General features: G+C 64.7%; 45 protein-coding genes and 2 tRNA genes (2 of these 47 only partly in view). 28 read left to right on the top strand and 19 right to left on the bottom strand.

Features of this window, described 5'->3' with window-relative positions; genetic code table 11:
• Positions 1-313, bottom strand: the 5' portion of a protein-coding gene (locus NOV65_RS14925) for a response regulator (RefSeq protein ID WP_257307449.1). It extends 986 nt beyond the left edge of the window; only the first 313 of its 1,299 coding nucleotides appear in the window; it begins with the start codon at positions 311-313; the stop codon falls past the left edge of the window.
• Positions 314-404: 91 nt separating this feature from the next.
• Positions 405-1,910: a trypsin-like peptidase domain-containing protein gene (locus NOV65_RS14920; protein ID WP_257307448.1), complete on the bottom strand. Its 1,506-nt coding sequence runs from the start codon at positions 1,908-1,910 to the stop codon at positions 405-407.
• Between the two features lie 108 nt (positions 1,911-2,018).
• Between NOV65_RS14920 and NOV65_RS14915 the strand changes: the two genes are divergently transcribed.
• Together NOV65_RS14915 and NOV65_RS14910 are read left to right on the top strand one after the other, a co-directional pair.
• A tRNA-His gene (locus tag NOV65_RS14915) sits at positions 2,019-2,095 on the top strand.
• Between the two features lie 587 nt (positions 2,096-2,682).
• Complete coding sequence (locus NOV65_RS14910; RefSeq protein ID WP_257307446.1) at positions 2,683-4,686, top strand: polysaccharide biosynthesis protein; 2,004 nt, start codon at positions 2,683-2,685, stop codon at positions 4,684-4,686.
• A gap of 29 nt (positions 4,687-4,715) precedes the next feature.
• On the opposite strand, the gene NOV65_RS14905 is transcribed toward NOV65_RS14910, so the two are convergent.
• Positions 4,716-5,477, bottom strand: coding sequence for a formyl transferase (locus NOV65_RS14905; RefSeq protein ID WP_257307444.1), 762 nt, complete (start codon positions 5,475-5,477; stop codon positions 4,716-4,718).
• A 15-nt stretch (positions 5,478-5,492) separates the two neighbouring features.
• The gene (locus NOV65_RS14900; RefSeq protein ID WP_257307442.1) at positions 5,493-5,849 is read right to left on the bottom strand and encodes a DUF1565 domain-containing protein; all 357 of its coding nucleotides are present in this window, start codon (positions 5,847-5,849) and stop codon (positions 5,493-5,495) included.
• 71 nt (positions 5,850-5,920) lie between these two features.
• On the opposite strand from NOV65_RS14900, the gene NOV65_RS14895 reads away from it, so the two are divergent.
• The 3 genes from NOV65_RS14895 to NOV65_RS14885 all read left to right on the top strand — a co-directional run bounded on the left by NOV65_RS14895 (position 5,921) and on the right by NOV65_RS14885 (position 10,572).
• Positions 5,921-7,081 (top strand): sensor histidine kinase, encoded by a 1,161-nt coding sequence (locus tag NOV65_RS14895; protein WP_257307440.1) that lies wholly within the window; start codon positions 5,921-5,923, stop codon positions 7,079-7,081.
• A gap of 7 nt (positions 7,082-7,088) precedes the next feature.
• Positions 7,089-8,444 carry a sigma-54-dependent transcriptional regulator gene (locus tag NOV65_RS14890; protein WP_257307438.1) on the top strand — a complete coding sequence of 452 codons (1,356 nt, stop codon included), beginning with the start codon at positions 7,089-7,091 and terminating at the stop codon, positions 8,442-8,444.
• Between the two features lie 154 nt (positions 8,445-8,598).
• A complete protein-coding gene (locus NOV65_RS14885; protein WP_257307437.1) occupies positions 8,599-10,572 on the top strand; it encodes an immunoglobulin domain-containing protein in 1,974 nt (657 codons plus the stop codon).
• 529 nt (positions 10,573-11,101) lie between these two features.
• Here the strand turns inward: NOV65_RS14885 and NOV65_RS14880 are convergent.
• The 3 genes from NOV65_RS14880 to NOV65_RS14870 form a co-directional block, all read right to left on the bottom strand.
• A complete protein-coding gene (locus NOV65_RS14880; RefSeq protein ID WP_257307435.1) occupies positions 11,102-12,373 on the bottom strand; it encodes a right-handed parallel beta-helix repeat-containing protein in 1,272 nt (423 codons plus the stop codon).
• A 124-nt stretch (positions 12,374-12,497) separates the two neighbouring features.
• Complete coding sequence (locus tag NOV65_RS14875) at positions 12,498-14,087, bottom strand: sulfatase-like hydrolase/transferase (RefSeq protein WP_257307432.1); 1,590 nt, start codon at positions 14,085-14,087, stop codon at positions 12,498-12,500.
• A 250-nt stretch (positions 14,088-14,337) separates the two neighbouring features.
• Positions 14,338-15,501 carry a right-handed parallel beta-helix repeat-containing protein gene (locus NOV65_RS14870; protein WP_257307542.1) on the bottom strand — a complete coding sequence of 388 codons (1,164 nt, stop codon included), beginning with the start codon at positions 15,499-15,501 and terminating at the stop codon, positions 14,338-14,340.
• A 122-nt stretch (positions 15,502-15,623) separates the two neighbouring features.
• Between NOV65_RS14870 and NOV65_RS14865 the strand changes: the two genes are divergently transcribed.
• Together NOV65_RS14865 and NOV65_RS14860 are read left to right on the top strand one after the other, a co-directional pair.
• Positions 15,624-16,781, top strand: coding sequence for a DegT/DnrJ/EryC1/StrS family aminotransferase (locus NOV65_RS14865; RefSeq protein ID WP_257307423.1), 1,158 nt, complete (start codon positions 15,624-15,626; stop codon positions 16,779-16,781).
• Between the two features lie 2 nt (positions 16,782-16,783).
• Positions 16,784-17,380 (top strand): sugar transferase, encoded by a 597-nt coding sequence (locus NOV65_RS14860; RefSeq protein ID WP_257307421.1) that lies wholly within the window; start codon positions 16,784-16,786, stop codon positions 17,378-17,380.
• 16 nt (positions 17,381-17,396) lie between these two features.
• Here NOV65_RS14860 and NOV65_RS14855 read toward each other — a convergent pair whose 3' ends face one another.
• From NOV65_RS14855 to NOV65_RS14830, 6 genes are all read right to left on the bottom strand, one after another.
• Complete coding sequence (locus NOV65_RS14855; protein ID WP_257307419.1) at positions 17,397-18,395, bottom strand: ATP-grasp domain-containing protein; 999 nt, start codon at positions 18,393-18,395, stop codon at positions 17,397-17,399.
• A 20-nt stretch (positions 18,396-18,415) separates the two neighbouring features.
• On the bottom strand, positions 18,416-19,762 hold the full coding sequence (locus NOV65_RS14850) for an O-antigen ligase family protein (RefSeq protein ID WP_257307417.1): 1,347 nt from the start codon (positions 19,760-19,762) through the stop codon (positions 18,416-18,418).
• A complete protein-coding gene (locus NOV65_RS14845) occupies positions 19,759-20,931 on the bottom strand; it encodes a CapA family protein (RefSeq protein WP_257307415.1) in 1,173 nt (390 codons plus the stop codon). The genes NOV65_RS14850 and NOV65_RS14845 overlap by 4 nt, the downstream gene beginning before the upstream one ends.
• A complete protein-coding gene (gene murJ, locus NOV65_RS14840) occupies positions 20,924-22,300 on the bottom strand; it encodes a murein biosynthesis integral membrane protein MurJ (RefSeq protein ID WP_257307414.1) in 1,377 nt (458 codons plus the stop codon). The genes NOV65_RS14845 and murJ overlap by 8 nt, the downstream gene beginning before the upstream one ends.
• A 219-nt stretch (positions 22,301-22,519) precedes the next feature.
• Positions 22,520-24,235: an adenine nucleotide alpha hydrolase family protein gene (locus NOV65_RS14835; protein ID WP_257307413.1), complete on the bottom strand. Its 1,716-nt coding sequence runs from the start codon at positions 24,233-24,235 to the stop codon at positions 22,520-22,522.
• Positions 24,223-25,305 (bottom strand): glycosyltransferase family 4 protein, encoded by a 1,083-nt coding sequence (locus NOV65_RS14830; RefSeq protein ID WP_257307412.1) that lies wholly within the window; start codon positions 25,303-25,305, stop codon positions 24,223-24,225. Before NOV65_RS14830 ends, NOV65_RS14835 begins: the two co-directional genes overlap by 13 nt.
• Before the next feature lie 259 nt (positions 25,306-25,564).
• Between NOV65_RS14830 and NOV65_RS14825 the strand changes: the two genes are divergently transcribed.
• From NOV65_RS14825 to NOV65_RS14760, 14 genes are all read left to right on the top strand, one after another.
• Complete coding sequence (locus NOV65_RS14825; protein ID WP_257307411.1) at positions 25,565-25,897, top strand: acyltransferase; 333 nt, start codon at positions 25,565-25,567, stop codon at positions 25,895-25,897.
• Positions 25,898-25,911: 14 nt separating this feature from the next.
• Positions 25,912-26,700 carry a DUF2334 domain-containing protein gene (locus NOV65_RS14820; RefSeq protein WP_257307410.1) on the top strand — a complete coding sequence of 263 codons (789 nt, stop codon included), beginning with the start codon at positions 25,912-25,914 and terminating at the stop codon, positions 26,698-26,700.
• Positions 26,697-28,640 (top strand): DUF2334 domain-containing protein, encoded by a 1,944-nt coding sequence (locus NOV65_RS14815; RefSeq protein WP_257307409.1) that lies wholly within the window; start codon positions 26,697-26,699, stop codon positions 28,638-28,640. The genes NOV65_RS14820 and NOV65_RS14815 overlap by 4 nt, the downstream gene beginning before the upstream one ends.
• Positions 28,637-30,880, top strand: coding sequence for a glycosyltransferase (locus NOV65_RS14810; RefSeq protein WP_257307407.1), 2,244 nt, complete (start codon positions 28,637-28,639; stop codon positions 30,878-30,880). Before NOV65_RS14815 ends, NOV65_RS14810 begins: the two co-directional genes overlap by 4 nt.
• Positions 30,880-32,607: a hypothetical protein gene (locus NOV65_RS14805; RefSeq protein WP_257307405.1), complete on the top strand. Its 1,728-nt coding sequence runs from the start codon at positions 30,880-30,882 to the stop codon at positions 32,605-32,607. Before NOV65_RS14810 ends, NOV65_RS14805 begins: the two co-directional genes overlap by 1 nt.
• Before the next feature lie 132 nt (positions 32,608-32,739).
• Positions 32,740-32,979: an acyl carrier protein gene (locus NOV65_RS14800; protein WP_257307403.1), complete on the top strand. Its 240-nt coding sequence runs from the start codon at positions 32,740-32,742 to the stop codon at positions 32,977-32,979.
• A gap of 27 nt (positions 32,980-33,006) precedes the next feature.
• Positions 33,007-34,197 carry an acyl-CoA dehydrogenase family protein gene (locus NOV65_RS14795; protein ID WP_257307401.1) on the top strand — a complete coding sequence of 397 codons (1,191 nt, stop codon included), beginning with the start codon at positions 33,007-33,009 and terminating at the stop codon, positions 34,195-34,197.
• Between the two features lie 2 nt (positions 34,198-34,199).
• A complete protein-coding gene (locus NOV65_RS14790) occupies positions 34,200-35,123 on the top strand; it encodes an amino acid--[acyl-carrier-protein] ligase (RefSeq protein ID WP_257307399.1) in 924 nt (307 codons plus the stop codon).
• A gap of 41 nt (positions 35,124-35,164) precedes the next feature.
• The gene (locus tag NOV65_RS14785; RefSeq protein WP_257307397.1) at positions 35,165-36,148 is read left to right on the top strand and encodes a DUF1839 family protein; all 984 of its coding nucleotides are present in this window, start codon (positions 35,165-35,167) and stop codon (positions 36,146-36,148) included.
• Positions 36,145-38,676 (top strand): glycoside hydrolase family 2 protein, encoded by a 2,532-nt coding sequence (locus NOV65_RS14780; protein WP_257307396.1) that lies wholly within the window; start codon positions 36,145-36,147, stop codon positions 38,674-38,676. Before NOV65_RS14785 ends, NOV65_RS14780 begins: the two co-directional genes overlap by 4 nt.
• Before the next feature lie 157 nt (positions 38,677-38,833).
• Positions 38,834-40,108, top strand: a complete 1,275-nt coding sequence (locus NOV65_RS14775) for a nucleotide sugar dehydrogenase (RefSeq protein WP_257307395.1) — start codon at positions 38,834-38,836, stop codon at positions 40,106-40,108.
• Positions 40,108-41,139 carry an SDR family oxidoreductase gene (locus NOV65_RS14770; protein ID WP_257307393.1) on the top strand — a complete coding sequence of 344 codons (1,032 nt, stop codon included), beginning with the start codon at positions 40,108-40,110 and terminating at the stop codon, positions 41,137-41,139. Before NOV65_RS14775 ends, NOV65_RS14770 begins: the two co-directional genes overlap by 1 nt.
• Positions 41,139-42,338, top strand: a complete 1,200-nt coding sequence (locus tag NOV65_RS14765) for a glycosyltransferase family 4 protein (RefSeq protein WP_257307392.1) — start codon at positions 41,139-41,141, stop codon at positions 42,336-42,338. Before NOV65_RS14770 ends, NOV65_RS14765 begins: the two co-directional genes overlap by 1 nt.
• Before the next feature lie 9 nt (positions 42,339-42,347).
• Positions 42,348-43,028: a methyltransferase domain-containing protein gene (locus tag NOV65_RS14760; protein WP_257307390.1), complete on the top strand. Its 681-nt coding sequence runs from the start codon at positions 42,348-42,350 to the stop codon at positions 43,026-43,028.
• A 15-nt stretch (positions 43,029-43,043) separates the two neighbouring features.
• On the opposite strand, the gene NOV65_RS14755 is transcribed toward NOV65_RS14760, so the two are convergent.
• The 3 genes from NOV65_RS14755 to NOV65_RS14745 form a co-directional block, all read right to left on the bottom strand.
• Positions 43,044-45,191 carry a polysaccharide biosynthesis tyrosine autokinase gene (locus NOV65_RS14755; protein ID WP_257307388.1) on the bottom strand — a complete coding sequence of 716 codons (2,148 nt, stop codon included), beginning with the start codon at positions 45,189-45,191 and terminating at the stop codon, positions 43,044-43,046.
• Between the two features lie 65 nt (positions 45,192-45,256).
• Positions 45,257-45,736, bottom strand: a complete 480-nt coding sequence (locus tag NOV65_RS14750) for a low molecular weight protein-tyrosine-phosphatase (protein ID WP_257307386.1) — start codon at positions 45,734-45,736, stop codon at positions 45,257-45,259.
• Positions 45,733-46,854 (bottom strand): polysaccharide biosynthesis/export family protein, encoded by a 1,122-nt coding sequence (locus NOV65_RS14745; RefSeq protein WP_257307384.1) that lies wholly within the window; start codon positions 46,852-46,854, stop codon positions 45,733-45,735. Before NOV65_RS14745 ends, NOV65_RS14750 begins: the two co-directional genes overlap by 4 nt.
• A gap of 323 nt (positions 46,855-47,177) precedes the next feature.
• Here NOV65_RS14745 and NOV65_RS14740 point away from each other — a divergent pair, with 323 nt between their 5' ends.
• Together NOV65_RS14740 and NOV65_RS14735 are read left to right on the top strand one after the other, a co-directional pair.
• Positions 47,178-48,263, top strand: a complete 1,086-nt coding sequence (locus NOV65_RS14740) for a right-handed parallel beta-helix repeat-containing protein (RefSeq protein WP_257307382.1) — start codon at positions 47,178-47,180, stop codon at positions 48,261-48,263.
• Between the two features lie 67 nt (positions 48,264-48,330).
• Positions 48,331-49,296, top strand: coding sequence for a hypothetical protein (locus NOV65_RS14735; protein WP_257307379.1), 966 nt, complete (start codon positions 48,331-48,333; stop codon positions 49,294-49,296).
• Between the two features lie 87 nt (positions 49,297-49,383).
• On the opposite strand, the gene NOV65_RS14730 is transcribed toward NOV65_RS14735, so the two are convergent.
• The gene (locus NOV65_RS14730) at positions 49,384-50,505 is read right to left on the bottom strand and encodes a CHRD domain-containing protein (protein ID WP_257307377.1); all 1,122 of its coding nucleotides are present in this window, start codon (positions 50,503-50,505) and stop codon (positions 49,384-49,386) included.
• Positions 50,506-50,838: 333 nt separating this feature from the next.
• On the opposite strand from NOV65_RS14730, the gene NOV65_RS14725 reads away from it, so the two are divergent.
• The 4 genes from NOV65_RS14725 (at position 50,839) to NOV65_RS14710 (ending at position 56,116) form a co-directional block, all read left to right on the top strand.
• A complete protein-coding gene (locus NOV65_RS14725; protein ID WP_257307375.1) occupies positions 50,839-52,350 on the top strand; it encodes a putative bifunctional diguanylate cyclase/phosphodiesterase in 1,512 nt (503 codons plus the stop codon).
• A 196-nt stretch (positions 52,351-52,546) separates the two neighbouring features.
• Positions 52,547-53,821 carry a uracil permease gene (uraA, locus tag NOV65_RS14720; RefSeq protein WP_257307373.1) on the top strand — a complete coding sequence of 425 codons (1,275 nt, stop codon included), beginning with the start codon at positions 52,547-52,549 and terminating at the stop codon, positions 53,819-53,821.
• A 16-nt stretch (positions 53,822-53,837) separates the two neighbouring features.
• Positions 53,838-55,256 carry an NCS2 family permease gene (locus tag NOV65_RS14715; RefSeq protein WP_257307372.1) on the top strand — a complete coding sequence of 473 codons (1,419 nt, stop codon included), beginning with the start codon at positions 53,838-53,840 and terminating at the stop codon, positions 55,254-55,256.
• A 26-nt stretch (positions 55,257-55,282) separates the two neighbouring features.
• The gene (locus NOV65_RS14710; protein WP_257307369.1) at positions 55,283-56,116 is read left to right on the top strand and encodes a hypothetical protein; all 834 of its coding nucleotides are present in this window, start codon (positions 55,283-55,285) and stop codon (positions 56,114-56,116) included.
• Between the two features lie 65 nt (positions 56,117-56,181).
• Here the strand turns inward: NOV65_RS14710 and NOV65_RS14705 are convergent, their stop codons facing one another.
• Positions 56,182-56,784 (bottom strand): DUF4337 domain-containing protein, encoded by a 603-nt coding sequence (locus tag NOV65_RS14705; protein ID WP_257307368.1) that lies wholly within the window; start codon positions 56,782-56,784, stop codon positions 56,182-56,184.
• 90 nt (positions 56,785-56,874) lie between these two features.
• Here NOV65_RS14705 and NOV65_RS14700 point away from each other — a divergent pair.
• A tRNA-Arg gene (locus NOV65_RS14700) sits at positions 56,875-56,951 on the top strand.
• A 328-nt stretch (positions 56,952-57,279) separates the two neighbouring features.
• On the opposite strand, the gene NOV65_RS14695 is transcribed toward NOV65_RS14700, so the two are convergent.
• Positions 57,280-57,671, bottom strand: the 3' portion of a protein-coding gene (locus NOV65_RS14695) for a bacteriohemerythrin (protein ID WP_257307366.1). Its footprint extends 4 nt past the window's final position; only the last 392 of its 396 coding nucleotides appear in the window; its start codon lies beyond the right edge, outside the window; the stop codon is at positions 57,280-57,282.

Below are 57,671 nucleotides of genomic sequence, written 5' to 3'. Positions count from 1 at the left end.
TCAGGTAGAGGTCTGCCCGGCCCTTGAGGCTCCGGTGCCGGCGGTACTCCTCCTCCGTGGCCTTGGCGCTGATGAGGGCGATCTTCAGGCCGCTCAGGGCGGGGTGCTTGCGAAGGGTGGAACAGAGGGCGTACCCCTTGTTGTCCGCCACCTCCACGCAGATGAGCACGGCCGCGAAGTGGCCCTGCTCCAGGCGGGCGGCCACGCCCTCGGGCGACTTGGCCACCTCCAGATCGAAGGCCGCTTCCAGGCTGACCTGATGCTCCTTGAGGAAGCTCCGGTCGCTGTCCACAAGAAGGAGGCGTAGGCCCATGGTCGATCCTTACCCTGGTTGAACCTGAGAGTTTACCCTGAACGGCCGAAGCCCCGGCAGGCCGGGGCTTCGGGAAAGGATTTGGGCCGGATCAGCGGGGCGGGATGGCCAGGGTGACCTTCTGGGCCCCGTTGGGGCTCTGGATGAAGAGCAGCAGGGTCCGGCCGCCGGCCTTCTTCACCTGGGTGTTGAACTCAGCCAGGCTGTTCACGGGCTGGCGCCCCACCTCGGTGATGACCATGCCGGGGGCCATGCCGCGCTCGGCCGCGGGGGAACGGGGATCGACCGAAGTCACCACCACGCCCTTGAGCCGGTGCTTCACATCCATGGGCTCCACCGTGAAGCCGTAGAGCTTCTCCAGATTGACGCTCTTCACATCCCCCTGGGGCTTCTGACCGCTCTCATCCTCGGGTTCCTCGCCGGATTCGCCCCGGCGCTGGGCTTCGAGGGCCTTGCGGTCGCCCAGGGTGACGGTGAGGGCGAGGGTCTTGCCATCACGCCAGATGGACAGCTTGATGGTCTCGCCGGCCCGGCGGCTGGAGATCACGCTCACCAGCTCGTCCTGGCTGCGCACCGGGTGGCCATCCACGGCCGTGATGACATCCAGCCGCTGCACGCCGGCCTTGTCCGCGGCCTGGCCCTTCTCGACGGTGCTCACCACCACGCCCTCCTTGACGCCGAGGGCATCCTGGTAGGCCTGGTCCAGATCGGTGGGACCGACCCCCAGATAGCCGCGGCTGACGGGCTTGCCGCTGCGCAGGTCCTTGATGATGCGGTTCACCTGGCTGATGGGCACGGCGAAGCCGATGTTCTGCCCCGCGGGGTTGATGGCGGTGTTGATGCCCACCACCTCGCCCTTCAGGTTGAGCAGCGGGCCGCCGGAGTTGCCGCGGTTGATGGCGGCGTCGGTCTGGAGGAAGGAGCTCACGCCCGTATCCAGCTTGCGGCCCTTGGCGCTGATGATGCCCTGGGTCACCGTGTGCTCCAGGCCGAAGGGATTGCCGATGGCGACCACCCATTCGCCGATGCGCAGGGAATCGGAATCACCCAGCTTGGCGAACGGCAGATGCGCCGCATCGATCTTGATGAGCGCGATGTCCAGTTCCTTGTCCTTGCCCAGCACGGTGGCCTTGAAGCTGCGGCCGTCGGAGGTCTTCACCTCCAGCGCGTTGTCGCTGCCGCCCATGCTCGCGATGACATGATAGTTCGTGAGGATCTCGCCGGCCGGGGAGATGATGACGCCCGAGCCGCCGGACACCGCCCGCTGCTCGCCCTCGTTCCCGCCCCGGGGCGTCCGTCGCTGCTGGGGTCCGCCAGGACCGAAGAAGAAGTCGAAGAAGTCCTCGCCCCCGATCTGGGGGTGCTCGAAGCGCTGATTCTTCACGAAACTGGTGTTGGTGATGGCCACCACCGTGGGGTTCAGCTTCTCGGCCACCTCGGCGATGGGGGGCAGATGGTCGATCCCCTTCACATCCACCAGCACAGGCTTCTCTTCCTGTGCCTGGGCCTGCCAGCCGTGGCTGAGCCCCATCCCCAGGGCCATGCACCCGGCCGCGAAGGCCGACAACCCCAGAACCTGCTTCACCTGACGATTCATGCAATCCCTCACTCCGCCGGATCCCCGGCATGTCTTCGATGACCGCAGCCCCCCGAAGGTTCCCGCTGGCCTTTCCGAACTGCCCAGGATAATCTGGGTGGTCCAACGGCGGCTGTAGCTCAGTTGGTTAGAGTACTGGATTGTGATTCCAGGTGTCGCCGGTTCGAGTCCGGTCAGCCGCCCCAGAATGAAAAGGCCCCCGTATGGGGGCTTTTTCATTCTGGGACCGCCTGGACTCGAACCGGCGACAGTGGGCTCGCGGAGACAGCGCGGGGCGCTGTCGGAGCAAGACCGGCAGACCGCAGAGCGGGCTGCGGACGGTTCGAGTCCGGTCTGGGTGGGTCGGGATTTTCGGCCAGGCCCCAAACCGGCGACAGTCGCGACCGCCGGGTGACGCAGCAGGGTTCGGGGAACCCTGCGAAATCGGGCCCCGGCAAAGAGCGAGTTCTTGCGGAGGCCCTCCGGCGGAGGGCCGGGAGCAAGACCGGCAAACCGCAGAGCGGACTGCGGCCGGTTCGAGTCCGGTCCGGATGGGTCGAGACCTCCCCATAGGGAGCCTCCCCCCATGGAACCCCCACACAGTGGGCATTCCGGGCCACCTGGACTCGAACCGGCGGCTGTGGGCCTCCGAGACAGCCAGGGGAGCCTGGGAGGCCTGGGACGTGACTGTCCCCTGAACCTGGCTTGGCAACCTTTGGATAACCATTTATTTTAACATATTGCTTACAGCTAAAAGAGGACTATTGTTAAAATCCTTCATTACGAGTCTGCCATGCGTGCGAATACCCATTACTCCCAGGAAATCGAGGCGCCCGGACCCTTCGCCCTCCTGAAACGTCCCGCCGTCCGGCAGGGCTGCAAGCTGTTTCTGGACGGATGTGTAGCGGCCATGGCCTGGATCGTGGCCAGCAGCCTGGTCCGCCAGGACCTGCCAACCCTGTACGGCACCCTGTCCTGGACCGCCTTCGCCATGATCGTGAACCTCGCGTTCCGTTACACCGGCCAGCACTTCCGCCTTCTGGCCATCGAAGAGGCCGAGTCCTTCATCTTCGGGACCGTGATCATGGTGGCCTCCATCACCCTGGCCTCGGCTTTCCGGGATCGGCTGGGGCTCGATCTCGAGTCCCACAGCCTGCTTCTGGTCGCCGGGCTTATCACCTGCCCCATGTGGCTTACCTTGCGGATCGCCTTCGTGGCCTACTACCAGCGCCTTTCGCGGCGCAGATACGCTGCCCGGGAAACATCGGGCGGCTCCGGGAATGGCGAGCTGAAAGTGTACCGGACGCTCATCGTCGGCGCGGGCCGGGCGGGAGCGACGCTTTGCCAGGAGCTGCGCGCGAATCCCCAGCTTCAATGCGAGGTGGTGGGCTTCGTGGACGATGCCCTCGAAAAGCAGGGAGTCAGGATCCACGGCATTCCCGTGCTGGGACACAGCCAGCTTCTGCCCGTCTTCCTGAAAGAGCGCAATGCCACCCAGGTGATCCTGGCCATGCCGCGCGCACCGGGGGCCAAGCTGAAGGAGCTGAGCCAGATGCTCCAAGCCGAGGGCGTCCGGGTGAAGACCGTCCCCGGCATCTCCAACCTCATCGGAGACCGCCCCTGGAAACCAGAACTCCGTGATATCGCCATCGAGGACCTCCTGCGGCGGGAGCCCGTCATCCTCGATCTCGGTGCCATCAGCCAGGAGGTGGAAGGCTCCGTGGTGCTCATCACGGGCGCGGGCGGCTCCATCGGCAGCGAGCTGGCGCGACAGGTGGCCCCCTTCCGGCCGGGTCGCCTGGTGCTGCTGGGACGCGGGGAGAACAGCCTTTGGGAGGTGGAGCGGGAACTGCACCAGCGGTTCCCTGGGTTGAACCTCGCCGTGGAACTGTGCGACATCCGCAACACGCTCCGGCTGCAGCGGGCCTTCGAGGCCTGCAATCCGCAGATCGTCTTCCACGCGGCGGCACACAAGCATGTCCCCTTCCTCGAGCGGAACCCCGAGGAGGCCATCGAGAACAATGTCTTCGGGACGCTCAATGTGCTGAGGGCCGCGTTGGCCGGCGATACGCGGATCTTCGTGAACATCTCCACCGACAAGGCCGTGAATCCCACGAACGTGCTGGGCGTGTCGAAGCGGATCGCGGAATCCCTGGTGCTGCAGGCGGCCGAGGAGGCTCCCGCGGGCCGTAGATTCGTGAGCGTCCGGTTCGGGAACGTCCTCGGCAGCCGAGGCAGCGTGATCCCCATCTTCCGCGACCAGATCCGGACCGGAGGCCCCATCACCGTCACCCACCCCGACATGACTCGGTATTTCATGACCATCCCCGAGGCCAGCCAGCTCGTGCTCCAGGCCGGGGTCCTTGGTGAGACCGGCAAGACCTTCGTCCTCAACATGGGCGACCCTGTGCGGATCATGGACATGGCCATGGACATGGCGCGGCTTTCCGGGCTCGATCCCGGGGTTGATATCGACATCCGGTTCACCGGCATGCGCCCTGGGGAAAAGCTTTTCGAGGAACTCTTCACCGACAGTGAGCAGGGGAAGTCGGATGCCCATGCGAAGGTCTTCGAGGCGCTCCAGTTCCCGCACGACCCGATGCTTCTGGATCTGGCTCTCCGCCGGCTCCGCGAGGCCATCCACCTTCCGGAGGGGCAGCGCCAGCGGGAGATGATCCACTGCTTCAAGCAGCTCGTACCCGGCTATCAACCCTCCTCGCTGGGTCTGGGCAAGTACGCCCAGGCGGAATCCGACAGTTCCCCGCCCCGGTCCGAAGAAGTCCCCTTGTTCAACTAGGGCGAGCAGCCCGACTCAGCCTGGAATCTCTACCAGACCCCCTTTGATAGGCCGGTCCGGAGGTAGGCCCAGAGGGTGGGGTGATGGAACTGTTCAGAGGGCAGACTGGGCTTGAAGGGCCTGAGGCCACCATTCAAGGCGTCCTCGAGGGCCTTGACGGTGATCGCCCGGAAAGCCGCCGCCTGCAGGTAGAAATAGGTGGAGAAGCTGTCCCGTTCGCCGGCGCTGAACCTAGCCTGGTAGATCACCTCTCCGGTGTCGACGCCGGCGTCCACGAGATGGACGGTCACCCCCGCGTGGTCGGGATCACCCTTCGCGAGTGCCCAGTACCCACCTGCCTGCCCCCGGTACTTGGGCGTGATGCCGAAGTGGCAATTCATCAGGGGCACGCGGATCGCCTGGAGGGTCTCCGCCCGGATGATCCCCGTGCCGATCACGAACACCACGTCCGGGCAGAGCCTCGCCAACGCCTCCCGGCAGGCCGGGCTGTTCACGGACCTGATGGGGACGACCTCACAGTCGGGGTGGGGCGATGGGTCGAGTCCATGCTCATGGATGATCTCCACGAGGCGGGCTTGATTCCGCTTCGCGATGAACCGCCGCAGAACCACGAACCCGATCTGCCCGGCCAGCGCAAGTGGCCCATGACGCTTGAGACGCCGCCGAACGAGGCCCCAACGAGGTTCCGGATCCTCGATGAGGACGGTTATCGGGCCGAACCGGGCCACGACAGTGTTGATGATGATCCAGGAATGGGGCGAGCCGTTGGTAAGTGCGACGATCGAAGGCATGTGGCTTGGATGTTATCACACCGGCTCACACAAACGACTGGGCCGGCTGGCGCCTTGAACAGCCTGCCCAAGCGATTTGCCCTTCCATGTTTTAAGAACACCACCAAAACGCCAAGGCAGCGAGAACAGCAAACGTTCAGGCCTTTTTTTGGTGCCTTGGCGCTGCATCATTCGTGTCGATTGGACTGGACCCTTGCTGGCATCAGGGGCGATATCGGTCCCCGAGAGGGTGTTGTTGCTGATGGTGATGTTGGTGTTGTCGACCAAACAGATCCCATAGGAAAACCCATGTGCCCAAAACCAACGAAGCCAATGCGCGTGCAAGCTCCAGGCGGCCATTCGCCCAAGAAACCTTTGATCCACCTTTTGCATCAATTCAGGCCATTCCAAACGTTATCAAGGAGTGCCAATCTGTCACTCGAGCGATTTCGAAGGGAGGCCGTGTGAATTCCGACGGTCCGTTTCCGATCCAATCCCGACCCAATCTCCCGCCTCGGCATGGTTTCACCGAATCCTATACCGAGAACATGCTGCGGGATTCAGTGCTCATTGCGGCGGCACTCACAGGCGCGCAGGTGGCTCTGGTCATGCAGGACGAAACCGGCACCTGGTACCGGGATGGCAGTGGCCTCACGAACGAACAGCTTGCGGATCTTGAGCCAACCCCGTCGCAAGGACCCACCCCCGAATCGAGGGCCTGCCTGCTGGAGAAACACGGGCTGCTGGTCGCCGAAGCCCTGCCTCTGGTCGATGATCGACACATGGTCATTGGCAACTTATGCGTGCTATCACCGGAACCACTCGCCCTTTCCGAGGTCCAGCGGGATGGGTTGCGATTGCTGGCTGAACATATCCAGATCATCGTGACCATGGATCATCAAAAATCCGAATCGCGCACCACGCCTCGCGCACCTTCGGCTGCGTCTTTTGTGCCGGGGCTCGTCCATGAACTCGGCAGCTTCATATTCGGGATCTCCGCGTGCCTAGATGCATTTGAGGCAAGGTTCGCAGACACAGGCGGGATGAGTAAGTACGGAGCCAACATCCGGAGAAGCCTGGACCGGATGAGCGCCTTCATCGTGGAGTTGAGAGAATACGGGTACCCGCAGAGGCTCTCCTGGACCATGCTCGCGTTGGAGCCTTTGCTGCGGGAAGCCATTGAGCACAATCTTCCCCTGGCGGCGAAAAACGGCCTGGATCTTCAACTCCACATCGAAGGGTCCTTGCCCGCAATCAATGCCGACAAGCAGGGTCTGCAGTCGGCCTTCACCCGCTTGATCGGCCTTATTCTGCAGCAGGAGGAACCAGGCGGCCGCGTGGTACTCGATGTCGCAAGCAGCCATTCTGGATACAGGACCGTGATCTCTGGGCACCTGGATTTCTCTAGTGCGAAGATGGAAAATGTGGATACGGTTCGTCTGTTCGAACCTTTCTACTTCCGGGTTTCTGGAATGGGCCGGCTCACACTGCCTGGAGCCAGGCGGGTTTTCGAGGCCCACGGAGGGACCCTGACCGCAGGTCCTGGTGCCGAAGGAAGGATGAGGATCAGTTTCATGCTGCCCTCGGAATTGTCCTATTCTTTGCGAGCAGCCAGTCAACCTTGAGGGTTCCATGGCGAAGGCGAAGATTCTGGTTGTGGACGATGACGAAACCATCGTCTTCGCGATTCGGGATTACCTGGAGCTCCACGGCTTCACTGTGGACGAGGCGGAGACCTGCGCTGAAGCGGAGATCAGGTACCGCGCAGATGTTTATGATGCCGTCACTCTGGATTACTCCCTGCCGGATGGGAATGCCATCGAGCTGCTTCCGAAACTTAAGGGCATTGATGCCGGAGTCCCCATCATCCTTCTCACCGGGTATGCAAGCATTGAACTCGCCGTTCGAGCTATCCAGCTTGGAGCCGAGCAATTCCTGGTGAAGCCCCTGGATCTTCCTGCCCTTCTTTTCGTGATCGAGCGGGCGCTTGAAAACCAGAAGAACCGTAGAAAGCAGCTGGCTCGTGACTCGGCGGATCAACCCCAGCGCGCGGTAGATCCTTTCATTGGGGAGAGTCTTGCTATCCATGCGCTGGAGGAGCAGTCCCGTCTCGCGGCTGCGACCGAGAGCCCCATTCTCATTCTGGGCGAGACAGGCACAGGGAAGAGCGAACTGGCCCGGTGGCTCCACCGAAACAGTTCGAGGGCTTCAGAGCCGATGCTTGAGCTGAATTGCGGAGGGCTCAGCAAGGATTTCTTGGAATCAGAGCTATTTGGGCACGAGAAGGGGGCTTTCACAGGGGCGGTCGGGGTCAAGGTCGGCCTGCTTGAAGCCGCCCACCGCGGAACCGTTTTCCTGGATGAAATCGGGGACATGGATATACAGATTCAGCCGAAAGTCCTTAAAGCGCTGGAAGAAAAGCGCTTTCGTCGATTGGGTGGACTCCAGGACCGGAAGGTGGACTTCCGCTTGATCGCCGCCACCCATCAGCCGCTGGATCGGCTTGTCCAGGAGCAGCTCTTCCGGTCGGACCTCTTCTACCGCATCAGTGCCATCCAGATTCATGTGCCCCCACTGCGCGAGCGTGCCGAGGATATCCCCACCTTCGGCCAGGTTCTCCTGAACCGGCTGACCAATGATTGCGGGCGGGAGCCGATGCGTCTCTCCCAGGGGGCACTGATGAAGCTCAGGCATCATTCCTGGCCCGGGAACATCCGAGAGCTGCGCAACGTCCTGGAAAGGGCCTTGATGGGTGCCAAATCTCCCATTATCGAAGCGCAGAATCTGGATTTCGGATCCAGCCCAGACAGTAAGGGGTCTGTGGGGCCCTCCAACCTGACCCTGAAGGAGCTGGAGCAGCATTACATCATCCAGGTCCTCAACGAGGAGGGTGGCCATGTAGATCGAGCTGCCAAGCGGCTCAACATCCCCCGAAGCACCCTCTACCAAAAACTCAAGACTTACGGGCCTGAACCGTCCAGATTCTAGAATTCAGATCCAGAGTTCAGACTTGACCCTTTCCAGGGGGTCATTCTGGTTCTATTTCAAAATTATTAATACTCGTAACAAGTAATTTAACGAGTTGTGACCTGGTCGATTCCTGGTGGCACCTCCGTTGCTCTTGGTTAGCTGCGGAGGTTCTATGCAGATCGGAAAATTTTTCACTGCGCTTCAGGGAATGGCCATGGTCGGAATGCTGATTCTGACGGGTGCATGCTCTGGGGGTGGCAGCAACGATGCAGGGAATGCAGGCACGACCCCCCCGGCGGGTGCCGTGACTGTCGCCCTGATAGGTGTCCCAGCCGACATCAATGTCAGTGCCACTGTGCCCGTCACGGCCCAGGTCAAGGGCACCACTGATATGGCCGTAACCTGGACGGTAGATAACATCCAGAACGGCAATAGCGATGTAGGTACGATCGCCGGTAGTGGAAACACCGTCACCTACACGGCCCCCACGACCGAAGGCAATCACGTACTGGCTGCCACCAGCGTTCTGGATACGAGCAAGTCTGCCCGCACTCAAGTGCATATCCACAAAGCCACCAATACGGCTACCGTGACCCTGAGTCCTTACGGCGCGACCCTCAGCTCCGGTACCACGCAGGTCTACTACGCGGCGGTGTCCGGCACCGAAAGCCAGACCATCACTTGGTTCGTGGATAACGTCTCCAACGGCAATGCGACAGTTGGCATCCTCAGCCCCAACGTTGACGGGGCTCACATGCTCTATACGGCCCCAGCAACAGGTGGGACACACACGATCAAGGCTGTGGCCACCAATGCCGCCAGCGTCAGTGTAAGCGGGTCCACCACCGTCACGGTGCAAGGAGCGCTCCCGCCTTCCGTAGCACCTGCCATCACGACTCAGCCCCAAAGCGTTGCCGTGAACGCGGGCCAAACGGCCACCTTTAGCGTCGTCGCCACGGGCACCGCTACCTTGAACTATCAATGGAGGAAGAACGGGACCGCGATAAGCGGCGCCACCTCCGCCAGCTATACCACGCCAGCCACCAGCACAGCGGACAGTGGCGCTGCGTTCACCGTGGTGGTGACCAATACCTCGGGCAGCGTGACCTCCAGCGCGGCAACCCTGACGGTAAACGCCGTTACCGTCGTCCAAACAGGAATTGTCGGTTTCGGCTATGCCACCACTGGGGGTGCTGGGAAGCCCGCGGTGCATGTGACCAACCTCAATGACTCTGGACCGGGTAGTTTCCGCGCGGCCATTGGCTCGAATCGCACCATCGTCTTTGACGTGGGCGGGGAGCTTCCAATCACCTCGGACAACCTTAGCTTCTATTCTGCTTCTAATGTGACCATTGACGGGACCACGGCCCCATCACCTGGGATCACCTTCACGGGCCGCAAGATCGTCTTTTCAAACTGCAATAATATCATGATCAAGAGCATACGAAATCGCTGTGGCTACGCCTGGACTGATCTTGGCATGGGGGAAGGCATTCAGCTCCAGCCAAGCAACTACAACATGGTCATCGACCATTGCTCCTTCTCCAATTATACGGATGAGGGTATCGATATGTGGGGCGGGAACCACGACATCACGATTCAGAACTGCCTCATCGGCGCAGGCGCAACAGGAAGCCCAAACTACCCGGCTCTGATCAGTGGTGGCAACTACAACATCACCTTCTATCACAACCTGGTCGCGAATGGTTATTACCGTTGCCCCGCCATCGGCTGGGACGTTACGAATGGAACGAATGCCCCTGGTCTCACCGCCGAGGTGATTAACAATATCGCTTGGAAATACACTTCCAACTACGGGATCATCGTCTATTGGGGCGCTAAGGCCAATGTGATCGGGAACTATACCCTTGCCGCTGCCGGTGCCTATTATGGAACCTCCAACGCCATTTATATTTCTTCGGCTACCGGTTCGCAGGTTTCACAGGGTTATGCCAGCGGGAACTACTCCAAGGATGGTTCACGCGTGGGTGGGAATATGTCGAGCCCCTTCCCTGTGCCTTCGGCTGCTCAAATCGTGGCTACCAGTGCGGCTGAGGCAGCGGCTTATGTGAAGGCCAACGCCGGATGTCGCGTGGGTGGACTCGATGCTTATGATCAAGCCCTCATCAACGACTTGAGTTTTTAGGCGAGTCGGCAATCAGGATCGAGGTCATGCCCCATCACCGGCCCATGTTGAATCCACCCGGCAACCCGATGGTTGCGTCCAGAGGTTGAACGAAGCTGCTACGCGGCAGAAGACGATCGACTGAACACCTCCGGGTGGACCCAACAGCTAGAAAGCAACCAGAAACAGACTCCTTGGTCATCGCGGGGCAGGTGTCCCGCCAGATGACCAAGGAGTTGGTGCATGAGGAACGAAGATCCATCCTTAGGCAAATCGTTGTGGCACCCTCGAAGCCAACTCCTTTGGGCCTTCCTCAAGTAGTCGGCCCTGAATAACCCGCAAGCTATGGCAGCCCCTGCGGGGCGCTGCCCATGGAGCAGCATGAAAGCTGGGCCGGAACCACCTGGCGAAGCCGGAGGGTGCATAAACCGAGTGCCACAGAGGGTCGGCTTCGGACGGGCTCCACCCTCCTTCGCCGACTCCCGGCATTCACTGCGCTCCGTTTACCGTCGATGACTTACAGAACCTTTGGACACAAGGAAGAGCGAATTTATGGGCAGGTGTCTGGGTGATTGTTTTTGAGCCTGTTTGAATTGATCGTGTTGATCCCTGATGGGCTTGCATCCCGTATGCCGCAAGCTGCATTATCGGACACAGTGTTGCCAATGACGGAATTCCCAGCCGTTTTATAAAGGAGAATGCCGTACCCAATTCCATCATTCTTAAGGGCGGCCTTGGTATTGGTAACAAGGTTTCCTTTGACTATGTTATCGTTGGCTTCGTTCCGCAAACAAATACCGAAACCGACGTTGTCCTTGACTTTATTGTTTACCACCCTGTGGCCACTGGTGTTGCTGATTGTGATGCCAGGCGCCCCATGATGCAGCCCATTCCCAATCATTGCGTTCCCATCGATGACTACATTTTCAACAAAGGCCCGTCCCCTATTCGCAACTGATGGCCCGACCGCAATTCCTTCTGTTGCGTTTGAACTGAATGTGCATCCCAGGAATTGGACATTGCGCACCGTCTGCCCGCGATTCGGCTCAATATCGGTTCCGCTTCCACAAACGAAGGCGCCATTTTCCATGAAGCCTGTTGTGTTCTTGAACGTGCTTCCCTTCACCACCAGGCCATCAACACTGGTTATGGACAACCCTTGACGGCGATTGCCATTCGCCGTGACATTGCACAGGGTCACATCCTGCGCCTTCTCGCCAATGTAGAAACCGTCCTCCCAGCAGTCCATAGAGGTCACACCCTGGATGAACACATGTCGGGATCTAGCCACATGGATTCCATCGCCTCCTTCGCGAGTGTCCCTGATGGTGTTGTTGAAGCGGTTTCCCCGAATCGTTCCACCAAGAATATTGACATTTTGAGCACCACTAACCATCAATATCACATAGTTGGATGTAGATGTCGGAAGAGCTTGAAGAACGGCTCCGGCTTCAAACCGCATCGTCATGTTATTCCTGAGGCGAATCCCAGCATTTGAATTGGCCACTGGATTCACCAAGTAGTTGCCAGCCGGGACAAGGACTGTGCCGCCGGAATCAGCCACGGCATTGACGGCCTTCTGGATGGCGAACGTGTCATTGGTGAGGCCATCCCCCACGGCTCCGAACATTGGATCCTTCACATTCACCACGAAGTCGGATGTGGGCGCCGGAGCGCATTGGACCACGGCAGGGGGCTTTAAGTAGGTGGATGTGGAGTGGGGTCCGAGGCCATTTGCCCCATCCGCGAATGCGGAGAAAATAATTCCGTATGTCAGAATTGAAATTCCGAATAGTTTGGCCGGCCCAGGCGCTGCGTACATCAGAACCCCACAGAAAAAACCCCCACTCGTTATGTACGGATCCTTCCTTCTCTAAAAGGTTGATACCTTTGAACCCTCATTAATGAAACACTTGTTATTATCTGGCAATTGTTCCTGGCCCGAATCATTTCTTGGGCGGGATCATAAAGGTTTGACTCTGCTTATTAATCCAAAGCGAAAGTATCGGCTCTCCGAATAACCCCTTCGGGGAGCCGAGACAGACCCGATCCATGGCAACGTCTTCAAATGTAGGTTGAGTTAAAAAAGAGCTTGCCGAAGGATTGCGCTCTCCGAATAGGTTCCTCACACTTTCCGCAATCGTCGAGTGTGCGGCGCAATTCTGCCACTGGGGGCTGATTCGCTCGGCCCAGGCCTTCATGTCCGGGCTGTAAAGAATGACGATGGGAACCTGCCACTCTGAGACCGAGCATTCACCCGCCATATTATTGTGAGGGGCACGGCCGTGGAAGTTCTGACCATGGTCGCTTGTGTAGAACACCAGCGTCCCGGGCGGGAGATGGGGGGCGATACCGACGAGGAAGTTGATCGATGTGCGTTCAACGGACGTCCGATACGGATCTGGGACGGACGCCATCTCTGGCGGAAGGTTTTGCAAGTACGGGAAGTGGATGCCCTGCTTGTTCACAAGGATGAAGCTCTTCTCCTGTTTGGGCAGCACATCCAGCAGAATCCTCATCGCATTGATATCCCGTTGATGACGAGGTCCGTATTCCTTTAATGGAGGAATGTTATCAATAAATTTTGTATCCTTTGCGTCAAAATAATCTTGCACGTCCCTGTCCGAAAGAACGCCCTGGGCATCGAGATAAGTCGTGGTGAACCCCTGCTGCTTTGCGAGCTCGAACACACTCGGGAACTGCCGTATGGACTGGTCTGGCAGGCTTGGGTCCGCCAAACGGCGTAGCATTAAATTCGAGGATGGGCTGTTGTTTCCGAAGCTGTATCCAATCCCTAGATTCTTTGCATTCTCGATGCGGATCCCCTTCATGGCCTCCTGGAAGACATTGGCTTCGATGGATTCATCGATGATCAACACCACATGCTTCACCGAAGGATTGATGGGTTCCTTGATGATCGGGATGGGCTGTTCATCCCTGGGTGTCCGATGCCGAATGAGCGGCTCCGCGGAGAGAGCCAGGGCATGCAAGCTGGATTCGAAATTAGCGGGGAAGAAAAGCATGGCACCCGCCCCCCCTCTCGCCAGAAAGGCTCCGTAGGAAAGCGTGATTCCCAAACTGCAGGCCATCAGGGGGAGGTTGTTCCGCTTGCGGATCTGCGTCCTGACCAACAGGATAAGAGCCACCATTGCCATTATCGCGAGTGCGACGACCCAAACCGTGCTCCAGTACTGGTGCACCGCGTCCGGTGTGCTCCCCATGGCCTCGCGCAGATTCTGGGCATCATTCAGGGTCATGGCCCGACCCATGACTCGGGCATAGGTAACACTGATAAAAAGATTCACTGCAAAGAAAAGAAGGAAAAGAGCTGCCCAAATCCTCCGAGCAATGGCACAGGCAAGAAGAGCACCCCACGCCATGAGAAAGGTCAGGAGGAAGACACCCCTCCCAATAAATGACTTAAGGGTCAAGAATCGTGAAAAAAAACTCGGATTCATCCAGAAGAACAAAAGGAGTGTGATTCCTAGGAGGATTATCATCTTCCATGCGAAGAACCCATGTTTCTGACTCTGCATGATGACCTCTCTAAAAATTTGGCCAAGAGTAATGTAAGTCCTTCCACTCTAGAGGGCAATTTGGCCTGAATCTGCGAGCGATTCTGCCGGCAGCTCTTCGGAGATCCCGGCGGCATCTTCCCCCGCGTGAAACCGCCGCACTTCGGGTGTCGCTTCTTCCACAGACGGACCTCCGCGCAAATGCCTTGAACTCCTGTGCCTCCACTATCTTCCGCGCATCCGCATCGATGCCGCCTTCAGATGGGTCAGGTCAGCGCTGCAGTCCGTTCCCCGACAGGGTGTTGCGGGAGACGCCTTCCACCGATGAATCCGGGGAGTAGATTCCACGGCCTTGGTTTCCGGTCACCGTGTTTCCGTTGATGGCGTTCCCCTTGCAAAGGTACTGGACGATGCCATCCCCGGCATTGCCCGAGACCGTGTTCCCCGTCACGGTGCAGCGATCCGCGCCCCCGCGCAGCAGGATGCCGAGGCCGTTCTTCGTGACGAGGTTGTTGCTGATCCGCACGCCCGCGCAATTGGCGACCTCGATCCCGGCGCGGGGAGAGGTGCTGAGGGTGTGGGCGCCATTGCCCATGCTGGTGTTCCCGTCCACCACGACGCGGGAGATCCAGGCCCGCCCCGTGTGGGCATGAGGCACGCCGATCTCGAGGCCGAAGCCGGCATTGCCTTCGAACCGGCACCCGGTGATGAGGACATCCTCCACCGAATCTCCCGGGTTGGGCTCGATGTCGAGCCCGTCCTCCGGAAGGGTGCCCGCGGTATTCCGGAAGATGGAGTCCCGCACCACCAGGCCCTTGCCGCTGGTGATCGACATCCCCTGCCGGCGGTTGTGGTCCGCGACCACCCCGCAGAAGGTTACCTCGGTGCTGGAGGACACGTAGAAACCATCTCCCCAGCATTCCTTCGCAGTGACGCCCGCCACCACCACCTGCCGGGCGTGCGCGAGTGCAAGGCCATGCCCCCACTCCCCGCCTTTGCCGGTGTGCCCCGCCCGCTCACCCACGAGCGTGCCGCCAGTGATGGTCACGTGCTCCGCCTGGGAAACCAGGAGGATGGCGGAATGCGCCGAACCATTCGGAATGGCCTTCAGGACGGCCCCGGGGGCGAGGGACAGCGTCATGTCGCTCTTCAGTCGCACGGACACCAGCGCGTTCACCAGGTAGGTCCCCTTCGGGATGCTCACGGTGCCGCCGGTTCCGGCCACGGCATCCACCGCCCGCTGGAGGGCGAGGGTATCGTCGGTGACGCCGTCGCCCAGGGCGCCCATCCTCGGGTTTCGGACGTTCACGACCAGGGCGGAGCGGGGGGCGGGCGCGCAGGCCCGGCCGGAGGGCTCAGGGGGGCGCCCGCTGACGACCGAGGCGCCCAGGAGGCCTGCGAGGAGCATCCGGAACAGGGGCGGCGGAGGGGTCATAGCGTGCAAGGATAGCCCGGCCTGCCAGGACCATCAATGTCGACCACGCCTTCTGATGACCTTATTTGTCATCTTCGCTGATAGAATAAATCGATTAATATTTTGTCTTCGAAAGGGATTTCATGAGGGAGACCTTCCTGCCTTTCAGCCCGCCCTCCATCGGCGACCTGGAGCGCGATGAAGTGATGGACACCCTGAGGTCCGACTGGATCACGACGGGGCCGAAAACCAAGGCGTTCGAGACCAAGCTGAAGGACTATTTCGGCGCGCCGGCCGTGGTGGGTCTCAACTCCTGCACGGCCGGCCTCCACGTGGGCCTCCTGGCCATGGGCATCGGCCCCGGCGATGAGGTGCTCGTGCCCTCCATGACCTTCTGCGCCACGGCAAACGTCGTCGAACACGTCGGCGCCAGGCCGATCCTGGTGGACGTGACCGCAGACACGTTGAACCTGGATCCCGAAGCCGCGGCCCGTGCCATCACCCCGAGAACCAAGGCCATCCTTCCAGTCCATTACGCCGGGCACCCGGTGGATCTCGACGCCATCTTCGGGCTGGCCGACCGCCACGGTCTCCAGGTCCTCGAGGACGCCGCGCACGCCATCTCCGCGCGCTACCGGGGCGACCTCGTGGGTTCCCGGTCCAACCTCGCGGCCTTCAGCTTCTACGCCACCAAGAACATCACCACCTCGGAGGGCGGCTGCCTGACCGGAGACGCGGATCTCGTGGAGAAGAGCCGCATCTACGGCCATCACGGCATGAACCGGGATGCCTGGAAGCGCTTCGACCGGAGCGGCTCCTGGTACTACGAAGTCGTCCTGCCTGGGTTCAAGTACAACATGACGGATATCCAGGCGGCCCTGGGCCTGCATCAGCTGGACCGCCTGGAGGACTTCCAGCGGCGGCGCCGGGAAGTCGTGGCCACCTACCAGGAAAGGCTGGGCCACCTGGCCTGCCTCCAACTCCCCGTCGAACGCCCGGAGGTGGTGTCGAGCTGGCACCTGTATGTGCTCCGCCTGCGGCCGGAGCAGCTCCGGATCGACCGGAACGCCCTCATCGAGGGCCTCAAGGCCCGCAACATCGGGACCTCGGTGCACTACCTCCCGGTGCACATGCATCCCTACTACCGGGACAAGTACGGATACCGGCCCGAGGCTTGCCCCGTGGCTGCAGATGCCTTCAGCCGGATGTTGAGCCTCCCTCTGCATCCGGGAATGACGGACCAGGATGTCTCCGACGTCTGCGAGGCCCTTGAGGATCTTCTCGGCTCGAACCAGGCCTGATCATGACGCGGCTCTTCGACTTCCTGGGCGCGGTTCTCGGACTGACCCTGCTCTCCCCGGGCCTGCTCCTCATCGCCGCCCTCATCCGGCTCGCGGAAGGCGGCCCGGTCTTCTACCGGCAGGTACGGGTGGGTCGGGGCGGCCGTCCCTTCCGGATCTGGAAATTCCGGACCATGGTGGTGGACGCGGACCGGATCGGGCGCGCCCTCACCGTGAGCGGGGACCCTCGCGTGACGCAGACAGGCGCCTGGCTGCGGCGCTGGAAACTCGACGAACTCCCACAGCTGATCAATGTGCTCACCGGCGAGATGGGCTTCGTGGGCCCCCGGCCCGAGTTGCCCCGGTACGTGGCGCTCTATACGGAATCGCAGCGCCGGGTGCTGGATCTTCGTCCGGGCATCACGGATCTTGCCTCCATCGCCTACCGGCACGAGAGCGATCTGCTGGAGGGCCATGATGATCCCGAGGCCTACTACACCGGGACGATCCTGCCGGACAAGATCCGCATCAACCTCGACTACGCCGCAAGGGCGGGGATCTGGCGCAACGTCAAGGTGATCCTGGCCACCCTCGGCCTCCTCGCGCCAGGGCGGGTGTAGCCCCTCGGAGCATCTCTCAGGACAGGGGCCAGTGGGGGATCGCCGTCCCTCTTTCCCGGGCCTCCAGCAGAGCGGACAGGTGCATGACCCCGATGGGGATCGGCGCCTGCTTTTCATATCCTTCTGCGGTCCGGCGGAAGAGGGTCGTGGTGTAGACATCGTTCAGCACGAAGGTCATCGAGAGCTCGCCGATGACCCAGCCCTTCGAGCTCTTCATGAAGTCGTAGGCCATGGAGCTGAACCCGTGCCGGTTGCTGATCTCCAGGGCCAGATCACAGGCCTCTCCGGGCAGATCGCCCGGCTCGACCATCTCCCACCGCCCACTGCCACTCGCCCGGAAGTCGTCGGGCCGGTTCCGCCGGACGAACACGGACACGAGGTCCCTTCCCAGGGTCGTGATGCGCCAGTCCGAGTCGGTCTTGATGAATTCCTGGACATAGGTGTAGTTGGGGCAAGCGTTCAAGTACCGGTACTTCCTCGACAGGAGGAAGTCGCCTTTCGCCAGGCGCGGGATGTAATGGTATTTCTCCATCACCTTCTCCAGGAGGCTCTGTCCCCGGAAGATGCCCTTCAGCAGACGCAGGGCCTCGGCACGGTCCCCCAGGCGGACCACGCCGCTCGCCGAGGCGCCCATGTGCGTTTTCGCGATGAGGGGATACGTCGCACCTTCCAGGTACGTCCGCGATTCCGCTTCGTTGAAGCTGATGAAGGTCTCGGGCACCGGATGGCCATGGGCCTTCAGGAAGAGGGTCTCGCGGATCTTGTCGTCGTAGAGCCAGAGCATGAGGGAATTGGGGAAGCAGGGGATTCCCATCGCCTCGATGAGGGGGATCTTGGTCCGGATCTCGGCCATCTCGCTCGAGTCGCCCATCGTCGGACGCCACACGAAAAGATCAGCGCCCCTCACCGCCTCCATCCAGTCGTGACGATCCACTGGGATGCCACGGGCCTCCTGGCCAAGGGTGGCGCAAGCCTTCTCGAATTCCCCCCGCCAGTCCGCGGGGGACCGGCGCATGCGATCACTCAATCCGATGATCATGGCTCGCCATTCATGGAAGCAGTGCCTTCTAAGGAGTCCTGGCGCATCCGCTGCGCCCAGAAGGCGCCCGCGACCAATCCCACGATGAAGTGGAAATGCCAATGGAATGCGATGTTGGAGGTCGTGCAGGCCGTGATCACGCAAGGGAGCGCCAACGCGAGGGGGAGGCCGCCTTCCAGCATGCGGACCCGCCAGGATTGGTAGATGAGCAGGCCGCAGAGACTCAAAAAAGGAACGATGCCGAAGAGCCCCATCTCCACGGCGAACATGGCCAATTGATTGTGGGCCACGATTCCAAAATCGGAATTATCGGACCTCGACCGGTGTCCGAGTTCCGCGCGATAGTTCTCGGGCCCCAGCCCCAGCAGCGGGGCCCGGAGGAACTGCTCGATGAGGATCGGGGCCATCCGTGCCCGGGCCTCGCTGCTGACCCCCGAATCCACGATGCGTTCCGACCTCTGCCCGATGATGGAGTTGACCAGACCCACCCCCAGGAGCCCACCCACGAGCAGGACCGTCGTCAGGATGGCGGGCTGAGACCATCCCGCCCGCCGAGTCTCGACCATGACAAGCACCAGGGAACCCACGGCGACGAATACCCCCGCCGTGCGCGAACCCGTCAACAGCAGACCGAGCAAGGCGATGACTCCCGCCCCCGCGAACAGGAGGCGGGTGAAGCGTCCGTAGCCGGCGCGGGCCTGGATCACCCTGGCAAGGGCGATCAAAAAGCCGGTGGCGTAGATGACACCGAGGACATTCGCATTCAGCTCGAAAGCCGAGATGCGCTGGGCATTCAGGACTTCCCCGATCGACTGTTCGGTTCCCACACCGAGCAAGTGGAGCACTCCGGCGACGGTGCAGCCGAGGACGAAGAAATCGCAGCCCCGCTTCCGGATCTGATCCACCCGCATGGCGGCGGTGAGGACCCAGGCCCAGAGCATGGGCCGGATCATGTTGCGGGTGGAATCGGCCATCTGCTCTGGCAGATTGGACAGCAGCGATCCGTAGACGTACCGGATGCCGAACAGCACCATCATCCAGATGAGGATGGACGAGAGACCCCGCTTGAGGACCCGGGGTGAGAGCAGGAGGCAGGCCCAGAAGAACAACTGGGTCACGCTCATCACCGAGTACTGGCGGTCGGTTCCCGGGAGGAAGAGGTTGGTGAAGGGTACCAGGGCGATGGTGACCATCGCCCCCCAGCTCACGAATGTCCAGGTCCCCTTCAACTCGTAGGTCTGGGTCCAGTCACCGCCGGACCCGTCCTCCCGTGGCGGGTCGGGGGCGGTCCAGGCCCGTTCAGATCCCTGTTCCGACCGAGGGGTTGCCTGGGGAACCGTCATCCTCGTCCTCCGCTCGGCGGCAGCTTGAGGTCGATCAGGTGGTCAAGGGCGGTCCGGAGCGCGTTCCGGTGGCTTTCGCAGCTGACCACGTTGTGGACCCGGAGCAGGTCCGACCGAGTCAGGTGGCGGAACAGCCACCCCCACCGATTCACCCGCTGGAGCCAGCGCCCGAGCCCGAAGAGCCGCGTCAGGAAGCTGGCGCTGCGCTGGCTGCAGAATTCCTGCCAGGCCAAGGAGTAACGCTCCGGATCAGCCAGCACCTCCGACTGGGCCCGGAGCCGTGCCAGGGTCGCCTGCGCCTCCGGGTCCGCGCAAAGCCGGATGCCGTTTCCTCCCGGGACCTGCGTCACGGGATGCAGCGACACCGAGGTGGGCTGGCCCAACCGGAAGGTGATCACCAGGCCCAGCCCCGTGTTTCCCAATGGGCCGTGATCGGCGTAATCGAAAATGAAGTTCCCCTGTCCGTAGAGGATCGTCCCGCCCTGATGGACCTCCATGGACCCCACACAATGGGAGTGCTGGCAAACGACCACATCGGCGCCCTGCTCGACCAGGAACCTGGAGACCTCCCTCAGCCAGGGCGCCGGGTAGGGGTAGCCTTCGGTCCCACCGTGCAGCAGGACCACCAGGTGATCGAACTGTCCCCGGAATTCCGCCAGGGTGCGCACCACCCAGATGGGGTCCACCGGATTGGCCCCCGGGCGTCGATCGGTGGCCAGGCAACCCTCATCCTCCGCGACCGCGAGGAAGGCGATCCGCCTCCCCTTCAATGTCACGATGAGCGGCCGGCGCGCCTCCGCCAGCGAAGGACCGGCGCCGAAGACATCCAGGTTGGCGGCGGCACAGGCGGATCGGGTCTGCTCCAGGCCCTCCGGACCAAAATCCATGATGTGGTTGTTGGCGAGGCCCATGGCCTGGAATCCGCTCTTCCGGAGCGTGGCGGCCACTTCGGGCGCCGCGCGCAGGTTCGGCCCCGATTTCGGGACCGGTCTCGGGTCTCCGTCGACCAGCGGGCACTCCAGGTTCGCCAGGGCGAAGTCGCAGGTCCGGATGAGGTCGAGCACATCACCGAAGATGGGGCCGGGCTCCCCCTTGGCAAAGGGACCAGACATCCGTCCGATCGGGCAGATGTCCCCTCCGAGGAAGACGCGGACGTCGTTCTCACTCATGGACAGCGGCTCCTCGGCAGTGCTTGTCCAGCAGCCACCAGACGGAAAGCGAGACGCAGGTGAAGGCGACCATGGACACACCCAGGGACGCGGCCGCGATCCCCGGGGCCCCCATGCGTTGCATGAAGACCCAGTCAAGGACGGCGTTGAGGACGGCCTGCAGGACGGCGATCGCCGCCAGGATGTGGTTGGCGCGCATGGCATTGAGGGCCCTGACCAGCAACGTGGCGGTGATGGGGATGGGCAGGCGCAGCAGGTAGAACATCTGGATCCACGAGACGAGTTCCGTATCGCGGGCCTGGAAGCGCCCTCGTTCATAGAGCAGCGTGGTGATGAGCTTGGAGCCCACCGCGAGTCCGCAAGCCAGGAGGATGCTCAGGGCCCCCACGATGAGGAGGTACTTCCAAAGCGTCCGGCGGAATTCCAGCCAGTTCTCGTCGCTGACGAGCTGGGAGAACCGGGGCAGCACGGCGGTACCCAAGGCCGCCATGCCCAGGCCTGCGAAGGCCGAGGGGATCTTCATCCCGTAGCTCAGGGCGCTGTTGCTCCCAGGCCCCAGCATGGAGGCCATGCCCTGATCCACCAGGGACATCGACGTGATCAGGAAGGCTCCGCTGATGGTGGCTCCGTATTGCGCGAGCACGCGGCGGACAGGCTCGGTGAGACCGTGCCAATGCGGTAGGAGGGAGTGCCCCTGGCGGAACAGGCTGTAGCCGATAAGCCCCGCCTCCAGCACCGCGCCGAGCAGGGTTCCAGCAACCAGGGCCCCGATGCCCCACAATCGGAAGGCGACGAGGAGGACCAGGAGTATCGAGAGCGGCTGCAGGGCCGGCGCCAAGGCCACGACACCAAACCGCTCCTGGGCATTGAGGATCGCGCCCCAGGTCGTGGACAATCCGGTCGCCACCACCAGGGGCATGGACCAGTAGACAAGGCGTTGCGCCAGCGCAAGCTTCTCAGCCGAAAAGCCCGAGGCGATGAGGGGCAGCCACCGCGGCGTGGTCAAGGCGATGACCAGGGAAAGAACCGCCAACAGCATAAGGTTGAGGAGCAGGACCGTCGCGTAGAGCCGCCCGGCCGAGTCCTGCCCCTCCTTCTTGCGGACGCCGATGTAGGTTGGGATCAGGGCCGCGTTCAGGGAATTGGAGATGAGGCTGACGACTACGGTGGGAGCCAGGGTGGCGATCACGAAGGCATCGAAGGCGTTGGAGGTCCCGAAGGTCGCCGCCACCATGGATTCCTTCACGACCGAGACGACCTTGACGCCCACCGCGAAGAACCCGACCGTGAGCACGGCCCGGACCACGCCCCGGTTGGCCACGGCGAGGGGAAGGCGAGACCAGACTCGTCGCAGTGCGACCACCACCATGTACGGATCCACCTCTAGTTTCGGCGTTTCAGGGGTTTCGGAGGTTGGCTCGGCACGGTTCCGAATCCCATCGAATGCACGGCCGGTTGACCGGCCTTGCGGCTTTCTCGCATGGTTTCACGATCCAAGTTCCTGTCAAGGCATCGATTGGCTATTTACGTGTTTCAAACTCATTTCATGCATGTTTATTCCGATGGGCCGTGCGCCGCGATCGCGACCTCACGTGGCTCTGCCACCCATCGCCCCCGCATCCGCCTCGAGCAGGCGCACCATCCGGCTGGCGAGCGCCGTGCGCAGCACGAGGAGCCTTCGGGAGGGGTGCTCGGGCCCCATCCGGGCGCGGACGGCGCGGACCCACGCACCCGGGACAATCCGCTTGAGAGCGGCCCTCAGCGAGCGAGTGGAAGGCGCCGCTACAGCCGCGCCCCGGAGATCGGACTGGAGCCGGGCCCTCCAGGTCTCCGGGAGCAGCTTTTCGACGGTCCCGCTCTCGAGTTCCTCGCGGAACCATCGCAGGTAGGGTTCCGAACGCAGGTAGTCGCTGCGGTCGTCGTCGGCGCCCATCGTCGCGTAGGGCAGAGGCGGACCTGCGGCCTTCGCGATCCGGCAGAAGACGGCCTTATCCGTGCGCAGGACATCCGGCATCCTGCGGACGAAGGCCAACACCTCCCGCTCCAGGAGGGGGCTGGCGATCTCCACGAAGGGCGCCTTCACCGCGTTCAGGGCCGCGAGACCGACAGGGATCCGGTAGCCGTGGTAGAGCCGATCCCGGTACGTCGAGATCGATTCGTCTGATTGATGTTCCAGCCCCTCCGGGAGACGCTGCCCACCGTCGGCGATCTCCTCCGCCTCCGCTTCCTCCATGCAGTCCTTCAGCAGGACCAGGCCCACGGAGCTCCGTGCGTGCGCCACGGTCCTCACGGGGATCCAGCCGAAACCCTCGTCCCCCCGGATCACACCTGCGATGCCGCGCTCCGCGAACGTGGCCCACATGTGCAGGCCGTCCAGGTACGGAAAGAGCTGGTCCGTGGTCCCACCGCTGGCGGCGAGGAACCGGTCCACGACCTCTTCGGGCGAGACTTCGGGCTGTTCTGTGAGCAGGTAGTCGTGGGAAAGTCCCAGCCTCTCCGCGAGTTGCCGGGCGATGAATGCGTCGTTGCCCGGCTGGGTGAGGGAGGCCGCAAGACCCCAGGTCATGGTGGGGGGGTTCCAACCTGCCTCCACCAGGGTCGCGAGGATGAACCGGGAGTCGTAGCCCCCCGACAGGGGGAGGGCCCAGTGGGCCGACTTGAAGTCGAAGCGTCGGATCGCGGCCCGCAGGATCGCTTGCAGGTCCATCCGGCATGCCTCCGCCTCCATGGGCTGTGGCCGGAATTCGAGGGCGCCCGCCTGGAGGTCCAACGTCCACCGGGTCCGATCCAGGGTCAGCCGGGCGTCGGGGGGGAGTCGGTGGATCCGCCGGTCCCAGGCGTCGGTGGGGCCGAGTGAGCCCGAAGACAGGAACCAGGCGAAGGCGGCCCGGTTGAGGTCCAGACTCTCCAGCAGGCAGACCAGCGCCCGCTGCGAGGTGGATGCGAAGAAGTGCGTGGCCGTGAGGGTGTACCAAAGCGTCCGCGAGCCCGCAAAGTCGCTGCAGAGTTCGACCTCGGTCTCGCCGGTGCGGAGCAGTGCGAAGGTCCCGTCCGGCACGGGGGCGCGGGGGACATGCCAGTCCGTCCACACTCCGGCGAGGGCGCCCAGACGGGCCGACAGACCCTCCACCACGGCGGCGCCCACCGGCCCCGTGAGGCAGAGGCCCTCCCGGGGGCCCAGGGTCACCCGGTGGGGATGGCCCGCCAGGCCCGGCCCGGTGATCCGGTCGGCCACCCTCCGCAGGGCGCCTTCGGCCAGGGCATCCCCGCCCCCCCGCCAGCAGGCGAAGATCAGGTTGGACATGCGTCACCTCCCGCCGCGGCCCGCGACGCCATGGCCTGGCCCAGGGCCTGCTCCCACAAGGCGAGGATCCGCCCGCTCGAGAAGCGCTGCACCACCTCCACCGCCCGCCCGGAGAGGCGCTCGCGGGCGGCGGGGTCCGCCATCAGGCCCACCAGGGCGCCGGCCAGCGCCGCAGGATCTTCCGACGGCACCAGCAGGCCATCGATCCCTTCCCGGACGATCTCCCTCGCCGCACCGCCGAAATCAGTGCTGATGACCGGAGTCCCGCAAGCCATGGCCTCCACCAGGGCGTTCGGGAACCCCTCGGCGCGGGAGGACAGGACGAAGACATCCGCGCCACGCAGAACCTCGAAGGGGCGGTCCGTCAGCCCCGGGAAGCGGACCTCCCCCCCCAGCCCCAAGGCCATCGCCTGCTCCTCCAGGGCCTTCCGCTCAGGCCCTTCGCCCCAAATGTCCAGGGTCCAGCCGGGCACCTGTTTCCGGGCCACGGCGAAGGCCCGCAGGAGCAGGTCGAAGCCCTTGACGTGAGCCAACCGGCCGATGGCCACCAGGCGGCGGGTGGCGCCCGGCTTGGGCCCGTCTGCGGCGCAGGGCGGCGGCGCGATCACGGGGTTGGGGATGACCAGCCCCTTCGTCCGGACCCGGACCGGGAACCACTCCAGGACAGCCTGCGACTGGAAGACGATGGCGTCGGCCCGGGGATAGGTCAGGTCCCGCAGCGTGTCCCAGAGGCGCCCGAGGGTCCGGCGGGAGGGATCCGTGCGTTCGGAGATGACGATGGGGATCCCGAGGCCCCGCGAGGCGAGGATGGCGAGGATGTTGGCCTTGTCGATGAAGGACACCAGGACCGTCGGCCGCACCTCCCGCAGCACCCGCCGGAGCTTCAGGATACGGCGGAGGTTGTGGAGGAGTCCCGAAAGCGCCGAATGGCTGTCCTCCAGCAGGTCCAGTGGGCGCAACTCAATGGCCGGAGCCAAGGGATAGAAGGGCTCCGTGCGGCCATCCTCCATGGTGAGGACGACCACCTGCCAACCCTTCGCGGACCACTCGTTGGCAAGGATGGAAAGCACCCGTTCCGCCCCGGCGGCCCGAAGTCCCCATATGAAAAAACATACTTTAGTGCGTTCCATGCCTATGCCTAAAGATGTGGGAAAGCCTGGCCGCGATCAGGGATAGACACGATCATGAAGCGTCATTCTATCGGTTTTTGCCACCAGGAGATATTGTAGAAGAATGTTCTGAGAGCGAAATCACTTTGTCGAGCCATTCCCCCGCCGTCCAGTTCCCGACCTCAATCCGATTCTTTCTGGAAGCAAGAGGACTCCACCCGTGTTCACCCAAGCACTGAAGCGCTGGAAATTGAGAAGGCACGTCAAGGAAGGTCTCCTGATCGCCAAAGACTGCCGTCTGATGGGCTTCCCAAACTTCGGCTCTGAGCCGTACCTGGCCAGCTTCGGACCCAGCACCGTGGTCGCAAGCAGGGCCGTGGTCACCCGGGACGTACCTGCCAATACTGTGGCGGGGGGCGTTCTTGCCCGGATCCTGATGACCCTTCCTGAGTACGCCGAGAAGTGCCTCGCGAACTTGCCGGATTACGGCCGGGCGGCCTACCGGCAGGACACGGTCGCCGAGCTGCTCCGAACCCATCCGCGACTGTGGTGAAGGAGACGAACGCCATGGCCGAGAGCCGCTACCTCATCCGCTTCGATGACATCTGCCCGACCATGAACTGGTCGATGTGGGAAGCCATCGAGGCCCACCTGGTCCAGTTCCAGGTGAAGCCCATCCTGGCGGTGGTGCCCGACAACCGCGACCCCAAGCTGATGGTGGATCCGCCCCGCCAGGACTTCTGGGACCGGGTGCGACAGTGGCAGGCCACGGGCTACACCATCGCCTTGCACGGCTACCAGCACCTCTACGTGAACAAGAACGCAGGGATGCTCGGTGTGACTCCGCAGAGTGAATTCGCGGGCCTGCCCCGCGCCGAACAGGAGGCGAAGCTGCGGAAGGCCCTCGCGATCTTCGCCGAACAGGGCGTACGCGTCGATGCCTGGGTGGCGCCCTCCCATTCCTTCGACCGCACCACCGTGGGGCTCCTGGCCGAGCTTGGGGTGGGCGTGATCAGCGACGGCCTTTGGCCCCGCCCCTTCACGGAGGCCAACGGGATCACCTGGTTGCCCCAGCAGCTGTGGAGTTTCCACCCGAAGCCCGAGGGGGTCTGGACGGTGTGCAACCACCACAATGCCTGGTCCGCCCAGCGGCTGGACCAGTTTGCCAAAGACCTTCAGATCTACGCTTCCCGGATCACCGACGTCCCTGCCGTGCTCTGCGACTATGAAGGGCGGCGGATTTCCCTGTCGGACCGCTGGAGCGGCTTCGCGGAGTTCCTCTGGACCCATCGAATCCTGGGGCCGATCTGGGCCACCCGACGCCGTCTGCGTGAACTGGGCAAGTTGGCCGGATGAGCCGGAAGCCCTGCATCCTCTTCCTGATCAATTCCCTGGCGGCTGGCGGGGCGGAGCGCCAGTTGTCCCAGCTTGTGCGGGTGATGGACCGGGACCGGTTCAACCTCCACGTGGCCGTGTTCTACGACCCTGGCTACCGAAACGAAGGTGCGCTATGGCCGGAGGTCGCCGCGACCCCAGGTGTCTCCCTGCACAGCCTCCACAAGCGGCAGGGCGTGCTGGGCTACCTGGGCGCGCTGCCGCGGCTGTTCGCCCTGGCCTGGCGCATCAAGCCGGACATCCTGCACGGCTACCTGCAAGGCAACCTGGTGGTCCTCCTGATGGGCCTCCTGCTGCGGAAGCCCATCGTGTGGGGCATCCGCCGCACCAGCAGCGACTACTCCAAGCTGGATCGCCTTTCCCGGATCCTCCTCAAGGTGGAAGTGTGGCTCTCCCGCTTCGTCGATCTGATCATCTTCAACTCCGAGGCGGGGTACCGGAACTATCGGGCCATGGGCATGCGCGCGCCGTGCATGCAGGTGATCCCGAACGGGTTCGATGTGGCCCGCTTCTCCCCGGATCCCGACCAGGGTGCGGCCCAACGGAAAGCCTGGGGTGTCTCCGAGGAGGCCCAGCTCATCGGGCTCGTCGGACGGCTCGACCCAGTGAAGGACCACCCGACCTTCCTCCGCATGGCGGCACGGCTGCTCCAGGAATGGCCCGCCGCCTGGTTCATCTGCCTGGGCAATGGGGATCCCGCCTACCTGGAATCCCTTCAGAACCTGGCGCGGACCCTGGGTATCGCCGAGCGCGTGCTCTGGCCGGGGGTGAGCCAGGAGATGACCAGCGCCTATAACGCCCTCTCCATCCTCGTCCTCTCCTCCACCGACGAGGGTTTCCCCAATGTCCTGGGGGAGGCCATGGCCTGCGGCATCCCCTGCGTCACGACCCCTGTGGGAGACGCCGCCCCCCTCGTGGGAGAGACCGGTCGCGTCTGTGCCATCGGGGATGACGGGGCACTTGCATCGGCTGTCTCTGACCTGCTCCGGTTGGCCCCTGCGGCCCGCGCCACGCAGGCCGCAGCCTGTCGCACCCGGATTGAAACCCTGTTCAGCGCCGCGGCTCTGGCCCGGAACACGGAAGCGGCCCTGCTTGGCCTGGTCGACCTGCCCCGACCGGCCTCCAGGAAGGGGCTGACCAGCCTTCTGGCCGGGGGGCCACGCTACCTGCTGCGCATCGACGACTTCTGCCCCACGATGAACTGGTCCGCCTGGAATCCCATCGAGAAGATCCTCATGGACCTGGATGTGAAGCCGATCCTGGCCGTCATCCCGGATAACCGCGATCCGAAGATGATGATCGAACCTCCGGTCCCCGACTTCTGGGACCGGGTGCGCGGCTGGCAGGCCAGGGGCTGGGCCATCGGCCTGCACGGGTTCCAGCACCTCTACGTGAATTCCGAACCGGGCCTCCTCGGGTTCCCCGCCAAGAGCGAATTCGCCGGGCTGAGCTACGAAGAGCAGTTCCAAAAACTGAAAGCCGGGATCGAGATCTTCGCCCGCGAAGGTGTGCACCCGGACGTCTGGATCGCGCCCTCGCACTCCTTCGACGAAAACACCGTGCTGGCGCTGAGAGCGCTGGGGATCTGGACCATCAGCGACGGCATGGCCCTCGGCCCCTACCGCGACAACCGGGGAACGGTCTGGGTTCCTCAGCAGATCGCGTCCATGCGGGACATTCCCCTGGGCGTCTGGACCTTCTGCTACCACATCAGCGATCTGGAGGACGAACAGGTCGACGCCTTCCGGCGGAAGGTGGAACGGCTGCGTCCGAGGATGATCTCCTTCGCCGAGGCCATAGCCCTGGGTGATCGCCGCCTTTCCTTGCTGGATGGACTGGTCAGCTTGTCACGAAGGGCCCTGACCATGGCCAGGCGGTACCGGATGAGGTCGGCATCATGATCCGAGTCCACCTGGGGGCCCGCCCGGATCCCGCCTCGGATGGGGGGTCCCCCGCAGCCGCCGGGGGCGGGACGTACGACATCGTGTTCCTCACGGACCAACTGGGCCGGGGAGGCGCGGAAACGCAGCTGGTCCGGATCGCCATGTCCCTGCGCAAAAGGGGCTGGAGAGTGGCCATCCTCTCGCTGTTTCCCGGAAGCGATTTCGAAGAGGAGCTCTTTGCGGTCGGCATCCCCCACCGTTACTGCGAATCCGTCCGCATGCCGGAAAACCGTCCGCTGATCCCCCTTCGCATCACGCTGCGTCTCATCCGGACCTTGCGAGCCTGGCGGCCTGCCACCCTGATCTGCTTCAGCTACCACTCGGACGTCATGGGCCGCGTGTGCGGGCGGCTCGCCGGCGTGCCCGTGATCATCGGATCCCTCCGCACGGCCTTCGCCAAGACCTCCCTCCGCGAACGGGTCTACCGGATCACGGAACCCCTGATCAATCTCACCGTGGCCAACTCCCAGGCCGGGATCAACTACATGATCTCGCGCCGGGCCCTCACCCCAAGGAAGACGCTCGTGATCCCGAACGGGATGTTCACCTCGGAGTTCCCATCCTCCGCACCCCGCGAGGAAGTGCGGGCCGAACTCGGGATCGCCCCAGGCGCCTTCCTGTGGATCGCGGTCGGCACCCTCAACAAGGCGAAGGACTACCCCACCATGCTGGATGCCGCGGCCAAGTGCGCCGCGGCCGACCCCCGGTTCCGGTTGTCCATCGCGGGGGGCGGCGAGGCCCTCGCCGCTCTCCAGGCGGAAGCCGCGGCGCGTGGGCTGGAGGAAGTCGTGCATTTCCTCGGAAAGCGCACGGACGTGGCCCGCCTCTTGAAAGCGGCCGACGCGTTCGTGCTTTCTTCGGCCTGGGAGGGTCTTCCCAATGCCGTGATGGAGGCCCTTGCCTCGGGTCTGCCCGTCGTGGCCACCGATGTCGGAGGGATCCGCGACCTGGTCGAGCCGGGCCGATCGGGTTGGATCGTCCCCCCTCAAAATCCCGATGCCCTGGCCGAACAGATGCTGGGCGCGATGGCCCTGAATCCTCCGACGCTCCAGCACATGGGCGCTCACGGCCGGGAGCGCATGATCAGCCGGTTCGACCAGGAGCGCATCGCAGACCGGTGGGAGAGCCTGCTCTTGCAGAGTTCCGCCACGGCGAGGAACCTCCCGACGAAGCAGGCGCCCGCATTCGTCATTTCGCTGGATTTCGAGCTGCTGTGGGGCATGCGCGACAAGCGCACCATCGATTCGTACGGCGCCAACATCCTGGGCGAGCGCGAAGCCGTCCCCGCCATGTTGAAGCTGTTCGGGAAGTACGGCGTCAAGGCCACCTGGGCTGCGGTGGGCATGACCTTGTTCGAGACCCGCAAGGACCTCCTCCGGCATCTGCCGGACATGCTGCCCACCTATGACCGCGAGGACCTGAATCCCTATCGGACCTTGGATCTGATCGGCGACGACGAACGCTCCGACCCCTACCATTTCGGCATCTCCATGGCCCGCCAGATCCTCGACTGCGAGGGCATGGAGCTTGGAAGCCACACCTTCTCCCACTTCTATTGCCTGGAGAAGGGCCAGACCGAGGCCCAGTTCCGCGCCGACTTGGAGGCCTCCATCGCCGCCGTCCAGCGGCTGACGCAGCGCCCGGTAAGCTTCGTGTTCCCACGGAACCAGTACAACCCCCAGTATCTGCCCGTGTGCGCAGAGACCGGGTTCACCTGTTTCCGCGGCAACGAAAGGGCCTGGATGTACAACGAGGCCCCCGACGAAGGTCAGAGGCTCCCCCTGCGGGCCACCCGCCTGCTGGACCACTACCTGAACCTTTCCGGCTCCAACGGCTTCATCCCCTTTGAGGAGGGTGGATTGATCAATTGCCCTTCCAGCCGATTCCTGAGGCCGGCCAGCCCCTATCTGGGGGGAGGTCTGGACAGGTTGCGCATGCGGCGGATCAAGCGGGCCATGGAGGCGACGGCGAAGGCTGGGCAGTGCTTCCACCTCTGGTGGCATCCCCACAACTTCGGGACCCAGCTCCGGGAGAACCTGGCGAACCTGGAGGAACTGCTCCGGTTCCACGTGACCCTGCGGGAACGCTACGGCGTGGTGCCCCTGACCATGGGGGAGATCTCCGCCAGGGCACGGGCCGGTCGCCCCAGCCGCCTCGCCTCCCCTCCCTCCGAGGCCCCCGTGGGGGGAGGGCGCTGATGTCCCGCCCCCTGGACGAAAACGGGCCCCCCACGGCCCCCGCCCCCGAAGGGCGGGCCATCCGACGCTCCCGCTACTACCTCAGCGATGCCTTCGTGGTGGAGCATGGCCCGGCACCGGCAGAGGGACCGGTCAAGGAGACCGGGGTCATCCTGATGCCGCCCCTCGGCTACGAGGACACCTGTGCGTACCGCCCCCTCCGGGTCCTGGCCGATGCGCTCGCCCGCGCCGGGCATGTGGTCCTTCGGCTGGACTGGCCCTCGCTGGGTGACAGCGCCTTCGAGGCCGTCCAGGTGGATCTCGTGGCAAGCGGGGCGGCACTGGTGGCCGCGGCGGCCCAGTCGCTCCGCACCCGGGGCTTCACCCGCATCGCGGGTATCGGCGTGCGGGGCGGCGGGCTGATCGCCCTGGCCGCCTCGGGCCTGGATGAGCTGGCCCTGCTGGGCGTTCCCGCCAGCGGAAAAGCCTTCCTCCGGGAAGAACGGGCCTTCCATCAAACCGCCGCCAAGGCCTACGGGCATACCCCCGACACGGTCAAGGCCCTCCCTGAGGGAGCCGTGGAGGCCGGCGGCTTCGTCTATGGCCCCCGCACGGTCCAGGCCCTCCAGCAGCTCTCCCCGGTGACGCTGGCCGGGGCAGGGCAGCTCCGCCGGGTGCTGGTGATCTACCGGGACGGGCTCGCGGCTCCGGCCGACTTCCTGGCGGCCTTCGAGCGCACCGGGGCGGAAGTCACCGTATCCTCCGCTCCCGGGCTCGGGGCCATGCTCGAAAACTCGTACCACTCCGAACTGCGACCCGAGATCGAAGCGGCCGTCGGCGCCTGGCTGGCCGTCCATGCGGGCCAGGTGGAACCCGTCGCCCCCGGGATGCCGACCCAGCTTCGGCTCGAGGGCGGCATCACCGAACGGACCGTCGTGCTTCCCGGGGCCGTGGGCGAGCTCTCGGGGATCTTCTGTGAGCCTCCCGGTGGGGCGCTCCCCGGCGTGGCCTGGACCTTCTTCCTGAACGCCGGGGGCATCCGCCGATCTGGCCCGAACCGTCTTTGGACCCGGGCGGCCCGCACGCTGGCCGCCGAGGGCAGGCCTTCGCTGCGCTTCGATGTCCGCGATGTGGGGGACAGCGACGGGACCAACGTCCCGCACCCTGATCTGGAGGCGATGTACAGCGAATCCTCCATCCAGGATGTCCTGCAGGTGTACGACTGGGCCCGGGCGCGGGGCGCGGGCGAGATCGATGTGGTTGGCCTCTGCTCGGGGTCGTTCCTCGGCATCCAGCTCGCGGCACGGCGTCAGGTCCGGCGGGCCCTGCTGTTCAACGGGCTGGCCTTCGTCTGGAACGACGACGCGCGAGCTTCGGGAGTGACCAGCCACATCGGCGCATCGTTGTTCGACCTGCGCCGCTGGCGCCGCCTCCTGACGGGCCGCATCAGCCCTGTGGCCGTCACCCGGGCCATCGTCTCGAAAGCCCTGCTGGCCGGGGCCGCCGCGATCGCGCGCCTGCGGGGACGCCGCCCCGAGGACGAGGTCGCCGTCCTGATGCGGGTCGTCATGAGCCGTGGTACCCGCCTCAACCTGATTTCGAGCGAAGGCGATCCCAGCGTTTCCTATCTCGAGCGCCATGTCCCACCGGACAACCGACCAGCCCTGACGGTCCTGCCCGGTGTGGACCATACCATCCGCCCGGTGTGGGCCCATGACCGCGTGGTGGATCTCATCCGGGAAAATTAAGAGACCTCGACCTCGGCAGAATCGAAAGAATCCCACTAGCCAGGAGGACCGCTCCTGCCTAGACTCTAACCAAGTCCCTAGACTCGGTATCAAAGCCATGTTTTTTCCACCTATTCATCATGTGAGAATTGAATGATTCAAAAGGATATACGCGAGCTCGTCCTGAAACACGCCCGCCTCTCCGCGGACGTGAACACGCTGAGCGATCTGTCCGACCTCTACGCGGCCGGCCTCACCTCCCTGACCACCGTCAACCTGATGCTGGCCCTGGAGGACTACTTCAACATCGAGTTCCCGGACCGGATGCTGGTCCGGAGGACCTTCGGAAGCATTCAATCCCTCGCCGAGGCGGTCGAGGCCTTGAAAACCTGAGCAGGGCCCCCGGACAAGGAGCACGGCATGCGTGAACCCGCGTTGCAGCCGCATCGAGAGGGCCTTTCGGCCATCCTGGGGCGGGTCCATGACATCGGGCGGGAGGCCATCGCCCCCCACGCCGAAGCCGTGGACCGCGAAGGGCGCTTCCCCGAAGAGGCCTTCCGGGCCCTGAAGGCGGCCAGGCTTTTGAGCTGCTATGTCCCCCTGGAGCTGGGCGGGATGGGCCTGACCCTGTCCGACCTGTCGAAGATCTGTGAGACGCTCGCGGGCTACTGCGGCTCGACCGCGATGGTCTTCGCGATGCATCAGATCCAGGTCGCCTGCATCGTGCACCATGCGCTTTCCTCGGAGTACTTCCGCGCCTACGCGCAGGAGCTGGTGGAACATCAGTACCTGCTCGCCTCCGCCACCACCGAGCTGGGCATCGGCGGGGATGTCCGCTCCAGTCTCTGCGCCGTGGATGTGCGGGGCGACCGGTTCACCCTCGAAAAGCAGGCCCCCGTTATCTCCTACGGCGAGGCCGCCGACGCCATCCTGGCCACCTGCCGGAGCTCTCCCGACGCGGGCCGCAATGACCAGTCCCATGTCCTGGTCAGGAAGCAGGATTGCGTGCTCAAGCCGATCTCGGGTTGGGACACGCTCGGCTTCAGGGGCACCTGCAGTTCCGGGTTCACGCTCACCGCCGAAGGCTTGGCTGCGCAGATCCTCCCCGTGCCCTACGCCGAGATCCATTCGAAGACGATGCATCCCTTCTCGCACATCGTGTGGAGCTCCCTGTGGCTGGGCATCGCCTCGGATGCCGTCAGCCGCGCCCGGAGCTTCGTGCGCACCGAGGCCCGCAAGACCCCCGGCAACCTGCCCCCCTCGGCCTTGCGGCTGGCAGAGGTGGACACGATCCTCTTCTCCATGCGCGGCGGGGTGCAGCAGGCGGTGGCGGAGTACCAGCATCTGTTGTCCGCTGGGGATCCCGAGGCGTTCTCCTCCAATTTCGGATTCGGCATCCGGATCAACAACCTCAAGGTGGCCTCGTCGCAGCTCATCATCGACATCGTCGGCCGGGCGATGCTCATCTGCGGCATCAGCGGGTACCGGAATGATTCCAGGTTCTCCCTGTGCCGGCAGCTGCGGGACGCCTACGGCGCCGCGCTGATGGTCAACAACGACCGCATCCTCGGCCAGAGCTCCACCATGCAGATCCTGCAACGGGAAGGATGACCATGTGCGCCCCTGTCGAAACCGATGCCTATAAGACCTACCTCGACGAGCTGACCGGGGCGGGCCTCCTGATTCCCTCTGGCGTGAAGGGGGTGTACGGCCGGAGCGGCACCTTCGAGCACGTCATCGACCAGTTCGAGCATTACGTGACCCGGATGGGCCGGCATCTGAACCCGGAGGTGATGCGCTTCCCCCCGATCTTCAACCGGGATCACTACTGCCGGATCAACCACATCAACAACTTCCCCGATCTCATGGGCTCGGTCCACAGCTTCATGGGCGGCGACGTGGAGCATGCAGAGCTGGTCCGCAAGTTCGAGAAGGATGAGGACTGGAGCCGGGACTTGGCCGCCAGCGAGGTGATGATGATCCCCGCGGCCTGCTACCCCCTGTATCCCACTGCCACCGGCACGCTGCCTCCGGGGGGCCGGGTCGTGGACCTGAAATCCTTCGTCTTCCGCCACGAACCCTCCGATGATCCCGCCCGGATGCAGATCTTCCGACAGCGCGAATACGTCCGGTTGGGTTCCGCGGAGGAGGCTCTGGCCCACCGGGACTCATGGCTGGAGCGCGGGAAGGAGATGCTGCAATCCGTGGGCCTGGCAGTGGAGGCCGTCGTCGCCAACGATCCCTTCTTCGGGCGGGGCGGGCGGATGATGAAGGCCACGCAGAAAGAGCAGACCCTGAAGTTCGAGCTGGTGGTCCCCATCTGTTCGGAAGAACGCCCCACCGCCATCACCTCGTGCAACTACCACCTCGACTACTTCGGCCACGCCTTCGATATCCGCACCGCCGATGGCCAGCCGGCCCACTCCGCCTGCATCGGGTTCGGGCTGGAGCGCATCGCCCTCGCGCTCTTCAAGACGCACGGACTCGAGATCGGCGCCTGGCCGAAATCAGTCCGGGGCGTCCTGGAGCTCGGCTGAGCGCCAGGGCCCGCCCGGGGCACACCGAGACCACACCCCCCATGAAACAGATCCTCCCCCTCGACCCGGCCACCTACCAGCGCCATTCCATCCACGGCGAGAACCGCACCTGGGCGGAAACCAACTGCTACTCCGATGTGATCATCGAGCTGCTCCACGGCCTCGGGCACGAACCCGTGGCCGCGCTCCCCTTCACGCTGGCCATCGACTTCGAAGGAGACCAGTGGACGTTCTTCAAGTTCCCGCCGGCGGACCTTCTGGAACTCTACGGCTTCGACATCCAGGAGCTCGCACCCTGGCGGCCGCTGGTGGACCACATCGAGGAACAGGTCGGGGCGGGTCGCCCGGTGCTGGTGGAGCTCGACTCCTACTACCTTCCGGATACGTCCGGGACCGCCTACCGCCTGGCCCATGTGAAATCCACCGTGGCCGTCAACGAGATCGATATCGGCAACCTGCGCCTGGGCTACTTCCACAATCAGGGCTACCACGTTCTCGAGAACGGGGACTTCATCGACATCTTCCAGATGGAAGGGCTGGTGCATGAGCGGATGCTCCCGCCCTACATCGAGTATGTGAAAAAGGCCCCTCACTTCACCCCCCTCTCCCAGGCCGCGCTGGTCGAGGCCTCCCGGGCCCTGCTCGGCAGACACCTCGGCCGGATTCCGGAACGGAACCCCTTCCCCGCGTTCAAGGCGAAGTTCCAGCAGGATCTGGACTGGCTGCTGACCACCGATATCGATGTCTTCCACGCCTATTCCTTCGTCACCCTCCGTCAGTACGGAGCCTGCTTCGAACTCGCCGGAACCTGCCTCGGCTGGCTCACGGCCCAGGGCGTCGACCACCTCGCCCCGGCCCAGGCGGCCTTCGACCAGATCTCGCAGACCACCAAGGCTTTCCAGTTCCAGCTCGCCCGCTCCATGGCCCGGCGGAAGGCCATCGACCTGTCGCCGCTCGACACCATGGCGGAGCGTTGGGAGGAGGCCATGGGAGGCCTCGTGCGCCAGTTCGGAGGGACCCGATGACGGAGCCCCTTCCGGGAGCGCGGGTGGACGCGCACCGGATCGATCCCCTGGAGTCCGGCTGGGAGCTGGCCTCCAGCGCGCCCGGCGCCCATGAAACCGCCGACGCGGCGCGGGAGGCGCACCTTCCCTGGCGCCCCGCCCTCGTCCCGGGCACGGTGGCCGACAGCCTGGACCTGGCTCTCGATGCCGCGAACCACCTCGACGGAGAGGATTGGTGGTACCGCTGCACCTTCCGGGCTCCGGCCCTGGACGCTGGCGAACGGGCCCGGCTCCGCTTCGATGGACTGGCCACGATCGCCGAGGTATGGCTGAACGGCGCCCGCCTGAGCACCTCCCGTAACATGTTCTTGCCCCATGCTTGCGATGTCTCGGACCTCCTGCGGCCAGACAACGAACTGATGATCTGCTTCCGGTCACTGACAGCCGAGCTGGCCATCCGCAGGCCCCGTCCCCGGTGGAAGACGGCCCTCGTCGCCCACCAGAACCTCCGCTGGGTGCGGACGACCCTCCTGGGACGCATTCCCGGCTGGTCCCCGGCCGTTGCTCCCATCGGCCCCTGGAGGGCCGTCACGCTGGAGCGGATCTGCAGGCTGGAATTCACCCGTCTCGACCTCCAGACCACCGCGTCCGGTCTGGAAGGCCGGATCTTGCTGGCGGCCGAGGCGCGGATCCTGGACGGCTCCAGGGTCACGGGAGCCACCCTTCAGGTCGGGCCCCACGCCATTCCGCTGGTGTCGGACCAGGCCGAGGGTCGGGTGCGCCTTTCCTGCGAGTCCACCCTCCCGGGCGCACCGCTCTGGTGGCCGCACACCCACGGCCGCCCCGACCAGCTCGACTGCACCCTGCGCCTGGACACGGACGCCGGGCCGATCATGGCCGACTGCGGCCGGATCGGGTTCAAGTCCGTCTCGATGGACCGCGAGGATGGCCAAGTGCGATTGGTGGTGAACGGCCGTCCCGTGTTCTGCCGCGGCGCCTGCTGGACCGTCAACGACTTCCGCTCCCTGTCGGGCGATCCGGAGGCCCTGCGCCAAGCGCTGGTGCTGGCCCGCGATGCCGGGGTCAACATGCTGCGGGTCGGCGGCACGATGGTCTACGAATCCGAGTTGTTCTACGGCCTCTGTGATGAGCTCGGGATCCTGGTCTGGCAGGACTTCATGTTCGCCAACATGGACTACCCCTTCACCGACGAGGCTTTTCATGCCGAGGTCGAGCGGGAGGTCACCCACCAGCTGGGCCGGCTGCAGCGTCATCCCTGCCTCGCGGTCTACTGCGGGGGGAGCGAGATCGAGCAGCAGGCCGCCATGCTCGGCTTGCCCTCAACCGAATGGTCGAACGCCTTCTTCTCCGATGAACTCCCGCGCCTGTGCACAGCCCAGCACGGCGGCATCCCGTACTTCCCCTCCACCCCCACCGAGGGGGTGATGCCCTTCCACCCCTCGACCGGCATCTCCCACTATTACGGAGTCGGTGCCTACAAGCGCCCCCTCGGGGATGCGCGGCTCGCCCGGGTGCGGTTCACGTCCGAATGCCTCGGCTTCTCGAATGTGCCTGAGGACGAGGCCATGGAAGACGTGTTCGGCGACGCCCGGCCCGTGTCCCACCACCCGCGCTGGAAGGCCCGGGTGCCACGGGACAGCGCCGCCGGCTGGGATTTCGAGGACATCCGCGACCACTACCTGAAGGCCCTCTTCGGCCTCGACCCCATCGAGCTCCGCAGCCGCGACCCGGAGCGGTATTTCACGGTCTCCCGCGCAGTCACCGGCGAGGTGATGAGGGCCGTCTTCTCGGAATGGCGCCGGCCTGGAAGTGGCTGCGGCGGCGGCCTGGTCTGGTTCTACAAGGACCTCTGGCCCGGTGCGGGCTGGGGACTGCTCGACAGCGCCGGCCGGCCCAAGGCCGTCTATTGGTACCTCAAGCGAGCCTGGGCCCGGCAGGCGCTCCAGATGACCGACGAAGGGCTCGAGGGCCTGCACCTCCACCTCCTCAACGAGACCGCCGAGGAGTTGCACGGCGTCCTCGAACTGGACCTGCTCCAGGCGGGCCGGATTCGCGTCGGCCACGCGGACCGGGCGGTCTCGATCCCCGCCCATGGCGCCCGCACGATTCCGGCCGACGAGCTGCTCTCCTGCTTCCAGGATCTGACCTACGCCTACCGGTTCGGCCCCCCCAAGCACGATGTGGTGATCGGAAGACTGCTCTCCACGGAGAACCGCCAGGTGCTGGCTGAGGACTTCCATTTCCCCCTGGGGCTTGACCTCCCCTTCCAGGATCCGGTGGGAATCACCGCCACCTCCGAGACAGGCCCGGACGGCACCCACATCGTGACCCTGCAGTCCCCCGTGTTCCTCCAGAGCGTGGCCCTCTCCTGCCGCGGCCACGTGCCGGAGGACAACCATTTCCACCTGGCGCCCCACCAGACGAAGCGGATCCGGTTCAGGCCACGCACGGATCCGGCAGCCACCTTCAGGGCGGATCTGAGCGCGCTCAACCTCAGGGAAGCCATCTCCCTCCGGGCGAATCCCTGACTCCCCGCCCCCGGAATGCAGGCGAGCATGCAGTTCGTGCTATTTCAAAAATTCCCATTAGCAGTATACAACTGATTGAGAAATAATCGCCTCGTCGAATCCACCACGGCCCAAGCCGTGAGGGCCATCCAACGCAGGTCACTCGGAGTGGAGCATCATGCGCATCGCGGTTGTGGGTCTCGGTTATGTAGGACTTCCTCTTGCTCTGGAACTCGCCAAGAAGTTCCCCGGCACGGTGGGGTTCGACATCCACGCGGCGAAGGTCGCGGAGCTGCAGGCGGGTGTGGATCGGACCAAGGAGGTGGACTCCGAAGCGCTGCGAAGCACCACCCTGAAGATGACCGCGAACCCCGAGGACATGCGGGGTGCCGACTTCATCATCGTCGCCGTGCCCACCCCCATCGACGGATGGAACCGGCCGGACCTCACCCCCATGCTCAAGGCGAGCGAGACCGTCGGCAAGATTCTCGGCAAGGGCGCCATCATCGTGTACGAATCCACCGTCTTCCCCGGCGTCACGGAGGAGATCTGCGGGCCCGTCCTGGAGCAGCATTCCGGGCTCAAGAGCGGCCGGGACTTCAAGCTCGGCTACTCTCCGGAGCGCATCAACCCCGGGGACAAGGTCCACACGGTGGACCAGATCGTGAAAGTCGTGTCCGGCCAGGATGCCGAGACCTGCCAGACCATCGCCAGCGTCTACGGCGCCGTCATCCGCGCCGGCATCCATCAGGCCAGCTCCATCAAGGTCGCAGAGACGGCCAAGGTCATCGAGAACACGCAGCGCGACATCAACATCGCGCTCATGAACGAGCTGGCGATCATCTGCGAGAAGGTCGGCATCCGGACGGCGGAGGTGCTCGCCGCGGCCCGCACCAAATGGAACTTCCTGCCGTTCAGCCCCGGGCTCGTCGGCGGGCATTGCATCGGGGTGGATCCCTACTACCTCACCACCAAGGCCGAGGAGCTCGGCTACCAGCCCCAGGTCATCCTGGCTGGACGGCGCATCAACGACAGCATGGGCGCCTACGTGGCACAGAAACTGGTGAAGCTGCTCATCCAGCAGGAGATCCCAGTCAAATCCGCGAAGGTCGGCATCCTGGGGCTCACCTTCAAGGAGAACGTGCATGACATCCGGAACAGCAAGGTGCCGGACATCGTCGAAGAGCTGCAACAGTTCGGAATCGAACCTCTGATCCACGACCCCCTGGCGGACCCCGAGGCGACCCACGAGGACTACGGCATCCACCTCGCGTCGCTGGAGGCCTTCAAGGACCTGGATGCCCTGGTCTTCGCGGTCAATCATCAGGTCTTCCTGACGCCGGGCCCCGCGCCCCTCCGTGCCCGCCTCAAGCCGACTTCCGTGTTCGTGGATGTGAAGTCCAGCTTCCAGCCGACGGACTTCCCCGAACCCATCGCCTATTGGAGCCTTTGATGAGCCTGTACCAGGCGCTCTGCCAGGACCTGCGGACGAGTCCCAAGCGATGGCTCGTCACGGGCGTGGCCGGTTTCATCGGCTCGAACATTCTTCAGAAGCTGCTGGAGCTGGATCAGGTCGTGGTCGGCCTGGATAACTTCTCCACGGGGAATCCCGGGAATCTGGAGAGCGTGCGGCAGGGCCTCTCCGCCGAAGCCTGGTCACGCTTCACCTTCATCGAAGGGGACACCCGGAATCTGGATACCTGCCATCAGGCCTGCCAGGGCGCCGAGGTCGTGCTGCACCAGGCCGCCCTGGGGTCCGTGCCTCGTTCCATCAAGGATCCCATCGCCAGTCACCAGTCCAACGTGGATGGCTTCCTCAACATGCTGGTGGCGGCCCGGGATGCGGGCGTGCGGCGGATGGCCTACGCCTCCTCCAGCTCCGTCTATGGGGACGACGCGGGGCTGCCCAAGGTCGAGTCTCGGACCGGGCACCCCCTCTCCCCCTACGCCCTGACCAAGGTCATCGGCGAGCAGTACTCCGCGATCTTCGCCCGGACTTACGGCTTCAGGGCCATCGGATTCCGGTATTTCAACGTCTTCGGCCCCCGGCAGAATCCCAACGGGCCCTATGCCGCCGTCATGCCCAAGTGGCTCCAGGCCCTCATCGATGGCGAGACCTGCACCATCCACGGGGATGGTGAGACCAGCCGGGACTTCTGCTTCATCGCCAACGCCGTCCAGGCCAATCTGCTGGCCTGTGTGGCCCCCGAGGGGGCCCTGGGCGAGGTCTTCAACGTCTCCTTCGGCGGCACCACCTCCCTGACTCGGCTCTACTGGATGATTGCCGACCGCCTGGCCACCGCCCATCCCGGCTTCCAGCGACGGGACCCTGTCTATGGCCCGCCGCGGGATGGCGACATCCAGCATTCCCAGGCGGACCTTTCCAAGATCAAGGCCCACCTGGGCTACGAGCCGACCCACTCCGTGGCGCAGGGGCTGGATGAACTGGTCCCCTGGTTTGCCGCCCGGGCTGCCCAGCTCTGATGCGAATCGCGGTGCTGGGAGGCGCGGCCAGGGACCTGGTGAACTTCCGGGGCCACCTCATGTCAGAGATGGCGCGGGCGGGGCACACGGTCTACGGGATTGCCCCGGAGGGCACGCCCGAGATCCAGGCGAACCTCGAACGGTTGGGGGTGACCTACGTTCCCATCGACATCCACCGCACCGGGTTGAACCCGTTCCGGGACCTCCTGAGCCTGTTCCATTTGTGGAGCCTGTTCCGTCGGCTGCGCCTCGATGCCCTCCTGGCCTACGAGATCAAGGCCGTGGTCTTCGGGACTCTCGCGGCAAAGCAGGCCGGCGTGCCCGATCGCTTCGCCATGATCACGGGCCGCGGCACGACCCTCCAGGGCGAGGCCACGGAATTCAGGCAGCGGACTGTCCGCCGGGTCGTCAAGGCCCTGTACCGCCTGGCGCTGCGCCGGTGTCGGGGAGTGCTTTTCCAGAATGAGGATGACCTCGCGTTCTTCAGGACCGAGGGCCTGCTGCCCAAGGGCATGGCCGCGCGGATCGTCAACGGCTCGGGTGTGGACCTGGACCATTTCGCGCCTTCGCCCCTTCCCGACGGCCCCGCCACGTTCCTCTTCGTGGGCCGCCTGCTCCGGGACAAGGGGCTGCATGAGTACGTGCAGGCCTGCCGCCTCGTTTCCGGGCGCCAGGTGGCCGCGCGGTTCCAGATTCTGGGCCCCCTGGATACCAATCCGAACGCGATCACGGCAGACCAGGTGCAGGCCTGGGTGCAGGAGGGCATCGTGGACTACCTCGGCGAGATGGGGGACGTGCGCCCGGCGTTGGCCGCCGCCCATGTCCTGGTGCTGCCCTCCTACGGGGAAGGCACGCCCCGCTCGGTGCTGGAGGCCATGTCCATGGGCCGGGCCGTCGTGACTACGGACGCGCCCGGTTGCCGTGCCACCGTCCAGGAGGGGTGCAACGGCTTTCTCGTTCCAGTGCGGGATAGCGACGCGCTCGCCGAGGCCATCATCAGGTTGGCCGAAGACCGGGATCTGATCCTCCGCCTCGGGAAGGAAGGCCGGAAGATCGCTGAGGAAAAATACGACGTGTGCCACGTGACGGCGGAGATCCTCGCCTTCATGGATCTGACCCCCGGGACCCCCCGCGTGTCCGACAGGGCGGCCTCCCGTCCGGGCACTCCCCACCCTCCCCTCCCGCTTCCCCCCATCTGAAGACGACCCATGGCCTACCTGGCGTACATCCTCAGGAAGATCACCCAGAACCCGGGTCGCGCTGCGCTCTCCGCGGTGAAGTACGTCACGGAATTCCGCCTGGACCGGCAAATCGGCATCTCCACCTTTCGCCGGGATTTCGTGCCCCCCACCTCCGCCAGCGGTGACAGCCGACCCTGTCAGCCGGCCCCCTACCGCGTGCTCATCGATATCGCTGCCCATATGCAGGCGACGGGCTTCCCCCTCCGCTCCTTCGTGGATGTGGGCTGTGGCGCCGGGCGTCCCCTGGCCTACTTCTCCAGCCTGGGCTTTGATCGGATGGTGGGCATCGAGATCAATCCAGACGTCGCCGAGGGCGCCCGTCAGAACATCGGCCAGATCAAGAGGACCTGGAACCGGGCGGGGCGCATCGACATCCTGACCGCCGATATTCTCACCGCCGAGATCGACCTCACGGGGTCCATCATCTACCTGGCCAACCCCTTCGGGCGGACCACCATGCAGGCCTTCGCGGCGAAACTGAAGGCCCAGCTCCAGGCGCGGCCCGATCGAGGCGTCCTGCTCTACTACGTGCTCCCCCTGCAGGTCGAGGCGCTCGTCGAGGCCTTCCCCCGGGCGGAGCGGCAGATCGCCGGAGGCCTCGAAGCCTGGCAGTTCTTCCGCCTAGACGCAGCCTCCGGCAACCCGTGATCCTTCAGTGCCCCATCATTCGTAGCGGTAGTGGTAGGCGTACCGGTAGTGCGTGTGGTTGCCCCCCATGCGGAGCGGCTGGACGTCGTTGAACACGCACCCCAGCACCGGGATGCCCTGGCGCTCAAGCCGCTTCAGGCAGGCCCGCAGCTCTTCGAGGGGGTGGCTCCCGTATTTCGCCACCACGAGCACCTGATCAACCCTGGAGCCGATGATAAGCGCATCCGTAACGGCCAGCACCGGCGGCGCGTCGAGGATCACATAGTCATAGGCCTTCGAAACCTTGGCGAGGAGTTCTTCGAAGGCCTCCGTCATCAGGAGTTCCGAGGGGTTCATGGGGATGGATCCGGACATCATCAGATCGAGCCGTGGAACGGCCGTCTTGTGGACCACCGCTTCCCAATCCGCCATCCTGGCCAGCACATCGGACAATCCGCCCGCCCGGTCCTTCGACCAGAACTGGCGATGCAGGGAGCCCTTCCGGAGATCCGCGTCCATCACCAGCACGCGGCTGCCAGCCCGGGCCAGCACGGCGGCCAGGTTCCCACTGACGAAGGATTTGCCGATGTTGGGAGAAGGCCCGGTCACCATGATCGTCTGGCTGGTCGCCCGCCCCTTCGAGAAGTGGAGGCTCGTGCGCAGGCTGCGAAGGCTCTCGGTGGCCAGGTCATCCGGATTGAGCGCCGCCAGCAGGTGGAGGCCATCCTCGCCATTCTGCATGGCCTGCCAATGCGCCTCCTGGGCCTTGCTGTGGGGGATGGTCACCAGCACCGGTATGCCCAGCTTGGACTCGATGAGACGGTGATCCTCGATCCCCTGGCTGAACGTCTTCCGCAGGATGGCCATGCCGATGCCGGCCAGGAATCCAAGGAAGGTGAAGAGGAACATCAGCATCGCCCGCCGGGGGGCGATGGGATTCGGATCGGGCGTGGCCGGGTCCACCACCGCGATCCCACCCACCTCTCCGGCGCTGGTGATCCCCAGCTGCTGGATGTTGTTCAGAAGGGCCGTGTAGAGCTCCGTGTTGATCGCCACCTCGCGGGAGAGACGCACCACCTCCTGCTGCGCGCTGGGGAGCGTGCGCACCTTCGCATCGATCCGACCACCTTCGGCTTTGAGTTGGGCGATCTGCCGATTGAGGGTGGCCACCACGTCGGAGTCCTCCCGGTAGGTCCTGAGGAGGTCCTGCTTCTTCTGTTCCAGGGACGTGATCTGCACGCTCAGATTGGAGCCCTGCTGCAGGTACGCCTCGGCTTCGCGCGCCAGGTCCACGGATCCGGTGCGGCTCCGGAAGCGGTTGAGGCGATTCTCCGCATCGTCCAGCTTGGCCTTCACCTGGGGAAGCTGTTCCTTGAGGATGGCCAGGGTCTGCGTGGCTCCCGCATTCTTCCGTTCGATCTTGTGCCGGATGTACTGCTTGATGATCTCGTCGAGGACCGTCACACCGGTCGCAGGATTGGCGCACTTGAGGGTCAATCCCAGCACATTCGTGAGCTTGCCCTTCTCCACCACATCAAGGTTTTTCCGCAGCGAATCCAGCGCCTCACCCACCGGCTGCCGCTCCAGTCGGAACTTCTGCCCGGGCTTGGCACTGATGGACTGGACCACCAGCTCGAGCTGTTCGCCGGCATAGGACACGCTCAACGGTTTGCCCACTTCGCCCGTACCCAGGGCCGCACCCTTCGGGGAGTCGAACCGGAAGGTTCCCCCGGGGAGGGCCGTCAGGCCGAAGACCTGCCCTCGCAGGTGGTCTGGAAGACCGAAGGATTGGACCTCGATCCGGGGCGCTTCCGGATCGCCCCGATTGAGGGCCGCGCCCACGATGGGTATCAGCTTCGGCCGGGCCTGGAGGTCGAGGTTGAGAGCCTCCACCGTGCGGCCAAGCACCATGCTGCTCTGAAGGATCTCGACCTCGCTCTGGGCCTCAGTCGGATCCGAGAACAGGCCCTCCATCTTGGCAAAGGCGGGGTCCGAGGGCCCTGTCCGCCTGGCCTGGACCTGCAGCATGGCTTGGACCTGATAGACCGGGGCGGCCCGCCAGACATACAGGCCGCCGAAGCACAGGAACAGGGCCAGGGAGGCGATGATGAACCGCCGCCCCTCCCACAGGTTGGCGAACCAATCGAGGAACCCTAGTTCCTCAGATTCGCCAAGAGGCCGCAAGATCCTGCGCGGTGGCTCAGCGGGATCCGGCCGGGAAGGTTGGGTTCCGGAGGCAAGCGGATTGTTCATGCCGACCTTTGCTTGGTTGTCAGGTGGGGCGGCCAGTCTGACACGGATTGACGGATGGCCTCGAGGGCGATGCGAAAGGCCTCGGGATCCCGCCCGAAGGGGTCCTGGATCTCCCTGGAGGCTGGGGGTTGCCAGTGCCCCAGGAGGAAGATCCGGCCGATGGAACTGGGGAACAGCTGCCCGCACCAGCCCTTCTGGGACTGATCCATGACCAGGATGAGGTCCGCCGCGGCGGTCATGTCGTACGTCAACTGGCGACCGACATGGGCGGAGATGTCCAATCCGATGTCGGCCATGAGGCGCTGGGCCTCAGGATCTGCCGGAGCGCCCACCAAGGCGCTCAGCCCGGCGGATTCCACTGTGATGTCGGGGGGCAGGAGGGAGCGCAGCAGGGCCTCGGCCATGGGAGCCCGACAATGGTTGCCCTCGCACACGACCAGGATGTGGCGGATAGCGGCTGCCGGACCATCGTTCATGGTTTGGAGTTCAGTGAAGATCCCAGGTACTTGACGCTGGTGGCGGTCTGCAAGAGGCCTGTGTAGGTCGGCAGGATGAGGTTCAGGACCTGACCCCAGCGGACGACGGTGCCCTTGTCCACGTAGACGATGTCACGGGCATAGAGCGGGAAACGGTCCGCCAGGATCATGGCGGTCGGATTCCGCGCATCCAGATGGAAGACATCCACCGCATTGAGGGCGGAGCCCTGCCGGATCACGTAGATCGAATGTGCGTCCGCAGTCTGGCCCTGGATCCCACCCGAGTCCTGGATGGCCTTCGCGAGGGAAAGATTCCCATGGAGAAGGGGAGTCGTCCCCGGCCGCACGAGTTCACCCAGCATGTAGACGGGAGAGTCCAGGAGGTTCGGGACGTGGAGCGAGTCCCCGTCCTGCAGGAGGATCTGCCCCACGCGGTTGCCCTGGGCCATCAGCGTCTGGAAGTTCAGCCGCCAGGTCTGGTTCCCCCTGGAGAGGAGGATGCGGCTGTCATCCGCGGTGGGAAGGAACCCGCCGGCGCGATTCACGGCCTCCGTCAGGGTGAAGGGCACGTCAGTGACCGGGTAGACCCCGGCATTGCGGACCTCGCCTCCCACGTAGACCTTCTGCGACCGGAAGGCGATCACCTTCACATCGACCTGGGGATTCTGAAGCACCTTGGCCAGAAGGGAGGTGAGCTTATCCCGGACCCCGCCCGTGGTCAGTCCGGCGACATGGAACCTGCCGACGTAGGGGAAGAAGACATCGCCCGCCTCGTCCACCACGGTGCCGGCGGCGGAATCCTGCCGGTACTGCCCCAGGGGCAGGGTGATCTCAGGGTGGTCCCACACTGTGACCAGCAGGATGTCCTGCGGGCCGATGTGATAGGGAGTGGCGCTCTTCTCGAGGACGCCGACGGGCGGGCCCGGCTCGGAGGTCCGCCGCTCCTGCTCCTGGACGGTGGCGGTGTTCAGGGGCCGCAGGGTGACATTCAGTCCATCCAGGTGGCTGGTCTGAGTCTTGGAGGGGTGGACATTCAGCTGCATCCCCGGGGAGGTGCAGGCCGCGAGCAACAGGGTGGCGCACAGCGCGAGCCAGGCCCCGATACGGGGGGATTCCACGCGTCCTACCCGGGGTTTGCCCAGGCTGATCGGAGGAAAGTCCCCGGCTGGAATCCGGGTCTCGGACGGATCGGAAAGGCACATGGTACTCTCCGTGATGAGGGGACTAGGTGTATCGCTATTTCCCATGACCACGCAAGCAAAATCGGAGCTATTTGGGCTTTCGTCAAGTGCTACCCTGGACCCAGACCCAAGGACTTCGCATGATCTGGCCCCCTCCCAGCCTCCGCCTGTCGCGGGCTCCGCTCGGAGGGAGGGGAATCCCCACGGGGGCCTGCCTTCCCATGCGGCCAAAGCCCCTTCCCTGGGCTTTGGCCGCATGGATGGCTCTGCAGTGCGCCTGCGGGTCCCAGGGAACCTCAGCACCGGCTGCCCCCTCGGTGGCCGTTCCGCCCGTCGCGAACTGCACCCCCAAACCCACCTCCTCCCAGACCGTGAACGTAAAGGACGCCCCCTACAACGCCAAGGGCGACGGGATCACCAACGACACGGCCGCTCTGCAGAAGGCCGTGGATGCCATGGCCGGAACCGGCGGCACGGTCTCCGTGCCCGCGGGGACCTACCTGGTGGATGCGCTCACCTCCCTCCAGTTGAGAAGCGGCATGACCCTGTCCCTCGACACAGGCGCCATCCTGAAGGCCATTCCCAACGGCTCCTCCAACTACATCATCCTCCGCATCTCAGGCGTTTCGAACGTGAACGTGGTGGGCGGCACCCTGCTGGGCGACCGCACCACCCACACCGGGACCAGCGGGGAACAGGGCATGGGACTCCGGATCACGGGGAGCGCCCAGCACATCGCGGTGGTGGGGGTCACTTCGAAGGAGTGCTGGGGGGACGGGTTCGCGATCAGCGGTGCCAGCGATGTGACCCTCTGCAACGTCCTTGCGGACCACAACCGCCGCCAGGGATTGTCGATCACCAGTGGGAACGGCCTCGTCGTCAAGAATTCCAGCTTCACAAACAACCGCGGGACCATCCCCGAGGATGGCCTCGACATCGAGCCCAACAGCGGCGAGACCGTGAACAACGTCCTGATCACCGCCTGTGTCTTCGCGAACAACGGTGGGGACGGCATCGAGAACGGGGTGCCGATCGCTTACACCGGCCTGGCCTTCATCTACAACGTCGTGATCGATGGGAACACCATGACCGGCAACGGCGTGGCCACCCTCCACTCGGGCCCCCGCAGCGGCATCGAGGTCTCCAACACCAGCGGCCACGTCATCAAGAACAACACGATCCAGGGCAATGCCGGGTATGGCATCTACCTGCGGGATGGGGTCACGGGCACCACCGTCACCCGCAACACGGTGACCCAAAACACCCTGAACGGCGTCCTCGAGTACCGGTCCTCGGGCAACACCATCACGGACAACACGCTCTCCGGCAATGGCCTGCCGCCCTGAGGGCGGGCCCGTCCCTCCCGGGCCACCGAATGCTGTTCCACCCGTTGAATCCCCTGAGGAGTCCTCCTTGATTCAAGAACTGGTCCACGAAACGCCGCGCCATTCGGGCCGCAACCCGATTGCGTCCAGCGTGGCCATCGGTTCCGCGCCGAACGGGGGAAATGTCGTCAAGTTCTGGGAATTGCAGGGGCGCCCTGTGTTCGAGATGAACGGTGTGTGGTGGGGGCATCACCGGGGACCGTTCTACACGAGCCTCCCTTTCCAGCTGCGGCTCGACATCGGGCCCGAGGAGGCCCGGGAGATCCTGCACAGATCGAAGGTCCTGGGGTTGAGCTTCCCCTCGGACCGGCCCGGGCTGGCTGGCGGCCACTATGTCATCTCGCCCGAAGGCTATGACCTGGCGTCGGTCCACCGCAAGCAGCGCGGGCATGTGACGCGCGGCCTGGAGCTCTGCGAGCTGCGCACCCTCGACGCGGAGGAACTGCAGGCCAAGGGCCTGCCGCTGAACCGCGACACCCTCCAGCGACAATCTAGGGAAGACGCCACCTTCCTCGATCCGGCCAAGTGGAAGCGCTTCGTGCGGGGGCTGAGGGACTGTCCGGGCATGACCATCCATGGGGCCTTCGTCGATGGCAGGCTGGCCACCTACCTGATCTCCTGCCGCGATGGCCAGTGGCTGCATCTCATCTACAAGATGTCCAGCACCGCGGAGCGGGACCACTACCCCAACCATGCCCTGGACTTCTCCATCATCCGGAACGCCGCCTCAGACCCCGGGGTCCGCTTCATCGGCAACGGCATGACCTCGATCCTGCCCAATGAGGGGCTCGATCGCTACAAGCGGCAGCTCGGCTATCAGGTTCAGGCGCACAACCTGAGCATCCATTTCCACCCCTGGCTGGCTCCCTTGGTGGGTGCTTCCGAAGCCGTGGCGCGGCACGCCCAGGCGCGTTTCCCGACCAGCTCGCGCCTAGCCTACTACGCCGAGGTCCTCGGAGGCGCCCTGATCAGCCGCGCGCCCCAGGCCCCATAGCCCGGCCGAGTCCCGCAGGAAAGCCGGCGCCGCATGCGGCGGCGCCGGCTGCTGCTGTCGGGACATCCCTGGGGCCCCGGACTCCTGCTAGTACCCTCCTCCCGTGCCACCCCCAGTGCCACCTCCGGTGCCGGCCGAACCACCCAGCTGGCCGCGGATCTCACCGCTGGGATAGGCGGCGCTGTGGACATTCACGTAGAGGTTTCCGAGCCGCCAGCTCATGAACTGACCACCCGTGAGCCGGGTTCCGGTGGGAAGGGCCCAGGCGCCGCCACCAGCGTCCGTGAGCGGCACGATGATCGGCCCGGGGGTTCCAGCCGCCCCCTCATGGATATGGGACCCGGTTCCGGTAATGCCGGTGGTGGATAGGCCACCGCTCAGTTCGAGGGTGACGGGGTTGATGCTCACCGCCCCAGCCCCGGTGGCTGTGGAAGGCGTCGGTGGCACCTCGCTGGCACCGGATAGTGTGGCCGACTGGGTCACCGGCACGCTGAGGTTCAGCTGCCCCCGGATCTCGCCTCCGGGGTTGGCGGCGGTGTGCACGTTCACGTAGAGGTTGCCGTTCTGCCAGCTGGTCACCTGGGCGCTGGTGAGGGTAGCGCCCGGGGGGACGGTCCAGACACCGCCGCCCGCATCGGTCAGCGGAATGAGGATGGGCCCCGCGACTCCGGCGGCCCCCTCATGGATGTGGGCCGCGGTCCCCGTGATCCCCTCCGTGACCACCGTGCCGTGGATGGCCCCCGTGAGGGCGTTCACGGCCAGGGAGCCAAACCCGGTGGCCGTGCTCGTCGTCGCCGGGGTTTCCTGGCCGCCCGTGAGGTTCGCGAAGCTGACCCGGAGCTCGATCTGGCCCCGGATCTCGCCCGCCGTGAAGGTGGCGCTGTGGACGTTCACATAGTAGGTATTGGCCTGGAACGAGGCGTACTGGGTGTCGGTCAGCACCGTGTTGGGCGGAACGGTCCACACGCCTCCCGACCCTCCATTGAGGGGGATCACGATCGGCCCCGCGGCCCCCGCCGCGCCCTCATGGATATGGGCGGCCACCCCGGGAATGCCCGCGGTGGTCACGGTTCCGGTGAGGACCTTCGTCGTCGGGTTCACCGAGAAAGTGGCGGCTCCCGTAGCGGTGGAGGCGTTGGCGGGCACCTCATCGGCCCCGGACAGCGCAGCGTATCGCACGATGGGCGGCGCAGGCGCAGGAGCGGCCATTGAGCCCCCCCCTCCTCCCCCGCCACAGGCGGAGGCCATCAGGAACAAAGCGGAAAGGGCCAAGGTGGAGAAGGGACTTGGCCGGGGCCTATCGTCTGATTCGGGTGATCGCATGGCGGCTCCTTTGCGGGGGGATCTCCCCCGAGGCTCCAAACCTCGCGTCACGGAAGCCCGCCGGTCAGACCCGGTTCGCGGAAAGGAACCCCTCCGGTCGGGCCCCGGTATCCCGATCTTTCCTTGCGCATTCATTGCCTTTTTTTTCTGGGGGCAGACCATTCCTCGTAGCGCGACCAGCCTTGCTGCCTTAGGATTTACTAGCCATCTGGAGCCCATTTGCCGAACGAGCGTTCCCACGGTCTGGATCTCAGGGGCTTCATGCTCAAGATCGACCGTCTCGATGCGATCGGGCGCCTCCGCAACGCAGAGCGGCGCATCAGCGCGCTGGAGCAGCGGGTCTCGGAACTGAGCCTGCTGGACTCCGTCACCGGTCTGCCCAACCACCGCCATTTCGAGGACCGGCTCTCCCAGGCCCTGCTCGTGGCCCAGCGCCATGGGCACATCCTCGCCTTCCTCCTCCTGGATCTCGATCGGTTCAAGCGCGTGAATGACCTGCTGGGACACACGGGCGGCGATGAGGTGCTAAGGATGGTGGGTCAGCGTCTCCAGGAGGCGCTGCGCCAGGGCGATACGCTGGCCTGCATGGGCGGCGACCGGTTCCTGGTCCTGCTCCAGGAGATCAAGGATGTGGTGGCGGCCGCCCGGGTGGGCCAGAAGCTCCTGGAAGCCGTCCAGGCGCCGTTCCGCGCCGGATCCCGGGAGATCGATCTCACCGCCAGCATCGGGGTCTGCGTCTTCCCCAACGACGGCATGGACGCCCACGTGCTGGAGGCCCACGCGGAGTCCGCCCTGGTCCGCGCCAAGGAACGCGGCGGCAACCGCATCGAGTGCTTCACCAGCACGCTCAACGAGGTCTCGCTGGAGCGCCAGGAGCTGGAGAGCTGCCTGCGGTCCGCCCTGCAGAACGGCGAGCTGCAGATGTACTACCAGCCCCAGTTCTTCATGGACGGGCGCCTGGCCGGCGCCGAGGCCCTGATGCGCTGGAACCATCCCCTCCTCGGCTCCGTCCCCCCGGTGAAGTTCATCCCCTTGGCCGAGGAGAGCCGCCTCATCCTGCCCATCGGCGAATGGGCCCTCCGGGAGACGTGTGGGCAGATGGCCAAATGGCAGGCCATCAGCCCCTCTCCGCTCCTCCTCGCGGTGAACGTCTCCGTCCTCCAGTTCGCCAACGGGGACTGGGATGCCTGTGTGGCGCGGGCCCTGGCGGACACGGGCCTGGACCCCGGCTGCCTGGAACTGGAGCTCACGGAAAGCCTGGTGATGCGCCAGGGCCACGAGGATCTGGCCCCGCTCCACCGGCTGCGCGAAATCGGCACCCGCATCGCCATCGACGACTTCGGCACGGGCTACAGCTCCCTGGGATACCTCCAGCGCCTGCCCATCACGACCCTGAAGCTCGACCAGTCCTTCATCTCGGCACTGACCTCTGAAGACCCCGGGCTCTCTTCCGAGGCCATCGTGCGGGCCGTCATCCAGCTCGCCCACAGCCTCAACCTCACGGTGGTGGCCGAAGGCGTGGAGACCGAGGGCCAGCGGGACATGCTGGAGCTCCTGGGCTGCGACTGCCTGCAGGGCTTCCTGCTGGGCCGGCCCCTGCCCGCGGACGCCTTCGAGGCCATGCTCGAGTTCATGTCCACGAAGCAGTTCCTGAAGAAGGCCGCGCGCGCCCAGGAGGAAGTCAAGGTCCCACGGGTGGCCTCCACGGGCCGGGGACGCGGGGCCCGATAGGGTTTCGGAGCCTCTCCAGCCGCGTCGGTCCCGACTCACGAGGATTGTAAAAAAACAAAGTGTGACGCCGGCAAACCCCCAGACAGGGAGAATCAAGCTGTCCCTGTGCCTCCGGACCGTACGGACCCTCCCCCGGGCCCCGGAGATCGGCGCATTCCTGTTGCGCTTCGGCAGGGTCCCACCCGCCGAGGCCCCCATGCAGCGCCGCACCATCGACGTCGACGAACGCCTGCCCCTGCTGCAGACCGTCCCCCTGAGCCTTCAGCACCTGTTCGCGATGTTCGGAGCGACGGTGCTGGTGCCCTTCCTCTTCAAGGTGAACCCGGCCACCTGCCTGCTGATGAATGGGGTCGGCACCCTGATCTACCTGGTCGTGGCCAAGGGCCGCATCCCCGCCTATCTGGGGTCGAGCTTCGCCTTCCTCTCGCCGGTCTTCGCCGTGCTGGCGGCGGGGCTGAGCTACTCCGCCGCCCAGGGCGGCTTCATCGTCTTCGGCCTCATCTTCATGCTGCTCTCCCAGGTGGTGCGCGTGGCGGGCACCCGGTGGATCGACATCATCTTCCCCCCGGCCGCCATGGGCGCCATCGTCGCCATCATCGGCCTGGAGCTGGCCCCCGTGGCCACCAACATGGCGGGACTCACCGCTGGCCCGGCGGTGCTGGGCATGCCGCTGCGCCTGGCCCTGGTGGTCTCGCTGTCCACCCTGGCGGTGACCATCCTGGCCTCCATCCTGTTGCGCGGGTTCCTGGCGGTAATCCCCGTCCTGCTGGGCGTCATCGCGGGCTACCTGATCTCCTTGGGTCTCGGCGTAGTGGATTTCCAGGCGGTGCGTCTGGCGCCCTGGTTCCAGGTCCCCACCCTCTACGCGCCCAGCTACAACCTGCAGGCCATCCTCATCATCCTGCCCGCCGCCCTGGTGGTGCTGGCCGAACATGTGGGCCACCTGGTGGTGACCGGGAACATCGTGGGCAAGGACCTGCTGAAGAACCCCGGCCTGCACCGCTCCCTGCTGGGGGACGGCCTCTCAAACGTGCTCTCCGGCCTGGTCGGGGCCACCCCCAACACCACCTACGGCGAGAACATCGGCGTCATGGCCATCACCAAGGTCTACAGCGTGTGGGTCATCGGCGGCACCGCCGTCATCGCCATCCTGGTGTCCTTCTCCGGCAAGCTGGCGGCCCTCATCCGGAGCATCCCCGTGCCTGTCATGGGCGGCGTCTGCATCCTGCTCTTCGGCGTCATCGCCGCCGCGGGCATCCGCATGCTCATCGAGAAGAAGGTCGACTACACCCAGTCCCGCAACCTGATCCTCACCTCGGTGGTCCTCATCAGCGGCATCAGCGGCGCGGCCGTGAAGCTTCACACGGTAGAGCTCCGCGGCATGGCCCTGGGCACCGTGGTGGCCATCGTCCTGAGCCTGGTCTTCTGGTCCTTCGATCGCCTCGGCATCAGCAACGACACTCAACCCTGATTCAAAGGAGCGCTGCATGGAACGGTTCTTCCATCTGAAGGCCAAGGGCACCACGGTGGCCACGGAGGTGCTCGCGGGCACCACCACCTTCATCTCGATGGCCTACGTGATCTCGCTGATCCCAAACGCCTTCCTCAAGGTGGCGGGCATCGCGCCGGGCGTGGGCTTCACGGCCTTCGTGGTCTGCGCCATCCTCTCGACCCTCATCGGCGCCTTCTACGCGAACCTGCCCATCGCTTTCGCTTCGGGCATCGGCCTCTCGGCCTTCTTCGCGTTTACCGTCTGCGCCCCCGCCAATCAGGGCGGCATGGGCTACACCATCCAGGTGGCCCTCACGGCCCTGCTACTCGAAGGCCTCGTCTTCATCGCCCTCAGCGCCATGAAGGTGCGCGAAGCCTTCATGGACGCCATCCCCTTCTCGCTGAAGAAGGGCATCTCCGTGGGCATCGGCCTCTTCATCGCCATCATCGGCTTCGTGGATTCCGGCGTCACCCAGGTGGGCCTGAAGTTCGAGCCCGACACGATCTTCCCGGTCCTGAAGAACGACCCCTCGGCCCTCTTCGGCCTGCATGACGTGAACAACCTCTTCATCGCGAAGTTCTGGGACCACGGCCACCTCACCCCGGCCTTCTGGTCCGTGGTGGGCCTCTTCCTCATCGCCGTGCTGGTGGCCAAGCGCGTGAAGGGTGCCATCCTCCTGGGCATCCTGGCCATCACCCTGGTGGGCCTGCTGCCCGTGAGCTTCGGCGGCGGCTTCACCCACCTGCCCAAGGGCACCCTCTTCCAAATCCCCAGCTGGCCTCACATGTTCCAGTACGACTGGAGCTGGACGAAGTCCCTGGGCGGCATGATCAACATCTTCATCATCCTGTTCACCCTGCTCTTCGTGGACATGTTCGACACCATCGGAACCCTCATGGGTATCGGCGCCCAGGGCAAGCTGCTGGACAAGGAGGGCAAGTTCCCGGGCGCGTCCAAGGCCTTCATGGCCGATGCCGTGGGCACCACCTTCGCGTCCATGTTCGGCACCACGGCCATCACCGCCTACATCGAAAGCGCCTCCGGCGTGGCCGAGGGCGGCAAGACGGGCCTCACGGCCCTGGTGGTGGCGGGCTGGCTGGCCCTGGCCCTCTTCCTCTCGCCCCTCTTCCTCATGGTGCCGCTCCAGGCCACGGCCCCGGCGCTCATGATGATCGGCTTCTTCATGCTGTCGGAGATCAAGGAGATCAAGTTCGACGACGTCACCGACGCCATCCCTGCCTACCTGGCCGTGGTGGTCATGCCCTTCACGTTCTCCATCGTCAACGGCATCGCGCTCGGCATGATCGCCTACACCGTGCTGAAGGCCGCCACCGGGCGCTTCAAGGAGATCAACCCGATCATCCTCGTGCTCTCGGTGATCTTCCTCCTCAAGCTCCTCTTCCTGTCCGCCTAGGACCCCCGCCTCAACCCGGAGAACCCATGACCAAGCTCGCCCTCGCCCTCCTCGTGGCGGTAGCCCTGCCTCTCGGCGCCGCCGACTGGAGCGACACCTTCATCGGCTACCGCACCGGCACCCAGTTCCGGGAACCCGGCATCGACGGCACCGTGAAGAAGAACATCCTCCAGCTCGGCCACGTCAGCGGCTGGGCCTACGGCACCAACTTCTTCAACGTCGACATGCTCATGTCCGACCGGAACGACCCCACCGCCAGCGGGAACAGCGGCGCCAACGAGGTCTACGCGCTCTACCGCGGCTCCCTGAGCCTCGGCAAGCTCACGAAGACCGATCTCGGCTTCGGCCCCGTGCGCGACATCTCCCTCACCGCCGGCTTCGACTTCAACGCCAAGGACAACGCCTTCGCCTCCAAGAAGCGCTTCCTGGTCGCCGGCCCCACCTTCAACTTCAAGGTGAGGGACGGCTTCTTCGACCTGGGGCTCCTCGCCTGCCACGAGCAGAACTACAACGGCATCGTGGGCCAGTCAGTGGACTTCAAGACCACGTACTACGTCACCGCCGCCTGGGGCATCCCCTTCCAGATGGGCGCCGTGGGCGCGGAGTTCAAGGGCTACGCCAACTACGAAGGCGCCAAGGGCAAGGACGGCTTCGGCGTGGAGACCAAGCCCGAGACCCTGGCCAACCTGACGCTGATGTTCGACATCAGCCCCCTCTTCGGCACCAAGAAGAAGGTCTACGTGGGCCCCGGCTTCGAGTACTGGAACAACAAGTTCGGCGGCCCGAACAACGACGGCCCCGCCCCCGCCACCAACAAGCGCGTCACCGCGCCCATGGCCCAGCTGCAGATCCACTTCTGAATCATCCCAACCTTGCGAAAAAAGGGGGCCTCGCAGGGCCCCCTTTTTCGTCTGGATGAGGGCCCTCACCCCAGGAGCTTGGCCATCAGGTCGGAGTGCAGGTTCCAGTGGAGGAATCCCGCCAGACCGAAGACCAGGCCGATGCTCGCGAAGACCCCCGCCACAGCGAACAGCCACCGCTTCCGGGTGAGGGCGGTAACGCCCGCCAGCGCCACGGCCACGCTCAGGCAAGCCTCGGCGAGATCGAACTGGTCGTCATGGACATTCATCGCCTCGTAGTCCTTGGCAGCCTGCTCCGCCTCGGCCTTGATCTGCTCCTTCTCCTTTTCATACTTCTTCCCGGCCGCCTCCTGGGCGGCGATCCGGGCCTCCACCCGGGCCCGCGCCTCCGGCTTCAACCCCGGGCTCATGTCGAGCTGGACCCTCAGCATCTCCACTGCGTTCTCCGCGATGTGCTGCTTGGTGCTCTTGCTCTGGTAGAAGGCCCACTGGTCCACCGCCTTGGCCTGGGACTGCTGCATGGCCTGGACGACGTTGCCATCCTTCACGTTGCACAGAGCCATGAAGGTCGCCACCACCGCCACGAACAGGGCGATGAACCCGTTGAACCGGCTGTCCCTCGCGTGGTCCTGCACCTCATCCTGGATCGGATCGAGGGTTTCCGGCATGGCAGCCTCCTTGAGGCCCTCAGTCTAGGGCAAGGTCCCAGCCCGCCGAACCCGTCCACCCCCACCCCGACCCGCTAGACTATCCCCTGCGCGCCCATAGCTCAGGTGGATAGAGCAGCAGCCTTCTAAGCTGCAGGTCGCTGGTTCGAGTCCAGCTGGGCGCACCAAGTGCGCCCAGCTGGACTCGAACCAGCGAATGGGATTCTGAAGGCAGGACTTGATGTCCTGCCGCAGGAAGACCGGCGATCGGCGCAGCCGAGCGCAGTTCGAGGCCAGCGTGAAGTGGGTCGGCGCCTACCCATGCGCCCAGCTGGACTCGAATCAGCCCCGGGCCGCACGGACGCGGCCGGGATCTTACGTCGAGTGGGATCGTAGAGACAGCGCGGGGCGCTGTCGGAGCGAGACCGGTGATCGGCGCAGCCGAGCACAGTTCGAGTCCAGCGTGAAATGGGTCGGCGCCCATCCCTGCGCCCAGCTGAATTCGACCCCGCGGGCTCAGACCGTGCGAAGCGTCTTCAGGTAGCCCGCCATGGCCAGATCCGACTCGCAGATGTGGTGGTCCAGCCACTCCCCGACTGAGGCGACCGCCTCCAGGCCCAGCTCCTGGCCCTTCGTCCGGCGGTGCTGGAGGTCGCGCACCTGGAGGACCAGGTCCTGGTGCTGGTTCGCGTGGACGATGCGATCGGCGAAACCCGCTTCCTTCATGAGGGTCTCTTCGGTCTGGCAGTGCTTGATGAGATGCCGCGCCAGGGCGGCCAACCCCTCGTCCACCTGGCCCCTCGGCGCCCCGGCTTCGAGGTCGGCGGCCAGCCGGGCCAGCGCCTCGAAGAGCTCACGGTGCTGCTGATCGATGGGCTCCAGTCCGGTTTCGAACTGTCGGCGCCAGC

The sequence above is a fragment of the Geothrix campi genome, assembly GCF_024609265.1.
GTDB lineage: Bacteria > Acidobacteriota > Holophagae > Holophagales > Holophagaceae > Geothrix > Geothrix campi.
The sequence above is the reverse complement of the archived record's forward strand: the minus strand, read 5'-3'. Positions and strand labels throughout refer to the sequence as shown.

Excerpts from the sequence above, each read along its gene's own strand:
- NOV65_RS14905 (WP_257307444.1), bottom strand. The coding sequence starts at position 5,477 with ATGCCTTCGATCGTCGCACTTACCAACGGCTCGCCCCATTCCTGGATC.
- NOV65_RS14715 (WP_257307372.1), top strand. The coding sequence starts at position 53,838 with ATGGAACGGTTCTTCCATCTGAAGGCCAAGGGCACCACGGTGGCCACG.
- NOV65_RS14835 (WP_257307413.1), bottom strand. The coding sequence starts at position 24,235 with ATGTCCAACCTGATCTTCGCCTGCTGGCGGGGGGGCGGGGATGCCCTG.
- NOV65_RS14805 (WP_257307405.1), top strand. The coding sequence starts at position 30,880 with ATGTCCCGCCCCCTGGACGAAAACGGGCCCCCCACGGCCCCCGCCCCC.
- NOV65_RS14815 (WP_257307409.1), top strand. The coding sequence starts at position 26,697 with ATGAGCCGGAAGCCCTGCATCCTCTTCCTGATCAATTCCCTGGCGGCT.
- NOV65_RS14855 (WP_257307419.1), bottom strand. The coding sequence starts at position 18,395 with ATGCGCCGGTCCCCCGCGGACTGGCGGGGGGAATTCGAGAAGGCTTGC.
- NOV65_RS14730 (WP_257307377.1), bottom strand. The coding sequence starts at position 50,505 with ATGGCCGCTCCTGCGCCTGCGCCGCCCATCGTGCGATACGCTGCGCTG.
- NOV65_RS14795 (WP_257307401.1), top strand. The coding sequence starts at position 33,007 with ATGCGTGAACCCGCGTTGCAGCCGCATCGAGAGGGCCTTTCGGCCATC.
- NOV65_RS14875 (WP_257307432.1), bottom strand. The coding sequence starts at position 14,087 with ATGCAGAGTCAGAAACATGGGTTCTTCGCATGGAAGATGATAATCCTC.
- NOV65_RS14870 (WP_257307542.1), bottom strand. The coding sequence starts at position 15,501 with ATGACCCCTCCGCCGCCCCTGTTCCGGATGCTCCTCGCAGGCCTCCTG.
- NOV65_RS14785 (WP_257307397.1), top strand. The coding sequence starts at position 35,165 with ATGAAACAGATCCTCCCCCTCGACCCGGCCACCTACCAGCGCCATTCC.
- NOV65_RS14800 (WP_257307403.1), top strand. The coding sequence starts at position 32,740 with ATGATTCAAAAGGATATACGCGAGCTCGTCCTGAAACACGCCCGCCTC.
- NOV65_RS14910 (WP_257307446.1), top strand. The coding sequence starts at position 2,683 with ATGCGTGCGAATACCCATTACTCCCAGGAAATCGAGGCGCCCGGACCC.
- NOV65_RS14705 (WP_257307368.1), bottom strand. The coding sequence starts at position 56,784 with ATGCCGGAAACCCTCGATCCGATCCAGGATGAGGTGCAGGACCACGCG.
- NOV65_RS14820 (WP_257307410.1), top strand. The coding sequence starts at position 25,912 with ATGGCCGAGAGCCGCTACCTCATCCGCTTCGATGACATCTGCCCGACC.
- NOV65_RS14780 (WP_257307396.1), top strand. The coding sequence starts at position 36,145 with ATGACGGAGCCCCTTCCGGGAGCGCGGGTGGACGCGCACCGGATCGAT.
- NOV65_RS14885 (WP_257307437.1), top strand. The coding sequence starts at position 8,599 with ATGCAGATCGGAAAATTTTTCACTGCGCTTCAGGGAATGGCCATGGTC.
- NOV65_RS14710 (WP_257307369.1), top strand. The coding sequence starts at position 55,283 with ATGACCAAGCTCGCCCTCGCCCTCCTCGTGGCGGTAGCCCTGCCTCTC.
- uraA (WP_257307373.1), top strand. The coding sequence starts at position 52,547 with ATGCAGCGCCGCACCATCGACGTCGACGAACGCCTGCCCCTGCTGCAG.
- NOV65_RS14920 (WP_257307448.1), bottom strand. The coding sequence starts at position 1,910 with ATGAATCGTCAGGTGAAGCAGGTTCTGGGGTTGTCGGCCTTCGCGGCC.
- NOV65_RS14845 (WP_257307415.1), bottom strand. The coding sequence starts at position 20,931 with ATGAGTGAGAACGACGTCCGCGTCTTCCTCGGAGGGGACATCTGCCCG.
- NOV65_RS14880 (WP_257307435.1), bottom strand. The coding sequence starts at position 12,373 with ATGTACGCAGCGCCTGGGCCGGCCAAACTATTCGGAATTTCAATTCTG.
- NOV65_RS14760 (WP_257307390.1), top strand. The coding sequence starts at position 42,348 with ATGGCCTACCTGGCGTACATCCTCAGGAAGATCACCCAGAACCCGGGT.
- NOV65_RS14770 (WP_257307393.1), top strand. The coding sequence starts at position 40,108 with ATGAGCCTGTACCAGGCGCTCTGCCAGGACCTGCGGACGAGTCCCAAG.
- NOV65_RS14860 (WP_257307421.1), top strand. The coding sequence starts at position 16,784 with ATGACGCGGCTCTTCGACTTCCTGGGCGCGGTTCTCGGACTGACCCTG.
- NOV65_RS14890 (WP_257307438.1), top strand. The coding sequence starts at position 7,089 with ATGGCGAAGGCGAAGATTCTGGTTGTGGACGATGACGAAACCATCGTC.
- NOV65_RS14810 (WP_257307407.1), top strand. The coding sequence starts at position 28,637 with ATGATCCGAGTCCACCTGGGGGCCCGCCCGGATCCCGCCTCGGATGGG.
- NOV65_RS14750 (WP_257307386.1), bottom strand. The coding sequence starts at position 45,736 with ATGAACGATGGTCCGGCAGCCGCTATCCGCCACATCCTGGTCGTGTGC.
- NOV65_RS14740 (WP_257307382.1), top strand. The coding sequence starts at position 47,178 with ATGGCTCTGCAGTGCGCCTGCGGGTCCCAGGGAACCTCAGCACCGGCT.
- NOV65_RS14850 (WP_257307417.1), bottom strand. The coding sequence starts at position 19,762 with ATGACGGTTCCCCAGGCAACCCCTCGGTCGGAACAGGGATCTGAACGG.
- NOV65_RS14790 (WP_257307399.1), top strand. The coding sequence starts at position 34,200 with ATGTGCGCCCCTGTCGAAACCGATGCCTATAAGACCTACCTCGACGAG.
- NOV65_RS14865 (WP_257307423.1), top strand. The coding sequence starts at position 15,624 with ATGAGGGAGACCTTCCTGCCTTTCAGCCCGCCCTCCATCGGCGACCTG.
- NOV65_RS14900 (WP_257307442.1), bottom strand. The coding sequence starts at position 5,849 with ATGCAAAAGGTGGATCAAAGGTTTCTTGGGCGAATGGCCGCCTGGAGC.
- NOV65_RS14765 (WP_257307392.1), top strand. The coding sequence starts at position 41,139 with ATGCGAATCGCGGTGCTGGGAGGCGCGGCCAGGGACCTGGTGAACTTC.
- murJ (WP_257307414.1), bottom strand. The coding sequence starts at position 22,300 with ATGGTGGTGGTCGCACTGCGACGAGTCTGGTCTCGCCTTCCCCTCGCC.
- NOV65_RS14775 (WP_257307395.1), top strand. The coding sequence starts at position 38,834 with ATGCGCATCGCGGTTGTGGGTCTCGGTTATGTAGGACTTCCTCTTGCT.